The organism is Leptospira mtsangambouensis, from assembly GCF_004770475.1.
In the GTDB taxonomy this organism is placed as follows: domain Bacteria; phylum Spirochaetota; class Leptospiria; order Leptospirales; family Leptospiraceae; genus Leptospira_A; species Leptospira_A mtsangambouensis.
Genome location: NZ_RQHK01000002.1, coordinates 1 through 57671, shown reverse-complemented (window position 1 = coordinate 57671; position 57671 = coordinate 1). Strand labels below are relative to the sequence as shown.

Genomic DNA, 57671 nt, shown 5'->3' with positions numbered 1-57671 from the left:
CACCAGGCCTTGGTGGAAACACAGTTACAAAAGCTCGCATATTTTCTTGAGCGATTTCTACGTTGCAACTGGAATCGTTTCCGGCCTTTGGTTTTTGATTGGAGATAAGAGCAGGTTCCCCTTTTTTTTCTTTCAGGATTTTATTGATCAATGTTTGGTCAACACCGGCAATTCCACGAAAGGAAAGTCTTTTGGAAACATCTGCTATTGTCATTTCCAGCCCTTCCCCAGTAGGAGGATAAACCGTTAAAAATACGCCAGTTCTATATATTTTTACTGTGACTCGACCATCTTTATTTTTAGGGGTCACAAGTTCTTTTAAGTCTTTGGATACTAATTTCCCACTACCACCCGTTAGATGTTCATCAAGTAGACTTAATTCATCTAATAATAAATCATCAGGAATGATGGAGGCTCGGATATGATATGGTTCAGAAAAGAAAAGGGATTTTTTTCCTCTTTTTAAAACTGTATAATCAATTTCGTGAACCTTACGACCCAAGTGCTGCGATGCAATTGCTAGACACTCTTCGATGGTATCAGCAATGACTTCTACTTGTTCTTTTTCCTTACGGTCGAACTCTTTCAGTTCCTCTGTAAGAAATTCAGAGAGAGACATATCTGTTTACCTTTTCTGGATCGCGGATTTTACTTTGGAGAGTTTGCTACGAAGCCTTGCGACTGCTTTTGTATGAAGTTGGGAAATTCTTGATTCCGTAACTTCTAAAACCTCACCGATTTCTTTGAGAGTGAGGTCTTCATAATAATAGAGTACAATGACTTTCTTTTCTTTTTCCGGAAGTGATTGAATGGCTTCTACAATTACGTTTTTGATTTCTTCTTTTTCGATGATATTGTCCGGGTTCATATTCATCGGAGACTCGAGAGTTTCCATAAAGGAAACTTCATCGTTCTCATCACCGAGAAACCAAATATCATTGAGAGATACAAGAGAGGTTCCAGAAAGTTTTGCTAGGAGAGAATTGTATTCTTCCATGGAGACGCCGAGTTCTTTTGCGATCTCTTCATCATCCACTTTTTTGCCTTCCTTGTTTTCAAGCATGGCAATGATGTTTTCTAGTTGTTTTGCTTTTTGACGAATGGAACGAGGGATCCAATCCACACTTCGGAGTTCGTCAAAGATGGACCCACGGATACGGGTCATCGCATAAGTTTTGAATTTAATTTCTCTGGAAGGGTCAAATTTTTCAATGGCATCTAACAGACCAAAGACGCCATAACTGACGAGGTCTTCAAACTCAACATTTTGAGGCATACCAATGGCAATTCGCCCTGCCACGTGTTTGACGAGAGGTGAATATTTTTCAACAAGGTAACTTCGGATCTCCGCATCCTTAGTGACACGGTATTTTTTCCAAAGATCTGTCTCATCAAACTGATTGTATTTGTCTAGCAATCTTGACATAGGGAACCGAAGTACGGAATCTCTTTACTTTATAGAAAAAATCGTAAAGAAGAGGAAATTACAAGAGGATTTTTTCTTATGTCCTCTAAAAACAGTAATTTTTCAACCCTCTTGGGTATCATCCTTCGCCATCATGGTGCGAATGGCCTCCGCCATGAGTTTTGGCTCGTTTTTGATCGCAATTTTGTCCACGATGATGTGATCTCCGAATTTTCCAGACTTGGCCATTGCAAGTTTTGCATCCATAGCCGCATCCCCAACCTGTTGGACTCCAAAGTCATCTGAGCCCATCGATTCAGAACGAGAAGATTCGATCCCACCATGCTCGTGGTCTAGGTCATCTGAGTGGCTTTCCCCACCAAATCCTCCTATGGAGAAGGCAGAAAGGAACTCTAAAAATTCAGGGACTTTCTTTTGTAAGATGCTGAAAACTCCAAATCCCAAACCACCAAAGGCAAACGTGGAGATAAGAGAGACAAAGAAGATATAACCGAGACGATTCCCGACAAGAAACCCACAAACAGAACTGATGATGGCTCCGAGAATCGCAAATCCCAGTACAAATCCGATGAGCACTTAGTTGTCTTCCTCCATCTTCTCATCCATTTCCTTTTCTTTGAAATCAACAAAGCTAAAGAATTTTTTGAAGAACCCTGTGAGTCCTTCTTCATCGGAAAACCCACCTTCGGTTTGTAAGAGGGTGTGAGTGACTCGTGTCAGACAAGCTGCTGCTTTAGAGCGAGGAGCTCCGATAATGAATGGTTTTTGTTCCCGGATCGATTTTTCTACTTCTTCATCTTGGAAGATAAATCCCAAGTTTTCCACTTGCACTTCTAAAAATTGACCAGAGATATCAATGACACGGTCGGCAACTTTTTTCCCTTCTATCGCAGAACGAACCCGGTTGACGATGATTTTTAGATTTTTGTCTTTGGATTGGGAAACAATGGATTTGATCAGGCCATAAGAATCGGTAATGGAAGTTGGCTCTGGGGTTGTGACCACAACCACTTCGTCTGCCGGCATCACAAGCCCAATCACATTGGCAGAAATTCCAGCACCAGTGTCAATGATCATGACATCGTAACGATCGAGCTCTGCAAATCCTTTGATTAAATTGTTTCTTTGTGTTTCGTTGAGATTGGCAAGTTGAGAATACCCAGAGGCACCAGCAATGATGTCTACCCCTTCTGGAGTGGAGATGACAATGTCTTTTAAAGACTTATGGCCTTTCACCACATGGTATAAATTGTATTTAGGAATGATGCCAAGTAGGACGTTTACGTTCGCAAGACCCAAGTCACCATCAAAAATTAAAACTTTGAGTCCTGTCTTTGCGATTGAGATGGCGAGGTTAACAGAGACAGTGCTCTTTCCCACACCACCTTTTCCAGATGCCACCGCAATGATTTTGGTTTTTTTCACTGTGTCCTGGGGTTGAACAAGTTTTAATCCAGCACCAGATTCAGTGAGCTTTCTAAGATTTGCAGCTTGGTCCATCGTTACCCCTAGGTCTTAAGGATAACGAAGCTGGTTACACGGTCTTTTCGAAGACCTCCCCCGCTATCCCTTTCAATTTTTCCGGAAAAATCACACATTCGGCAAGAAGTTTTTTCGAGGCATTTAGGATATCAAAAGGAACATCCTGGCCCACACTTAAAAATGCGAATTCCCTGTGAATAGTATCGGCCAATTCCACTACAGAACCTAAAAATTCTGCTTCATCCAGCTTAGTTAATAAAATTCTTTTATACCCGACCGATTCGTAGGCATTCGCTACTGCAAGCGCATTGTCTTTTGAGACAGTAGAGGAAAGCACTAAGACTGTTTCGATATAATCCTTTTCCCCAAAAACTTGGTAGAATTCCTGAAGTTTTTCTAGGTTTTCAGACTTCCTGTGGGAATAACCAGCTGTGTCGACAAGGATCAGTTCCGATCCATCGCGGACAATGGTCTCCTTCCATTTACGTAAATCTTTGGCTGCATAAAACGGAAGTCCCATTGCATCTGCATAAAACTTAAGTTGGTCGATGGCAGCAATCCGATAGTTGTCAGTCGTATACAGGGAAACTTTTTTACCCATGTGCAAACTGTACTTTGCTGCCAGTTTTGCAATGGATGTTGTTTTCCCTGATCCAGTCGGTCCTACAAAAAATATCACCTTTCGTTTCCCACGAGGGGTCCCACTAAACAAATCAGAGTCGATTTGGATTCTTTCCTCTAGATAGGTCACAGCCTTTTCAGTCACGTTCGCATAACGAGTGAGATCCACAGCAGATAACCTACGTTCTAAAGCTACCGCCATTTCATCTAAAAAATTGGAAGACATCCCTTCATTTAACAGACGATCAATGAGTCTTTGGATATGAGGGTGTCTTTCCGGTGGTCTTGGTTTCGATGGGGTCGCCACCTCAAGTATAGAATCTTTTGCTTCCGAAATGGATAAACCAACTGGTCTTTCTTCTTCCGCTTCAATTTCGTAAACAGGAGGATTTTGTCTACGACGGCGCTCAGAAAAAGGACGGACGGCATCGATATTTTTTTTGCGAAGATGGAGATTCCCAGCAGAAGATTGGTTCGATCCAATTCCAACAAGACTTGATTCAGGAAGGGATTCTGTTTTCTGCTTTTGTTTGATCAGTTCTTTGAGATCCTTTAACTTACGTTCAATTCTCTCTTTGGAATTTTGTTTTTCGGGAACACCTACATCAATTTCGTACATCCGTTGGGCCATAAGCCCTGTACCAAAAAGCCCACCTTCTGTGATCACCCTTTGGTCATAGAGATGTGCCTCTGGACCGTATTTCATTTTCATCTGCATGATGCAGTCTTGTAAGTCTTTGCCTCGGATTTTTACAAAATCCATAGAATATCCCCCGAACCTGGGAAAAATATGAAGAGTACCCTCCTTTTGAAAAGCCTTTTTTATGAGACATAATAAATTCAGCGAACCCAGGTTTGGGTATGGTGACCGCAGCGAATGGAACTTTGAAGCCGGGAACTTGTTTTCGGTGCGAAGGATGGATGAGGTTTGAAAATAGTAGGAAAAAGTTGGAAAGGGTAAGTGAGTTTCGAAAGAAAGGGAGGGAAAAGGGAAAGTAACTTTCTTTGGAGAGTGGGTTTCAAAGGAAAATGGTTTTAAAGGGGGGCGGGTTTTCCTGGTGCATAAGTTTGAATTTTCTTTTGGAGGAAAGCAACGAAGGGAAGTCGATTCCCTATTGGCTTTTTAGTGAGGCACTTTCTTTTGAAACTGAGTTTCGAAAGGAGTCGGATTTCCTTTGTCAGTGAATTTCCAAAGAAACCGACTGCAAAAAGTAAGTGAGTTACCTTTTACAGGAATGGTAAAAAAAGATTCAGTTTCCAATGCAACCGGGACCGAGGAAGATGGGATAGACCCCTGATGGAACCAGTCAATCCCAGAAATAATCTAAAAAACACCATCGAGTTCAAAGATGGAGTCCCCGTATCCTTGTTATTTGATGATGTATATTTTTCCAAAGACGGTGGCTTTGAAGAATCTAATTATGTATTCCTCGAAGGGAACAGAGTCACCGAGAAACTAGAAAAAACGGAAAAATCCAAATTTCGAATTGGAGAATTAGGATTTGGTTCAGGGCTCAATTTGTTCGTAACTTTAGAAATATGGAAGTCGTTAGATCACCCTAGACCGACTGAGTTCATAAGTTTAGAAGGTTACCCTTTACCAAAAGAAATTCTCCTATCGTTAAACAATAGTTATCCGGAAAAGGAATTTTGGTTTGATGAATTAATCCTATCCTATGAAAAAGCTTTGGAAATTTGGCAAATCGATAACTCTCGAAATCTCTGGACTTATACATGGGAACATTCCAATCTTCGAAGCCATTTTGATTTAAAAGTATTTTTTGGTGATATAAAATATTGCCTTCCGCAATTCCCAGAAATTGATGTTTGGTATTTGGATGGATTTTCACCAGGGAAAAATCCAGATATGTGGTCCCAAGAATCCTTAAGATTGTTAAAAACAAAGTCTATTCCAGGAACTAGTTTTGCAACATTCTCCTCGGCTGGATTTCTGAGAAGAGGTCTCGCCGAACTTGGATTTGTTGTAGAAAAGAAAAAAGGATTTGGACGCAAACGAGAAATGATTTCAGGGTATTTGGAATCAACTAAATGAACGCAAACGTGAAAAAAGCCGTAGTAGTCGGAGCTGGAATTTCAGGGGCAAGTATTTGTTTTGCATTAAAAAAAAGAAATATCCAAACCATTCTCCTCGATGCTGAATCGGGGCCGGCTCAACATGCAAGTGGAAATCCAATTGGTGTCGTATACCCCTTCCTCACAAAACACAAACTAGCCGAATCAGAATTCTCGCTTTCAGCCTTTCAATATTTTCTTTCGATTTGGGAAGATTTCCATTTAAAATCACTTGTCCCACATGTTGATGGCATTTACTTTCTAATGGACACGGATGCGGCATACGATCGTTATTCGAACGCAATTAAATCGCATCAAATTCCAGACAATGTCGCAATCGAAAAAATTGAACCATTCTCTGGTTTGCCCGCAATATTTTTCCCTAACGGAAAATCTGTTTCTCCTGTGGACCTAACAAAACAAATACTAACCATTTCCAATCCAGAAACAAAGTATTCTTGTAAATTACATAGTTGGGAAGAATCAGGAAACGAAGAGAAAGTCATTTGTCAAACTTCAGATGGAGAAATCCATTGCGACTACTTATTCCTGAGCCAAGGATACCAATTTGCAAACGATCCACATTCAAACTGGTTACCATTACAAAAGGTGAGAGGACAAATTCTAAAGTTCCCTGAAAAAAAACCAACAAATATTCATGGAATTCTCTATGGCGATTATATTACTTCAGCAATTGACGGTTATCAAGTATTAGGTGCAACATTCGACGAATACAAACTAGAGGAAAACCCAAGACCCGAAGAATCAATTTTACTTTGGCAAAAACTTATAAAAATGCTACCAAAGCTTTCTGAACCTTGGGGACCACAAAACCCTAGTTTGTTTCCAACAAGAGTTAGTTACCGTACCCAGTCACAAGATAGGCACCCAGTTGTAGGGAAATTGCCAAATATGTCAAAACTGGATCTATCAGTGAAATACCAAAACGTTTTGAGAAATGGAAAAAAACAAATGGATATCCCTTATTACAAATCTGTAGGGATTCTAAATGGCCTTGGGTCAAGAGGGCTCACTCATGCATTATTTGCTGCGGAAATTTTGGTTTCTGAAATGATTGAAGGTCAGAAAATAACGACAGAATCTATTTCTAAATCTTTGAAACCTGATCGATTTTTGCTTCGTATGTGGAAACGAGAGCAGCTAACATAGATTTCAATTCTTGATCTTCATCCACAGCTACTTGAATCAAAATTAACAACAATCGAATCTTCTTTTTTTCCAATGTTTGAACAAATTGAAGATTCGATCGCATCTTAACCCAGTCTTTTTCAGTTGTTACCAAGATTTCACATTCTTTAATTTCATCGATTAAGGATTCTAAAGAATCTGAGTGGAACTCAAAGTGATCAGGGAAAAACTTTTTTCGAATAGAATCGGATTTCAAAGATAACTTAGCTGTTTCGTAAACATGGTTTGGATTTCCAACACCAGTAACTAAAAAATATTTTTCATCTTGATTGGGCTCGTAGGATTTCAGCAAAAAACTTTGACCAAAGATCACTTCTTTTATAGAAGCTGTAAAATTAGAATGAAAAATGGGAGCTTCGATTCCAACGAGATTTAGTAGATTCTTATATTCTTCTAACTTCTCTCGATTGTTAGAAGTTAATTTTGTAAAAAGAATCGCATCTGCTCTTTTGAGATGATGAACCGGTTCTCTTAAAAAACCAATTGGGATTGTAAAACCATTTCCAAAAGGAGAATTTGCATCCAATAAAACAAAATCAAAATCACGGTGCACTGCTTTATGTTGGAAACCGTCATCCAGAATCACAATATGTTTTGGGGATTGGAATTTGTTGTAATTTAAAAATGCTTTTTTTCGATCTCGACCAATAATTACCTGCACGTCCGGAAATGTTTCTTTATGTTGGCTTGGTTCATCACCATAAAGATTTGGATTTGACTCAATGGGAAGAATGGCTCCTTCCCTACTTTTTTCCGCTTTATACCCGCGAGATAAAATTGTAATCGCATAACTCGGGTATGTTTCTTTAAAAAAATGAACCAAATATTGAACGAATGGAGTTTTGCCTGTCCCCCCGACAGTGATGTTTCCAACACTGATAACAAATGCATTAGGCAAATGAAAGGATGTAATTCCCTTTTGTTGTCTCCAAAACAAAAATCGGTAAAGCAAACTAAAGGGATAGAGTAGATACAGGAATATTTTCATTGTGTTCCCAACAGGAAACAATCGTTAGCTGTGTCGTTTTTCCAATTCTTTCGCAATGGTAGACAGGCTAATTCCTTTTTCTACCATAAGCACTTCTAAATGAAAAATCAAATCTGCAATTTCATGAATCAGTTCTTTTTCATTAGGATTCTTTGCGGCGATGATCACCTCACCTGCCTCTTCCCCAATTTTTTTAAGGATTCGGTCAACTCCATCACGGAAAAGTTCTGCCGTATAAGACTTTTCAGGCAATTCTTCCTTACGTTTACGGAGTAGTTCTTCCAATTTCAGTAAAAAATCCATATTTCGACCTTCTAGCGACCATAGAAACTGCCCATTCCATTTCGAAAAAGCGAAAATTGACTGTTCAAACAAATGGGAAAACAATAGAATTCAGTTGATGGTTCGTAAGATTCTGCCAATTTTTTTCTTTCTCATCTCAAGTTCCTTGTTTGCTGATTCCAATTGGGGAAGTTCAATCCAAAAGGGATTCGAAATAGCAAAACATGACAAAAAGTTCATTATTGTTGATGTATTTGCAGATTGGTGTACATACTGTTTGGTTTTAGAAAAGGAAATTTTCCCTGATCCAGAAGTAAGCAAAGTATTGGATCAATTCGTTAGGGTTCGGTTAGATGGAGAAGAGTTTCCAAACCTTCGAAAAAAATACAATATAGAAGGTTATCCCACGATCCTATTCATTGACGGAGATGGGAACTACGTCACAAAGATTTCTGGACTTGCTACGAAAGAAGATATACTGGTCGTTTCCAAAAGGATCCTCCAAGAACCGAGTTTGGAATCCTATCTCAAAACAGAACTTAGAAAAAATCAGAACAGCCCGGATATTCATTTTAGGTTGGGTCTACTGTATTTCCAAAACAAAGAATTCGAAAAAGCGGAATTACAATTTACTGAATCCATTCAAAAATCAAAATCTTTACCAGTTCTCAAAGAAAATGCACATTTTAACCTTAACCTGGTAAAATCCATCCATGGACCTAAAGACTCAGCCGTTAAATCATGGAAAGAATATTTAGAATTGTATCCAACCTCTACTCGCAAAACGACCGCTAAACTTTACTATGGTCTTACGTTAAAGGATGCTGGTGAATCTAAACTAGCAAAGTCAATTCTTACAGAGATAAAACCACAATTGGTATCAGAAACGGATAAAACTATGTGTAACGAGGCTTTGTCGGAAATAGAAAGAGGATTTTAGTCCAACCAAAACTAAACTTGGTTGGACTAAAAGTTTATCGGTTACCGATCGAATAATAAGTAAAACCCAACTCATTCATAAGAGTTGGTTTGTATTGGTTTCTTCCATCAAATACAAGAGGAGCTTTTAAAAGCGATTTTATTTTATTAAAATCAGGTTCTCTAAATTCTCTCCATTCTGTTAATAAAAGCATCGCATCAGCACCTTGGAGTGCAGAATATGCGTCTTTTTTATATTCTACTTTTCCATCAAAATAGTACTTTGATGTTTCGGCAGCAGCTGGATCGAATACTTGGATTTTTGCTCCATTTTTATGTAATTCATAAATGAGAGGAATGGAAGGTGCTTCTCGCATATCATCGGTGCCTGGCTTAAAAGCCAATCCCCAAATACCAAACGTTTTTCCTTTCATATCTGTTGATTTAAAGTGTTCAAAAATTTTATCGGTCAAACGAGTTTTTTGTTTTTCGTTTACATCTTCCACTGACTGAATGATATGCATAGGTGCATTTACTTCTTCTGCGGTTCGAAGTAAGGCTCTCACATCTTTAGGAAAACAAGATCCACCATAACCAATCCCTGCGTATAAAAACTGACGTCCAATTCTTGAGTCAGTTCCCATTCCCTTTCTTACATCATCATAGTTTGCACCTAACGCATCACATAAATTTGCAATCTCATTTACGAATGAAATCTTTGTGGCGAGGAAGGCGTTACATGCATATTTTGTAAGTTCTGCGGAACGAATACTCATTGTAATGATTGGATTGCCGTTAAGAACAAATGGAGAATACAATTCGCTCATTTTTTTCGCTGCTTTTTCTGATTCAGCACCGATCACAACTCTTTCCGGTCGCATAAAGTCATCAATCGCAGCACCTTCTTTTAAGAATTCTGGATTAGACACAACATCAAACGGGTGTTTTGTGTTTTTTGCAACAATTGCTTTTACTTGGTCTGCAGTTCCAACAGGAACCGTTGATTTATCTACAATGATTTTATATCCGTTCATTGTTTTACCGACTTCTTCTGCGACAGCAAAAACAAATCGCAAATCAGCAGAACCGTTATCAGAGGTTGGTGTTCCAACAGCGATGAATACAAATTCCGAAGACTCAACTCCATCCTTCAAGGAAGTGGAAAAATGTAACCTTCCTTCCTTGTGGTTTCGTTCCACAAGTTCGGAGAGACCAGGTTCGTAAATGGGAATGATCCCTTGTTTTAGGTCATTGATTTTCTTTTCATCTTTATCAATACAAATGACGTCATTGCCATACTCGGCAAAACAGGTACCTGCTACGAGGCCCACATATCCGGTTCCGACCACACAAACTTTCATAGGATTTCCAGAATTTAGGTTTTTCCTTTGAGGGAAACCGTTTTTCTATTCCGATTTGGAAACGGTTTGGATTTGGAATTCCGTCGGTAAATGGCAAAGGCCTACGAATTTTTCGATTTTTCCTCGTTCTACCTCAAAGTCCAAAATGGATTCAGCCCAAAAATAGCTACCTTCCATATGGGTCTCTCCTTTATGGATGGAAACTCCCAAACTGTATTTTCCATCACTGAATTGGATGGGGAATTGGAATTCGACAACAGTAGATTCCAACTCTTGGATCTTCAAATTTCGTTTGCCCAAGTGGTATGAATTGGTTCCAAAGATACGGATCCCCTTTTCACTATCGATATGGAATCCAATGGTAGCATCGCTTATCGTTTTTGTTGTTTGGAATTCTATTCGTAGAGTGGCTGTGGCTCCCAGGAAGTGGTGGCTTGTGTCCAAGCCCTTATCATTTCGGAGAGAAACCAAAATATTTTGGATCGATTCCGAATTTGGAATAGAGGAAGGTTCTGTTTTTTTGGCCAAGACATGCATATATTCTTCGATGGCAAGTCTTGGACTTCCATCAAACAACAAACTGCCATGGTCTAGAAGGATTGCTCTTGTACAAAAATATGAGATGAGTCCAAGATCATGGCTCACAACCAAAATACAAGACCCAAGATTAGAAAACTCTTTGATTCGTTTCAAACATTTTTGTTGGAAACTTGCATCACCAACGGCTAAGGCTTCGTCCACAATTAAGATGTCCGGGCGTTTTGCAGTTGCGAGACTAAAACCAAGACGCATCGCCATACCGGAACTATAATTCTTTAAAGGTGAATTTCGAAACTCTTTCAACTCAGCAAATTCAAAAATAGAATCGATTAGTTCTTTGATCTCAGATGGTTTATATCCCCAAACAAGGCCGTTGTAGAATACATTTTCTTCACCAGAAAGTTCTGGATTGAATCCAACACTGAGTTCGAGGAGGGCACGAACCGAACCATTCACAATCAGATTTCCCTTATCCTTACTGATAACACCCGTAATCAATTTTAAGAGTGTTGATTTGCCTGCTCCATTTTTTCCAATGATTCCTAAGATTTCGCCAGGACCAACACGAAGGTTTAACGACCGTATGGCGGTAAAATTTAGATCTATGCCGAAGTATCCAAAACTGATTCCTGCTAAAAGTCGTTTCCAAGGTCTTGAAAATCCATGATAGTCCTTAGTAAGATTTTCTAAAACAACAGAAGGCATAATCAAAGATGGTCCAAAATGACCGACTGAAATTTACGTTTCGCAAGTAAATAAACGAGAAGGAAAAAGAAGAGAAAAGGTAAAATTTGAATCCAATCAAATTGTGGAGTGTAACCTGGAATGACAGAAGTGCGAAAGATATCCAAAGGAATCGTAAAGGGATTAAAACGATTCCATTCTTTTAAATACCCAGTAGGATAATATAAAACAGGGATTCCCCAGAATATCAACTGACTCACCAAACGGATAAGAGGTGATATATCTTTTAACAAAATATTTAACCTTGAAAGATAATGGAGAAGTAACATCAAATACAACCCAGCAAAAACAAGAATGGTATATCCAAAAAAAATTCCAGACAGGTTTAATTTACCAGAATAAGCCAGATATAAAAATACAGGAATGGAAGTGACTAAACTATGGATGAGAAACTGAACATAAGGAATCCATAAAAACAAATCGATTCCAAGACTGGAACGTTTGAGTAAACTTCTGTTATCAGTGAGAATCCCTGTACCACGAACCAAAAGTTCTTGGATGGGGATCCAATAGAGGAGTCCTGTTAAAAGATAAGCAGTGAAATCTTCTTGTGTAGAGGGAGTTTTTAAGTTGAGCACCAAAAAAACCAGTGCGTACAAACTAATGAGTACTAGGTTCTGCAAAAACATCCAGGAGATTCCTAAAAAGGATCCTGCATACTGCAGTGCGTAGTCTCGTCGAACGAGAGCCCAAAGTATGGAAACTTTCTCCATACTTTGATTGTCGGCTATAGGCCCCCAGTTCTAGAACGGGAAGCCTGTTTTTGGTCCTACATCCTTTTCAGGTTCTTTTGGCCAAGAGTGGAGAGAGATGGGGATACCCATTCTCCATTTTGAACCACTTCCCCTTGGAAAGCTTCCAGTAAATACTCTTCAAAGGTCTTCCCAGTTTGGTTCTGGGAAAATCCCTTTTTCGGGCCCTGGCCTGCGAGGCCTTGGTCCTTGTGGCGGTTGTAAGCGGGTTGTTGGATGGATCGAACGATCATAGGTTTTTCCTCCCCGTCATCATGTTAGACGACATAAAACTAAAAAATAATACCAATAATATACTAAACGCTTGTTTACACTACTTAACATTTGGAAAGTTAAGTCAATATTTTTTTCACGTCTTTATCGGTTTCTATATATAAATTTAGCATTCCCCTGGGACAAAACCCGCCCTCGCTTGATTTTTTTTCACTGGGAGGTTAAGAATATGTCCCTTTTTAGAAAAAAGCAATCGGACTTCGGGCAAAAAATCGAAAATTCAGACCCCAATCCTGGTGGATTGGCAGAAAATTGGGGTAATTTTGTGGATTTCTTTCGTACAGTCTTTGTCTGGCGTAGAAAAAAAGCCAGACCAAGTCACCATCCCGCAACTTTTAAAAGCAGGGTTCCCACCCCATTTGGCCGCTGCTTGGAAAGAAAAGTCCAAACAAGCCCCAGAAAAATTTTTAGAATGGAAAAAATCGCTCAAAGGAAAGGAGGCTGCCCTTGTTTCCAAGGTTTGGAAAGAACAAGAAATTACACTCTATGACAACAAACAAAAGTTTGCTGGAAACAAAACACTCCCAAAGAACAAAAGTTCCCTCTCGAAAGAAGACAATACAAAAACCAAAGAAGGGTTCGATTCTCCTTCTGAAATTTTTTTTGGAATGAGTTACCAAAATTTAGATGTAAGGTATCTACCAAGAAAAGAAAAAAATCATTCCTCCGTTTTTCTCGGCGGACGAGGGAAAGGACAAATTTGGATTTTGGAAAAACGAGATGAAGAATTTTCTTATGGAGTCAACCTTACATACCAAACATTTCGATTCACATCGGGGAATCGTTATAAACCAATTCCCCATTTTTACTTTGCCAAAGATCCAAACTTTTATTCCCAATTAGAACGAACTGGTTCTCCTCTCCCCCAACCCATTACACTTTCTAATTTCTTCGGGTATCGGTTATTAGTTGATACAAAAGAATATGAACTTGGGATTTATCATGCAAATGCATTTTCATCTTATCCTGGACTTTATTTTGTATCACCAAACAAATCCTATTCGGGTGTTTGGTCAGGTGGAGATAACAAATCCAGTCTGTACATCAATGATGCTTGGAATTCCAAAGACTGGGGTACTCATCGAATCCAATCCGAATCCATATACAACAAACAAGAATCCGTTGGATTTGTTTATTTAAAATCAGAATCACTTGAGTCCAAATTCATCCTCGATGCTACCGTGTATAGGGACTCACCCCTTCTTTATGGAATGGTATCACCCGATGAAGTGAGGCCACAAATCCCACAAAACCTAGGTTATACAAGAATGAGTTTCAAACATTTAGTTGGATCAGAGTTTTTAAGTTCCATTGAAGGACATCGGTATGAAAATGGAAGGTCAGGATTCTTCCCATTTTTCTTAAGCGAATGGGGAAACCTAATTTATAGGTATCGGGAATACAATGAGACAGGGAACTACCATTGGAATGAAATCGGGAGAGCTGCATTTTATGAATGGAGAAAGGAAAAAGCGGTGGTCTCTTTTGGATTTGAATCGAGAGAGAATGGAGGCCAGTGGGAAGGAAAACTTGCGATTCCTTTTGGAACTAGTAACTTACTTGAGTTCAGTGGAATATTCAGAGAAGGTCAGCCAAAAACTAGGGCATGGTTTGAAAACTGGACTTATGCTACTGATTTTAATATCAACTTAAACGATAGAGCAGAAATCATCAAACTCAAATGGGTAAGTCCCTTTATTTCACTAAACGTCAGTTATTCGGAAAAAGAAAATGATCCCAATCCCATTTTATTTATCAATTTTCAGTTATTACAAAAAATTGATCTTTAATAAAGAAGGTCATCTGTTCTAACTTCTATATATTCAATAAGCTTAAAGATAGGAACCGATTGTCTGTCGGTAAATTCTTTTGGTTCTGCTGGGAGTTTTTTAGGTGTGGGCAGAGAAGAACGTCTCCCTCTTTCATCCACTGAATAAAAATAATATCCGATCCATTCTCCTTTTACTCGGTAAGGATTTCCTGGAAACAAATCCTTCACAAAAAATTCAGCATCCAAATCGAATTTATTCCGTCTGTATCGGTAATGAATTTCATCCCCGTTTAAGTCATAAAAAACAACAAAATCCCCTTGTTTACCCTTGAAAAACAATTTCCACTCTAAGGGAAAAGTTCCCGATTTTTGGAACTCTGATTTTCCATCCAAAATTCTTTTTTCGGAACGGGAGATTGGTCCCGTATAACGCCCGTCATCTTCTGCATCAATAGAAATTCCCGAAAATGATAAAAGAAAAATCAGTAAAGAAGTGAACACTCTCCAATTCATTTGGGTTCTTCTTCCGATTTTTCTTCCGGTGGTTTTTCTTCATCGGGAACGGTTTCTTTCCCGTTGATTTGATCGATGGCTTTTTTGGCAGCCTTCTGCACTTTCGGGCTTGGGTCCCGGTCCCTTTTGTATTCCAATAACTCTAAAGCTTTGGGATCTTTCAGATTTCCCATAAACTCGATGGCCCGCAGTCTCACCATACTATCATCATCACGAGCAAATTCATTTAGTTCCTGAAATACTTCTTTGTCACCCATCGTCACAAGAGCGCCAATCGCATAAATTTTTAAGGATTGGGCCTTTTTGGCATCCAACTTACCTGCTGTTTTTTTAAGAGAGTCAAGTAGTTCGTATAACTTTGGTTTTGCTGTCTCTGATTTTAATTTCCCCAATGTATTCATCGAATAACATCGCAAAGTGGTAGGTTGGATTTCATCAAATGCAACTTCCATTAGAGCAGATTCTGCATCAGAATAAAGTACGGATCCAAAATACAAAGCAATCTGACCACGCATATCGGCGTTATTAAATTTTTCACGAAACTTGGTTTCCAAAAAAGGAGCAGCGGTTTTTCCCTCTGGCAATTCACCAAGTGCACTGATGTATAGGCTCAGTGAATTGGAATTTTTTGTAAAATCTTCCTTTTTTACTTTTTCGAGTAAGGGACTTGTTGCTTCTGCTAATTTCATTTTTTTGGCAGAAGTAACAGCTTGTTTGGCAACATCTTCATTGGAATCTTCAAACAAACCAATGATGGTGTCTTTGTTTTCTTTTAAATCCAAGTCACCAATGGTTTTTAAGAGAACAATTTTCATCCCCATATCTTTTTCTGTTTTTAATTGTTCACCAACTAAGGTATAAAGTTCACCTGCATTTTCTTTGGGAAAACGAGTCAGTTCACCTAATGCTTGTTTTCTTTCCTGGCTGGTTCCATAACGAACCATTTTGGAAAGAACTTCTTTTTTTTTGGCGATTTGTTCTGGACTGAGATCTTTCTCTTTCCCCCAAACCGAAGGAAGAGAAAGAAAGATCAATAGAAGAAGGAGATTTTTTTTACTGCTGAGATTCCAATTCGATGATGCGACGGTTGAGGGCTTGGATGAGATGTTGGTTTTCCAAGTTTTGTCTGAACTTATCGAGTAGGTCTTTGATGTCTTTGGAGAGTTCTTCAATGTTCCAAGGTTTTTCGACATACCGACTAAGTCCCCCGTTATTAATGGCATAGATGGCCGAATCAAGTCCCGCCTGACCTGTCAGTAGGATTTTGATCGCATCTGGAAGGCGGTGGTGCACCTGTTCCAAAAATCGATCTCCTTTCATTCCAGGCATCACTTGGTCAGAAACAATCAACTCCACGATGTCGTTGCTACTGATGATTTCGTCGATGAGGGAAAGTGCTTCTTCCGCACTACTGGCAGTCTCGATGATATGGGATTCGCCAAATCGAGCCAGAAGTTGTTCTGCAAGCGTTTCCAATACCGATACTTCATCATCGACACATATAATATAACCTTTACTCATTTGGGACCCTTTCCTTGGAACAATACAACCTTGGTTCTTTTATGTCGATTCAGTTTTGTGGCAATTTGTAGATAGTTTTTGGTGGAACTGTGTCAAGGAGAGGGACCTTCCAGATCTCCTTAGCATACTCCCGAATGGTCCTGTCAGAAGAAAATTTCCCTGACCTAGCCACATTCAAAATGGATTTTTTAGTCCAAGTGGTTTCGTCCAAATAATCTCTCGCCACCAGGTTTTGGGTCATATCATAAGCATCAAAATCAGCCATGAGTAAATAATTGTCAGTATAATACAAACTATCATAAATGGGTCCAAAAATTCCTGGTTCACCCATTGAGAAAAAATTCTCCCGGATCATAAGAAGCACACGGTGCAGTTCATCGTTTTTGCGTATGTAATCAGCTGGTTGGTATCCGGCTTCTTTCAAACGAAACACCTCTTCTGTATGAAGTCCGAAGATATAAATATTTTCAGGCCCCACTTCCTCAAGAATTTCTACGTTGGCCCCATCTAAAGTTCCAATGGTCAATGCACCGTTTAACATAAATTTCATGTTACTAGTGCCAGAGGCTTCGGTTCCTGCTGTTGAAATTTGTTCTGAAAGATTGCTACCAGGAATGATTTTTTCTGCTAAACTCACACGGTAGTTGGGTAAAAAAACCACTTTTAACCTTTCCGCCACATCGGGATCACGATTGATGACCCAGGCTACATTATTGATGAGTTTGATGATGAGTTTGGCCATATAATAACCAGGGGCAGCCTTCCCACCAAAAATCACCGTTCGTGGTGTCATTTCACGAGATGGATTTTCTTTGATCCGTCTATACAATGCAATCACTCGCAAAATATTGAGTAGTTGGCGTTTGTATTCATGAAACCGTTTGATTTGTACATCAATGAGTGATTTTGGATCGATGGTGATTCCTGTTTCACTTTTGATGAGTTTGGATAATTCATCTTTTGCAGTTTGTTTTACCATTCGCCAATCATTTTGGAAATCGGCTTCATCTACAAAGGATTCTAATTCTCTTAATTTCGAAAGATCAGTGGTAAATCCGTTTCCAATTCGTTTGGAGATCAGGTTCGCCAAACTTGGGTTTGATTGGAGTAACCAACGACGTGGGGTGATCCCATTGGTTTTGTTATTAAATTTTTCAGGGAATACATTTGTAAAGGCCTGGAAAATGGTTTTTTTGATGAGTTCCGAATGAAGTTCGGCAACCCCATTGACCCGATAAGATCCAATGACAGCCAAGTTTGCCATACGAATCCTTTTTTCATTTCCTTCTTCAATGATGCTGACTCTTTGGATTTCCTCATCGGACAAAATCCCTTTGTTTCGAACTTCCGATAAAAACCGGTGGTTGATTTCATAAATGATTTCTAAATGCCTCGGCAAAAGTTTTTCAAAAAGTTCAACTCTCCATGTTTCCAAAGCCTCTGGCAAAACTGTATGGTTGGTATAAGAAAAAACTTTGGTGACGATCTCCCAAGCTGGCTCCCAATCCATCTCTTCATTATCGAGAAAAATTCGCATCAGCTCTGCAATCCCAATACTTGGATGGGTATCATTCAATTGGATGGCAATATAATTTGGAAGTTCTTTCAGATTTTGGTTCGATTCACGAAACTGAGTTAAGATGTCTTGGAGAGAAGCACAAACCATAAAGTATTGTTGTTTGAGCCTTAGCACCTTTCCTTGTTCGGTGGTGTCATTGGGGTATAATACTTTAGAAATATTTTCGGAAATGGATTTATCTTGTACGGCTTTCATATAATCACCGTGGTTAAAATAATCCAAATTAAATTCTTCAGAAGATTTGGCGGCCCAAAGCCTTAAATAGTTCACCGTACTTGTGTTAAATCCAGGGATGGGATAATCATGTGCGGAAGCAAGAACCGTTTCATCTGGAACCCAATCATGTTGGATTTTTCCTTTCCCCGAAACCCTTGTCTCTGTATGACCAAAAAAACCAACAGAAAAGGAAATATCTGACCTTACCACTTCATAAGGAACTCCGTCTGCATCCCAGTGGTCGGGCATTTCCAATTGGCTTCCATTGGCAATGATTTGGTTAAAAATTCCATAATCATATCGAATTCCATACCCAAACCCTGGGACATTCAGAGTGGCCATCGAATCTAAAAAACAAGCGGCAAGCCGACCAAGTCCACCGTTACCAAGTCCTGCATCGGTTTCAAATTCTAAAACATCCGTTAGTTCAAAACCAATCCCTCGAAGCATCACTTGGATTGTTTCGTATAACCCAAGATTGATGAGAGCATTCATGAGAGTGCGGCCCATTAAAAATTCTAATGAAAAATAAAACACTCGTTTGGGATTTTCATTACGATAACGTTCGTGAGTGACATTCAAACGATCGATTAAAAAGTCTCTGATGGTATGTCCGAGTGCTTTGTATATATCTTCGTTTTTAAGATTAAATCTGTTTTTACCAATGGTATATTCCAAATGGTGGGCAAATTGTTTTTCCATCGAAGCCAAGTCGGCTTTTTGTTCTTCTGATAAAAGGGTAATTAAACGAGGATTGTTGACAACCATGCTAAAGGATGGTAAAGAACTGCAGAAAGAGATTCAAGTAAAAAGAGAAAATTTAATCGCGAGCAGAGACCTTTCGTTCCAAAGTGAGGACAGCATCTTTTCCGATTTTATGTTTGGCGAACCAACCTTGATTGACTTCCAAAGCATACATTGCCGGTTTTCTTGCATTATAAACTTCTTCTGTTTGGTTGGGTTTCATATCGAATGATTCTAAAAGTCGCATATCTTCTGAAAAATAACCAATCGACAAAGGGATAAGGGTGTTCTTCATCCAAAAACTTAAAAAATCGGGACGAGGAAAAACAAAAAGCATTCCTTCATCCTCTCCGAGTTTCGTACGATACATAAGCCCTGTGGCTCTCGTAGAAGGAGTGTTGGCAATTTCTAATTTCAAAACACGGTCAGCCACACTCCCGAAAAGAACCTCGGGAGTATTGGTTTGTGACGGAAAAGATTCTGCCTGTTTACAAACAGAAAGACTAAGTAAAACAAATAGAATTCCAATCCGTGTTTTCATACATTAACCTTTGAAGTTTGGTTTTCTTTTTTCGAGGAAAGCGGAAAGACCTTCTTTCGTTTCTTCGTCGGCAAACCTTCCACCAAAAAGTTGTTTTTCCCAATCCAATCCGCGATCCATATTGGTTTCTAAACCTTGGCGAATGGCAGTTTTTGCCGCCTTGATCGCGTTAGGTCCACGCGAAAGAATAGTAGAAAGAGTTTTTTCAGATTCGTTTAATAACTCGGAAGGTTCGACAACCTTATTGATCAGGCCGAGTCTAAATCCTTCATCTGCAGAAATCATATCCCCAGATAAAATCAGTTCGGTGGCTCTTCCCACTCCAATGAGTCTAGGTAGTCTTTGGGACCCACCAAATCCTGGAAGTAAACCAAGTGTCACTTCGGGTAAACCTAATTTGGCCGAGGCTACCGCATAACGGATATCACATGCCATAGCCAATTCCATTCCTCCGCCCAAACAAAATCCATTGATAGCAGCAATAGAGATGAGGTTTGATAACTCCATTTTTCTAAAAACAGTTTGTCCAAGTTCTGAAAAAGCCTGTCCTTCCCGAACGTTGAACTCTTTCATTTTAGCAATGTCTGCCCCAGCAACAAAAGCTTTTCCTTCCCCAGTCAAAATGAAACCTCTAACGGCTGGATTGGATTCCAATTCTTCCACCATCTCACCGATCTGAGTGATCACTACGTCGTTCAGTGCATTTAAGGCCTCAGGCCTTTTGATGGTGACAAGAGCAAAATTGGATTTAATTTGGATATCTAAAAAAGACAAATGATTTCTCCTTATTCTTCTACTTCCAATATGAGAAACATGGTGTCATCAGAAAAACTATCGAGTCCGTAGTTGGTTTTTAATTCGGTGAGTAAACTTAGTTCCAGTTCTTTGATATTTGAACTTTGACTGTGTCGATTGAGAAGTGCCAGTAGGCCTTCAGTTCCCAAAGAATTTCCTTCTGGATCTGTCGATTCAATGAGCCCATCCGTATAAATAAAAAAACGATCACCTGGAGAAATGGGCATTGTTTTTTCGGAAATCGGTGGAATTTTAATATTGAACCCAAGAATCGCACCCTGGGTTTCCAATTCCTGAAAGTCTTCCCCTTTGTGTGCCAAAATCAAATAGGGATGCCCTGCATTTCCCAGAGTTAATTTTTTTTCGATAAAATCGAAAAATAAATAAATGGCAGAGGCATGGTATTTGTTTAAGTCATGAGCCAAACGATCATCTAAATAATCCATGAGTTTGGCTGGTGCTGTTTTAAAACGATAAGGAATGGTGGATACAAGGACCTTCATGATGGATGCAACCATCGCAGAAGAAATTCCATGACCTGCCACATCGGTTAAAAAAACTCCAACGTTTCCTTCCCGGAGTTGTACAAAATCAAAGAAGTCACCACCGATGACATTGGGACTTTTTCGATAATAAGTAAAAGCAAGACTAGGAATTTTTATATTCCCAGGAAAAAGTGCATCTTGTACTTTTTTTGCAAGTTCTAACTCGTGTAACATAAACCTTCTTTCTTCCGAAAGATTGTACATGTCTGTTGTGTCCTTTCTTTTGTTTAAAACAAAAACAGTTCCGAGAGTCGCACTCCCCCAATACACTAAAATCAAAAAGTATTTACTAAAAAAAGAAAACTGATCAGAAACAGCTGAAGGTAAATTAAATATATAAACAATATGTAATATAGAAAAATAAAAAGCACTCAGGATACATCCCTTGGGATCGAGCCTTGTGCTATACAAAAGAATGGGAAAGATAAAAGACATGAGATAGGAGTTTAATAAATAAAAACTTCCAAGGGATGGGAAGGAATGTATTCCCAAGATAAAAACAACATATACAAGACCATCTCCTACAAACCCACTGATGTAAATGACTCTTTGGATCGGAATATTCTTTGTATAAAACTGCAATAGTAGAATCAGCCGGGCAATCGATACACCAAGAAGATACGGCAAAATTCGCATTTGGATTTCGGAAAACGGAGGTGCAATTAATAAGGAATAAACAATGATATGAGTGATAAAGATATAAAAGGTATATTCTTTATCATAGCGGGCTTCTACTAACTTTAAAATCTCCCATTCTGATTTAGTAGGTTTACGAAAGATTTCTTTAAAGTATAAATAAAACGAACGTGTCAATCAGGGTTCTCCCCATACCAAAGTTTGGATCTCTGATCCATTCAAGGTGATGGTGAAAGGTTTTCCGGAATCCAAATACTTGTCCATTTGATTCGCAAGTTCGAACGCTTTTTTCTCATCTTCCATTCGGAAGAAAAAAGGATGAGACAGGGCCTTATAATTGTAGGGAAATCGTTCGGAAACAATGAGTGTCACCCGGTAATGGTCGGGCCTCCTTTCCATCACAATATGAGAGACTTCTTTTCTAGTTAAAATACGAACATCAGGTCGTAAATTCCACGGATTGATTTCAGCGAAAAGGATTCCAGGTAAAAAAAAGCATAGACCAACAAATCCTTTCATATAGAAATACAATCGGCAAATGCGAACGAATCCTTACATCATATCCTTAGTTCCTTTTCTTTTTTGGGTTTGCACTCCCAATTCGTTTTCCCTTCCCGAAAACCCGTATGCCAATTGGGCAAAAAATAATATTGGATTACAATCAAAGAGTCTTCCGCAGTTCCAAGGCAGTTGGAATACAAGAGTTTATCCTTTGGATTCCAAACGGTTGGACACTCTCACAAACATCAATGCCATCGATGAAATTGCAGACATTCCCAAACCCACCAAGGATTTATCTCCCTGGAAAAAAGAACTGGGCCAAATGAATCAGTCCATGCCAAAAGAACTCAGAAGACTTTTGGATTCTTATGTTTACGGAATATTTTTTGTAACAGACTTAGGTTCCACAGGGCTCACAGGGATCGTCAGAGATGAACAGGGAAAACCCATCGGTGGGATCTTGTTTTTAGATTCGGGTCTCCTCATCCAAGGTTGTAATGACTGGGCAACAAAAAAAGAATCCACTGCCTTTTTACCTTCTATGGAACATTCCATCCAAGTCCACTTAGATGAATCTAATTCCAAAGAAATTGCACTTCGATTTATCATCTTACATGAGTTAGGTCATATTTTATCCATCGTTAATAAACAAATACCTGATTTTTCAGAAGCACAAAGAGATTTTAGAAAATTTCCCCTCTTCGATGGAATTTGGTGGTCGGAAACTTATTCTCCCTACGAAGCTACTTTTTTTCCCGAAAGAAACAAAATCAAATTTTACCAAAGTTCTCCAACTCTTTCCTTATTTCCGGAAGGAAAACTAATTTATAAAAAACTAACCAATACTGGATTTGTCTCCTTATATGCAGCAACAAATGCAGATGATACCTACGCAGAAGCATTTGCGCAATATGTACATGTGTTTTTATACAACAAAGAATATAAGGTCATCCTAACTTCCAATGGAATTTCGGAAACAATCCTCCTCGATCCGATTCGAAAAGAAGGAGGCAGAAGATTTCGTGAAACATTCCAAAACATTTTCGCAAATCAAAGTCCTTAGTTTTTTATTTCTGATTCTTATCATATCGTCCCCTACTTGGTCGGAAACAAAACTCGATGAAACGAAACCTCTCCTCATTGAAACGAATACAGAAATTGTATCAGACTTTCTTTGGAGAGGGAATTCCTTCGCAGGGGAAGCAGAAAACCGAAGGAATGGTGCCACCTACCAAAGTTTTACTTATGCCCCAGCTCTCCAACCTAGTATCAATGTTTGGTCACCGGAAAAAAAATTCCAATGGTCCCTTTTTGGAAATTTCCAACTAACAAATAGAGACGATAGAGATTCGGATAGGCGTATATTCCAATCAAAACCTGGTGGTGTTGGGCCTTCGTATTTGGGAGAAGAGGCAAAATTTTATGATCCGTACGGCCAGGACCCTTGTGTTCGTTCGATCCAAGAAAGAATCTCAAACGGCGGAGAAGGAAACGATCCCTGTTTGGGATACAGTCCGAATGGTGGTTATGGTCCGAAAAAAGAACCAAATGGTAACAAAAGATCCGATGGAATGTTTTTTTCCATGAGTTATCATTTTGATCCCAGTCGTTATGGAGATTTTGTAGTTGGGATTTGGTTTTACAATACCTTCCAAAAAACACCCAATTCAATTCTTGCTCCAAACACTCAGAAACAAAATCCATATGTTTCAGGAGGACCATCTAACATACAAAATGCGAATAATCCTGACGCCATCACAAGACTTGTTTGGCACGAATACTTTGTACAATGGAAACTTCCCTTTCTAAAAATAGTGAAACCTACCGTTTCCTACTACACACAGTATTCTACTGAGAATGGTGGACTTATGTCCGGAAAAAATTATCTTTCCTTGAGTGCTTCCTATACATTTCGAGAGGAAGAATTTTTTAGGATTATGCCTCATTTCAATTTAGGTTATGCCATGAGTAATAATGCAGTTGATAATCGCAATGGAATCCAAGACATCACTACATCCACTTCCTTTTTCTTTGGTGATTTCTTTATCAAACTGGCACATATCTTTCGTCCGGACCTTTACCTTTGGGATACAAATAATTATTATGGATATGCGGGAGGTGATCCAAACAAAGCACATTGGAACCGAAGTTCGGAAGATGGAAAGGTAACCAATCCTTCTCGGATTTATGGTGCGGACAATACCTCAATTCTTAACTCAATCGAACAAATCAATACCGGAAATTCCCTTTTGGATGCATATGCAAAAACTTGGCTCAGAGAATCATATACCTTACAAAAAATCCCATCTCATTTATTCTATGTTAGCTTAGGATATTCAAAAACATTTTAGTTCCGCTTTGTCCGTTTTGTTTTTTATAATTTAATATTAGGAAAGGCTTGACTAACCCAATTCATGAATTAGAATTCCGTCCACCTCTAGGGAAAAACTATGAAATGGATTCACGATCTTAAAATTCGAGTCAAATTACTTTTGGCTTTTATGGTAACCATTCTATTGATGATTGTTGTCGCAGGAGCTAGTTTCTATTCGGCACGTCAAATTTTAGCATCACTTCATACTGTGTTTGAAGATCGAGTGGTGCCCATTAGCCAAATCAAAGAAGTTTCCGATGCCTATTTGATTGGAATAGTAGATTCTGCCAATAAGGTCCGAGCCAAAAAAATTACAGTGGAAGAAGCACTGGAATCGATCAGAGAATCAGAAACCAAAGCTGATGCAGTTTGGAAAATCTATCTCGGAACCTATCTTGTTCCCGAAGAAAAAGCGATCATCGATCAGATGGAAAAAGAATTTCCCCCACTCAAAGCCGGGGTCAAACAACTTCGTATCCTCCTAGAAACAAGAAACGAAGTCGAACTTGAAAAATTTGTCACTGTGGATATGTATCCTATCTTTGAACCACTCACGCACCACCTAGATGATTTGATTCGTGTTCAATTGAAAGTGGCCAAAGAAGAATATCATAAATCAGAAGCACAATTCAAAAGTTCTCTCGCCATTGTCACTGCAGTTGTGGCCATTGCTTTCGTTTTGGTATTTGTCATTGCGATCTTTTTCTCCGATTCCATTGCCGCTCCTATGAAAAAAATTGTAGAAGTTGCACAAACTGTATCCATCGGGGATCTGGATGTTGATTTAGAAACAAAACATAAAACTCATGCCAATGCAAAACACTTAGAAGGAAACGAAATCCAACAACTTTCACAAGCCTTTATGGAACTTGTTTCTTTTATCAAAGAACGAGCCGAACACTTAGAACGGATTGCTAATTCTGATCTCAGTGCAGATGTCACACTCAAATCAGAACGCGACCAATTGGGTTTAAGTTTACGTCGTATGCTAATCAACCTATCCGATGTAGTGGAAAAACTATATTTTTCTTCACAAGAAGTAGATTTGGGAGCACAACAATTAGCGGATGCCAGCACTTCTCTTTCAGAAGCAGCCAGTGAACAAGCAAGTGCGGTAGAAGAGATTTCAGCAACCCTCACGGAAATCAGTAACAGTTTCCTTGCAAATGCAGAAAATGCAGAAAGGATGACGGAATTTTCAGAATCAACCGCAAAACAAGCATTAGAAGGAAATTCAAAAATGAAAGATCTCGTCTCTGCAATGGGAGAGATTAGTAATTCCTTTGATCAAATTTCAAAAATCAATAAAGTCATCAATGATATTGCATTTCAAACCAATATCTTAGCACTCAATGCTGCAGTAGAAGCAGCAAGAGCAGGACAACATGGAAAAGGATTTGCTGTCGTCGCAGAAGAAGTTCGAAATCTTGCTCAAAAAAGTGCAAATGCAGCTGACGAAACTACCCTACTCATTGAGTCTTCGATGAAAAAAGTCAAACTTGGAAATGATGCTACTGAAAAAACCGCCGAAGTTCTTGGCCAAATTTCTGATAGTGCTGAAAATGTAAGTAATCTCACAAAAGATTTAGCATTATCCATTCATGAACAAAAATCTGCCGTTTTACAAATTACCCAAGGAATTGACCAAGTAACAACCGTTACTTCAACTACTGCCGCTTCTGCAGAAGAAGTGGCCGCCTCAAGTGAAACTCTAAAAAGGCAAGTTGAAATTATGCGGTCTGTGATCATGAGTTTCAAATTGAAAGATGATGGGGGAAAATCAACAGCCCTCACTCGGGTTGAAAGACCAAGAATCGTATTGTAGGCCAGTGATGAGTCAGCAATTAAAATCATGGGACATGAGCTCAGACGAAGATACCATGAAAGATTTGTATCTTTGTTTTAGTTTGGAAAATAGGGATTATGCTTTTGAAGTTCGACACCTAACAGAGATTTTGGCTCTTCCTGCCATCACTACAATCCCTGGAACGGCTCCTTTTCTAAAAGGTGTAATCAATATACGGGGAAAAATCATACCAGTGATGGATGTTCGAATGCGGTTTGATATGCCATTTAAACCCTATCATGAAAGAACTTGTGTGCTTCTTGTAGAGTTGGATGGTTTGCCCCTTGGTTTGATCGTTGATACTGTAAACGATGTTTTGCGGATTCCTTCAGAAAATATTGATTTAGCTCCAAAAATTGGTGAATCCAAATCCTCTCGTTTCATTTATGCAACAGGAAGAGTGGGAGACTCGGTAAAAATTCTTATCAATCTACAAAGATTACTAACGGAAGAAGAAACTGTTTTGATTAAGGACATTCCGGGAAATTAATCCATGGAAAGAGACGATGTATTAGAATATCTGCTAGAAGCACGGGAAACACTTGAAAACATCGAGAAGGATCTACTCCAATTCGAAAAATCAACGTTAGATGGTAGTCTAGTAGAAAGAGATCTACTTGATACATTATTTCGACATTTCCATACCATCAAAGGAAGTTCTGGTTTTTTTGGATTATCTGCTATCGTAAAAATGGCACATGCTGCCGAAAACCTCCTCGATTATTTGCGTAACAATCCAGAAGCACAAGATGAAGATACTTTGGAACTACTCATCACTGCCCTTGACCACTTAAATGAACTAGTGGAACACGAAGAATCATTTCCTTCCGGTGGTGATTTTTTTAAAGAGGAACAAACACAATTCTTAAAAAAACTAAACGAAAAAAATGATTTAATCCGACTGAAACAAATTCAAACAATGGAATTCGCAGAATCCAAACAAGAAGAGCCTGAGTTTGGATTGTTTTCAGAAACAAAGTTGAGCGAAAATTCAAACGAAGAATTTGGATTGTTCTTAGAAAGCCCGAAACCAAATCCAAAAGAAGAATTTGGTCTATTTACAAATGACTCTAAACAAACACCGACGGAAGAGTTTGGACTGTTTGCAAAAAAAGAAGAAACACTAGGGAAAGAATCTCTTCAAAAAACAGAAGAGATTTTAAAAACGGAAAAAAAATCTATAATCAAAAAAGACATTCGAATTGATACTGATAAATTGGATTCTCTTCTCGACATTGTTGGAGAAATTGTCATCACCGAACCGATGGTAACGGATCATCCCGATATCACAAAACTCAAACTTGAAAACTTTCAAAAAACAGCCTTACAGTTAAAAAAATTAATTAGAAACCTCCAGGAAATCACTCTTAGTTTGCGGATGGTTCCGATTGCCGGAATTTTTACTCGAATGGAACGTCTTGTGAGAGATACCGCAAAAAAAACAGGCAAACAAGTGTTACTGAGTATCTCCGGAGAAGATACTGAAATAGACAAATCTATCATAGAAGAAATGTATGACCCTTTAGTTCATATCATTCGAAATGCCATTGATCACGGATTAGAAACACCACAAGAAAGAAAAGAAGCTGGCAAACAACCGCAAGGAACTATCCAACTAACAGCAAACCAATCAGGGAAAGAAGTTTGGATCGAAGTCCGCGATGATGGAAAAGGTCTCAGTCGAGAAAAAATATTAAACAAAGCCGTATCACTTGGCCTCATCCACCAATCGGAAACTGAAAACTTGGAAGACAAAGATGTTTGGGAATTTTTATTTCATCCTGGATTTTCTACTGCAAACAAAGTGACAGATTTATCAGGTAGAGGTGTTGGTCTAGATGTGGTTAGGAAAAATGTAACCACATTAAAAGGATTTGTTGATGTATTTTCGAATTATGGATACGGGACAACATTTCTCATCCGAGTTCCTTTGACTCTTGCCATTATCGAAGGACTTGTGGTTCGCAAATCGGATACTTATTTTATTTTGCCTTCCATTGATGTAAAGGAATCCATGTATCTTTCCAATGAACCAATCAACGAATTATATAAAAACAACCATAGTATACAATATAGAACCAACCAAATTTCCATTGTCGATATAAACTTATTATTTGGAAAAGATTCCGAATTAAACGACCAAAGATCCCTGAAAGAAAAATACTTAATCGTTACAGAATCACACGAAAAACAAATGGGAATTGTTTTTGATGAGATTCTAGGAAACCAGTCGATTGTGATCAAACCCATATCACCAATATTTAAAAACATCAATGGTCTTGCCGGCTGCACCATACTCGGAAACGGACATGCAGGTTTAATCCTCGATGTAAGAAAACTAATTAGTAATCATCTATCGTCGGTGACTATATGAAAAAACATACAGTCATTATTGTGGATGATCAAAAATCTGTACGCAGTATGATCAAACGTTGGATTGAATCTGATCCAAACTGGGAAGTTATAGGAGAGGCAGCAAACCCCTTTGAAGCAAGGGATCTCATCGTAGAAAAACAACCAGAGGTTATGACCTTAGATGTTCATATGCCGGGAATGGATGGAATTGTTTTTCTAAAAAAACTTCTCCCACAATATCCAATGCCAGTCATTATGTTTAGTTCCTCCACCACAGAAGGGGCTAGTACTACTTTGGAAGCGCTGGAAGCAGGAGCCTTTGATTATGTTACCAAACCCATTGGCACTCCTGAAAGTTTAGCCGAAACCAAAGAAGATTTACTCTCAAAATTAAACGAAAGCCTAAATTACAACATAACGAGAGTTAATTTTAACCATCAATCAGAACTGCCTAAAACAAAAAAAGACCACCAAAAAACCACCTTCAAAAGAAAATTTATCTTCATTGGATCTTCCACAGGAGGAACAACTGCATTACGAAATTTATTAAACGACGTTGATGAAACATTTCCACCTATCCTGATTGCACAACATATGCCCGAAAACTTTACTTCATTGTTTGCACAACGACTCAATTCTGATTTAAAGGTGCAGGTGAAAGAAGCAAAAGACAAAGAAGTTTTACAAACTGGCCATGTATACATTGCACCAGGGAATTATCATCTTGGGATCCAAAAGATTGGCCCAGATTATTATACAAAAATATTCCAAACAGATAAAAAGAATGGGCATAGGCCTTCTGTGGATGTATTATTCGAATCTGCAAACGAATTAGGCATCGCAGAGAATAGTATAGGCATTATACTCACCGGAATGGGCAGCGATGGAGCCTCAGGTCTATTGGCATTAAAAAACCAAGGTTGCCTTACCATTGGACAAAACAAAGAAACCTGCGTAGTTTACGGAATGCCAAAAGTTGCCTACGAATTAGGAGCCGTCACATACCAAGTTCCCTTAAATACAATAGTAGAAAAAATTAAGGAAATTGCTTCATTATGATTCCGCATAGTTTGTTATTTGAAAGCGAAAACACAAAACAAGTCACAGAATTATTAAAAGAAATCAATTATACCTTTGAAAGAGTCAATCAATTTGAAGAAATTGCAAAAACTTTAGAAGATGGAAAATTTCACTTTCTCATATTTCACGTTGCTGACATTACAAACGAAGAAGATCAAAAGAAACTTACAGAGCTCACCAAACTTTTTCCACAAACACTGATTCTTATCATCACTGACAAAACCAAATGGGATATCACAGCTTCCCTTTTAAAACAACATATGGTTTATGATTTTATCCAAACACCAATAGAGACAAACCATTTTCAATTCACCTTAGACAGATCTCTCCAATACCTTTTAACAAAACTAAAGTCCCAATTCATCAATGAAGCAGAGAACCATCTCTACAAACGTATGGTTGAAATTTTTGATTGGAAAAAATCCCTTTCTCACAAAGAAAACGAAAACATTGCCTCGGATATCATTCACCAAATGAATATCAACCTATTCCAAGGAAGTGGGATTGGAACCTTAATGAGTGTTGTCAGCATTCTAATTTCAAAAGGAAAATTGGATGATGAAGGGAAAAATTATTCCATACCCAAAGCCATTATGGATTTATTATCCGAAAACTATGAAGCTGCTAAAAGTATGTTTGATAGTATGTCCATTTCACAATCGGTCATCGACGACGAAACCATTATTGAAAACAAAGAATCTCCACAAAAACTTCTATCTATTATCAACAAAGAAATGGAAATTTTAAACGAAGCTCTTGTTATCAAATCACAAAAAATTAATTTAAGCCAAATCCCAACTTCTGTTGCAGACAAAAAAATTCGTTTTGATGAAACAAAACTTTCCTATGTGATTAGAGAAATTCTTCTAAATGCTATCAAATATTCGAAAGAGAAAGATATAATTTATCTAATCTTTTTTCATAAAGAAAATTTTTTAGAATTAAAAGTAATTAATCCTTCCTATCAAAACAACGATGGTACAAACGGGATCCCAGAAAAATTTGAATCCTTCGTTTTTGAACCTTTTTTCAGAATTTCATCTGTAGTTGATGATAGTTATGCGAAATTCGAACAATTTAGATTTGGGCTAGGACTGCCATTGGTAAAAAAAATTTTAGACCAACATCAATCCAACGTACAAATTTATAATATAGAAAATAACTTTAGAAATGAAAATACAAAAGATATATGTTTAACGATTCGATTTCCATTATTTGAAGAGGAGAAATAAAATGGCAAAAATTCTAACAGTCGACGATGCACCAGCGGTTTTAAAAATACTAAACCTGGTATTAACAACAGAAGGACACGAAGTTACGTCAGCTACAAACGGAACTGATGCACTCCAAAAAATTGAATCATCTAGTTTTGACATAGGTATTTTTGATGTGAATATGCCAGGAATGACTGGGATTGAGTTAACGGAAAAAGCTCTCAAAACAAACAATGGTAAATCCATGAAAATCGTAATGCTCACAACTGAATCCAGTGATGAAATGAAAAATAAAGGAAAGGCTGCAGGTGCCGTAGGTTGGCTTGTCAAACCTTTTGCAAACGAATCTTTGGTGAAACTCATTTCTCAGCTAACATAATCAAACGATGGCATCTATTCTTGTAGTCGATGACTCTTCTGCCGTTTTAAAGATTCTACGATTGGCCCTGAGTAGCCAGGGCCATACAGTCATTACCTGCGATTCAGGAGAAAAGGCATTAGAAATTTTGAAGGCTGACCCATCCATTAGTCTTGGGATCTTCGACTTTAATATGCCGGGACTTAGTGGGGTAGATTTAATTCGTGAAACCAAAAATAAAGTAAGTAACAGTAATTTTAAATTACTTGTTTTATCTGTTGAAAACAAACCAGAGATTATTTCCAACGCCTTGTTCCAAGGCGCAGATGCCTGGATGTTAAAACCATTCAACAACGAACAGCTTATCAAACAAGTAACGGAGCTTCTATAATAATGGTGTCTTTTGAAGTAAACGTAATCTTTGCAGTTACCATTATTTCTGTAATATTTAACACTTCATTAGCATTTATAATTTACTTTTTATCAAAACACTCCAAATCTGAAGTAAAACTAGTCTATACAGCGCTTTTTTTAGCTGTTCTCGTATTTAGAAACTTTGCACTTTACCTCTTTGGAGAAGAAAACCAAAGAATCTTTTTTTTCTTTTCAGAAAGTTGTTCAATTTTTGGTTCTTATCTTCTTATCGCTGCTGTTGCTCCCATTGCCACTAAAAAAATCAAACAAACCTATCTATATTCAATTTCCATTTTCATTTATGTATTCTTTGTAACACTTCTTTTAACGGAGATTAGTTTCTTCTGGATTGCACTCCCTTCTTCTTTTTTTAACGCGGGAGCACTTGTTTTATTTGGAATCATTGTTTACAAACTAAATACCTATCCACAGGCATTTCGAATTTTCTTTTTGACCATTTGTCTAACCATTGCCTTCCAAAGACTTTCCTTTCCTTACCTTTTCACCTTAGAATGGTATAGACCCATTGGTTATATCATCAATACCTTGTTTATGTTTTTATTTGGAGTTGGCTGTATTCTTTTTAATTTTAACATTCAAACTAAAAAACTAAACTTATCGCTAGAAGAATTAGAACATTTGCAAAAAACTATCAAAGATGTAAATGTACGCCTTCTCATAATGTATAATCAACTTCCTGCCATCATATATAATATTGAATTTTTACCAGAACCGAAAACCTCATATATTAGCCCGAAAATGGAAGAAATCACGGGATATGGTCTGAATTTCTTTTACGAAAATCCAGATTTTTTTAAGGAGATTGTCATCCCTGAAGACCAACACAAAATCGCTGAATTGTTTGCTGGCCATTCACCTGTGATCCTTCGGATGATTCACGCCAATGGTTCACTCATTTGGACAGAACATTATGTGAATGTTTCCTTTGATATACTCGGAATTGAAAAACGTATTGATGTAGTTGCACTTGATATTACAAAATCAAAAAAAACAGAAATCTCTTTATTACAGGAGAAAAACTTAAACAACACTGTATTCGATAATGCTGCAAATCTAATTTTGTTAACAGATGCGAAGGGATTGATTGAAAGTATCAATTCTGCGTCTGAAACCATTTTAGGAATACAAAAAAAAGATGTTTTAGGAAAATACATCCAAGACGTAATTTTATTACCAGAAGACAGAGAATATCTCAAGGATGTGTTAGATGACGTCAACGAAATTCAAAACATTGCTGAGAGTTTAATTTTACGTTGTGTGACCACAACAAACCAAATTCTTTTTTTAGAATGGAGACTCGGGATCATTCGTGATAACCGTAGTGAACCTTCGAAGATCATTTGGATTGGAATTGATCAAACATCCAAACGTGCTGCAGAAATTGAACTCAAAGAATTAAATAAATCTCTCGAAGAAAAAGTAAAAGCAAGAACCAAAGAGTTACAATCCAGTAATTTTGAATTAAACTCTGCCCTTTTTGCTCTGAGAGAGGCTCAACAAAAATTAATCCAGAGTGAGAAGTTAGTTTCTCTTGGACAGTTAGTTTCTGGGCTCGCGCATGAAATTAACAATCCGATTGGAATGATCAAATCATCAGTAGAGACTTTAATTTCCGAATGGGAAGAAGAAAGGATCCAAGAAAAAACATTACGCATTAGTGAATTGATTCAGTTGATTCTTGAGACTGACACCAGTGGACTTCGTATCATCACAGGATTATCAAATAGGCAAGCCCGTATGTCATTGACTGAAAGTTTCAGACAACATGAGCTTCCTTTTGATGAAGAACTTGCCGAACTTTTTGTTGATTCGGGGATACGCAATTTATCTCACTCAATTATCTCTAAAATCAAAACAATCATTCGAAACAAAGAAGACTTCCAAATTTTAAGAAGGATTTTACTAGTAAAACAATCTTCTGAACATATTTTATATTCAATAAAACGACTTTCAAAAATCACTTACACACTGAAAAACTTTGCAGGATTACAATCCAACTTAGAACTTTCCGACTATTCTTTGACCGACACAATTCATTCAGCAGTTTCTCTTTATAAAGAACATTTTTTACGAGATATCAATCTTTTATTGAATTTAGAATACAGTGGGAACGTTCGTTGCATCCAAGGAGATTTAGTTCAGCTTTGGAGCCAAATCATTTGGAACTCGATCCAAGCGGTTGCCTCCAAAGGCACAATCCAGATTAGAAGTTTTAAAAAATCAGAAAGAGTTATTGTAGAAATTGAAGATTCAGGAGTTGGAATTTCACCTGAAAACCAAACAAAAGTGTTTATGCCTTTTTTCTCAACGAAGACAACCGGAGATGGTCTCGGTCTTGGGTTGTATTTAGTAAAAGAGATCGCAAATCGACACAATGCAAATGTAGAATTTGAATCTGTCACAGGAAGAACTGTTTTTAAAGTGAGTTTTCCCTTAACTATTTAATTGTAATTTTTTCTGTAGAATCAGTTTTACCAATCAAATAAACATCTTCACCAAGAGTTTTTAGTTCAGACATGACATCTTCAGTATGAGATGGATCAACTACGAGAATGTATCCAATTCCCATATTAAAGGTTCCATACATGTCATGACGATCCAAGGCATAGTCTTTTTCCAATTTAGAAAAAACATAACTTTCAGGTAGATGATTGATTTCTGCCCCAATCCCTTTAGGTAATACTCGTGGAATATTTTCATAAAAACCACCACCAGTAATGTGTACCATTCCTTTAATGGAAAACTTTTCGATTAAACTCATAATAGTTTTTACATAAATTTTGGTTGGTTGGAAAATATGATTTTTTAAAAAATCCAATTCTGCAGCAGATGAAGGTAATTTCCCATCTTTTAATAACAACTTTCTAATTAGCGAAAAACCATTGCTATGTGGTCCAGAGGAGCCAAGTCCAATGATAGAATCTCCAGCTTTGATCGTACGACCATCAATCATCTTTTGTTTTTCAACAACACCGACCACAAAACCCGCTAAATCATATTCATCATCAGGCATTACTCCTGGATGTTCGGCAGTTTCCCCGCCCACAAGAGCACAATCTGCCAACTGACAACCTTTAACGATACCGGATACAATGGCCTCCATTCTTGGTAAAAATAGTTTACCACAGGCAATATAATCTTGGAAAAACAATGGTTTTCCACCATTCACAAGAATGTCGTTCACACACATTGCAACCAAATCGATACCCACTGTGTCATGAATATCAAGTAACCTTGCAATCTGTAATTTGGTTCCAACACCATCTGTTCCAGAAAGTAAAATTGGTTCTTGGTAAGATTTTAAAAAACTAACATCATAACAGGCAGCAAACCCACCTAACCCACCTAAAACGTTTTTGTTATGCGTAGAAGCGACGTTGGCTTTGATTCTTTTAACAAACTCCTGCCCTTTTTCGGTATCAACGCCAGCTTCTTTATACGTAACTTTGTTTGAATTAGACATGGAGTTTTCCTGTAGTTGTATTAATGAGGGATAGAGTGTGGTTAGGAGTAATCGTTTTTGCAATCCTTCCTGCTAAATGAACATAGTCCGAATCAGAAGTATTCAAAAGAATATCCAACTGGTTTTTATTTTCATGGAAGTCTGGAAGATTCAAAACTCGTTTCATATGTAGCGTAGTGCCTAAATTGCCATCATAAACTTTTACTTTGGGATAATTATAAAGAATTCGTTCTTTTAGAAAAACATAGTGAGTGCAACCCAAAACAAAAACATCACAGTCCTTCACTACGGTTTTTATTTTTGAATCAAAAAAATCCCATGCATCTTCCCAACGGTCTTTGTCGATTAGTTTGGCAAGTCCTTCACAAGGGACAGGAAGGATCTCTGTTCCCACAGGGAAACCTGAAACCAAGTTTTTAAACTTTTCTTCCTTTAATGTTAAGTCTGTTGCAAACACAGCAATTTTTACTCCAGGGTTTTCAGCCACTGCTGGTTTCAAAGCAGGTTCCATTCCAAAAATAGGGACCGAATGTTTTGTCCGTAAAAAATCTGCAGCTGCCGAGGTTGCCGTATTACAAGCAAACAGAACAGCTTCACAATCTTTCTCTAACAAATATTCAAATGCATTTTTCGAAAGTTCCAATACTTCCGATTTGGATTTTTGACCATAGGGAGAATTGATTAAGTCACCAAAGTAAATATAATCAATGTTTGACGTTTCTTTCCAAAGTGTCCTTAGGACAGAAAGGCCACCAAGACCTGAATCAAAAATTCCAATTTTATAACGGCCCCGAGAATTCATTTAAGATGCTAAATATTTCCTGATATTCTCAGCGAGAGTTTCATAAATCCACTCGAACTTAGTTTCATCTTCTTCTAAAAGTGTGACTCTAAATCCATTTCGATTACAACAAAAAGAACTAAGAGGAACAACGCAAATCCCAGCAGAAGCTAACAAATGCAATACGAATCTTCGATCCAAGGCAGCTTTATCCATTAAAGGGGCCACAAAATCACGAACTTTTGTATTTGATATTGGAAGGGTCATGTGAGGTTTTAATGCCCCGTCTTCAAAGAGAACAGTTAAATAAAAAGCACCTTTGGGTTGAATCACTTTAACACCAGGGATTCCGGTTAGGATCTTTGTTGCCTTCTCTGCTTTCTTTTTAAACTTCTGGTTTCTAAATTTTAGATGATTTAAAAATTCTGGATGGGAATAAACAAGTGGAATGGAAAGTTGAGGAAGAGTTGTCGAACAAACTTCCAACATCTTTGCATCTAACAATGACTTAATGTATCTCTCAAAAGTTGGGTCATTTTTACGATTAAAAACTTCTAACCAACCACAACGTGCACCTGGCCAAGGAAATTCTTTGGAAATGGATCTGAGTGCAAACCCACAAACTTTATCGCCAATCACTTCAGATAAATGGATACTTCCCCATTCTGAATAATTGACATGTGCATAAGTTTCATCGCAAATTAAAATGATATCATACTTTTCGCAGATTTTAACAATCTCCCGCATCACTTCTTTGGGGTAAACTGCGCCTGTAGGATTATCTGGATTGATGAGTAAAATCCCAGCTATCGAATCATTGTATTTTACTTTGTTTTCAATGTCTTCTAAATCAGGCATCCAATCATTATCTGGATTTAATTCATAAGTAAGATGTTCATATCCAGAATGTGCAGCTTCTGCGGAAGATAACGTAGAATAGGCGGGAGAAGGACCAAGAATCCTTGCTTCTCGTCTCATAAATCCAAAAATTTTTGCGACTGCATCTCCAAGACCATTAAAGAAAAGAATGTCATCGGAAGTGATTTGTGCTCCACCACGTTCGTTGACTTTGGATGCTAAAAACTTCCGAGTGGTTTCGTCCCCTTGTGTTGCCGTGTAGGCCCAAGATTTATTTTGTGCCACCAGTCCACTGACAATATCCTTCATCCAAGTTGGAACAGATTCTCCCTTTTGGATGGGATCACCAATATTTTCCCAGGTGATGCTAACACCCATTGCCTCAATTTGTTTGGCAAGGGCAACAATCTGGCGGATTTCATAAATGAGTGCATCAGCACCCGAGTGGACTATATTTCTTCTCATAAAATTTACTGGCCCTTTTTATAGGCGGCCTCGACCAAAGGGATCGATAATTCCATCTCTTGGGTATCCCGTAATATCTTCAACCGTAAGACGCCTCCGAGACCAACAAGTCCGACTTGTTCTCGTAAATCGTTGATATGACGGATTTGGAGGCCATTGGCTCCTTCAATAAAGTCATACCGCCGAAGCCCTCCCTTTTCTGCAGAAGAATTCGGTTCGATATCATAGACCAAAACACCCACGGTTTCTCCCGGAATTCCCAAAGAACGTCTGTGGTCAGGAAGTGGGGCTGTGGCCATCACACCCAGAGTGGCCGGCCGAATGTTTTGCCCTACATTTTGTTCGATTTGGCGAAGAACTCGTTTGGCATAACTAATGGGAATTGCAAATCCAATACCTGCACTCGCTCCAGAGGAAGAACGAATCATACGATTGATCCCGACCACTTCTCCATATATGTTCAAAAGTGGGCCACCACTGGAACCTGGATTGATGGCTGTGTCCGTTTGGATATGGGTTTGTCCTGTTTCGTCCAAATCTTCTCGCGATTTGGCAGATACCACACCCACAGTAAATGTTTTTTCGAGTCCGTAAGGTGAGCCAACCGCTATAGCCCAATCCCCTACTTCAATTTCATCCGAATTTCCTAAAAAAGCGGGAGTAAAACGGTCGTTACTTGGGATTTTCAACAAAGCAATGTCCGCCCTTTCATGGCTTCCCACATAACGTGCCGGAAAAATGCGACCATCCGACATGATGATTTCGATGATCTCTGCATTTTTGATGACATGGTAGTTTGTGACAACAAACCCTCTTTCATCGATGATAAATCCACTGCCAATGGAAGAAATTCGATCTTCTCTACTTTCGCCAAAAGCATAAGGATGGAAAATCATCTCTGTTTTTTTTGTCCGAATCGAAACCACAAATTGTTGGGCTTCGCGGTACACATTGCGAAAACTAGTTTGTATCTGAATGGCCTGGCTTTGTTTGCTAGAAGAAATTGGTTTTGGAGATGCAAATAGTTTTGTGACAGCCGATCGAATCTCAGGAAAGAAGATGGCGAACAAAAGTACAAAAACTAAGGCAAAGTTAATGTAGACGACTGGCGGAATCGAAGTTTTTCTTTCCATAGAATGCCAAAACCCCTTCCACTTTTGCTGATTCCCCTTCCTTGTCGAATCAAAAAGATTCCTAGAATTTTCTCGTTTTTACTGATTCCTCTTTTTCTTTCCGGGTGTTTGCCATATTTATTTCATCTGGGCAAGGAACAATCTTCGATCATCCTGGGTCGTGAAAAAATAGAAGAAATTCTCAAACACCAAGGTTTGGATTCTCAAACAAAACAAAAATTAAACTTAATCCGAGAAGCAAGAATTTTTGCCATCGGGGAACTCGCGCTAAACGAAAAAGGTGGATTTGAATATTATACAAAATTAGAGAGAGAAGAAATTGGTTGGAATGTGAGTGCTTCAGAAGCTTTAGAATTAAAGTCCTATACGTGGTGGTTTCCCATTGCAGGAACAGTTCCCTACAAAGGTTTCTTTGAAAAAGAAATGGCTGTTTCACTCGAAAAGGAATTAAAAGCAGAGGGTTTCGACACACGCATCCGACCCATCGGAGGATACTCGACACTTGGTTGGTTTTCGGATCCTGTTTTGTCTCCCCAACTCAAATGGCCAGATTATCGATTAGTGGGACTTGTCTTTCATGAAATGGCACATGCAACTGCCTATCTTCCAGGAGATTCCATACTAAATGAGTCTTACGCAAGTTATGTGGAAGAAAAAGGGATCGAGTTATATTATACAAAGAAAGAAGGAGAAAAAAGTGCCAATCTGGAAAAATTCCGAAAAGATAAAACCAGAAGAGCAGTCACCTTAGATCTTTTAAAAAAATATGCTGAAGAACTAAAAACACTTTATGCTTCTCCAATAGAGACAGAACAAAAAAGAATTCAAAAAAACTTGATTATGGTTCAATTCAAAGAAGAAGTGATTCAAAAAAAATTAGTCCCCGAAGAAAAATCCAAAGAATTTTTGGCTCGGGAATGGAATAACGAAGATTTTTTAGGTGCACTTCGTTACCATTCAGGTGAGGTTAGTTTTGAATCTTTGTTTCAAAAATCTGACAACAACTTCCAACGATTTCATGAAGAAGTAAAAAAACTTTTTGATCTATCAGAAGAAGAACGCAAAAAGTTTTTAAATCAAACTCGTTAATCCTCAATCATGGCAGAAGTATATAACTTATAGCCAATCCAAAAGCGGTCGTCGATTGTAGAGTTCCGAGCCGCTTCCTTTCCTTCTACCAATCGAACATGCAATGGTTTTGGCAAATCACTCACTTGCAAAAATTGTTTTAGAAAAAACAAATTATGAACACCTGATTGAATTCCAGAATGTAATACAAACAACCCAGGATTTTCACGAGCGAGATAGTATGCGACTCCACTAAAATCATTTGTATATTGGGCGGATGTTCCAATTCTTTGGTTTGCATATAGTTTAGTAACACTTCCAGTTCGACCGGAAGTATCAAACAAAGGTATCCCACCAATACATAAATAATTATTCTGACACCAACCGATCTCCGCAAAATCAACGCTAAATGCTGCATTGGAATCTTTTTTTCCATTGGTTTCCCATAACAAAAGATTAGCACTAATTTCGTTCTCTAAAGAAGACTTCCAACCCACAACGGATACATCTGTTTTTTTAGGAGATATAGAAGCAATTTTGATTGTTTGGTTTGTGATAAAATCTGGGATAGAAGCAACAGAATAATATTCCATATCTGGTAATACCATAGGCACCACTGCATGGATACCTGAACTGTAGATATAGTGACGACTTGTTTTATTGAGTCGCAAACTGGTTCTATATTTATCAACCAAAGACTCTCGCAAGATTACTTCCTGGTTTCCTGATTCTGCAGATCGGAAATACCTGACAGACTCTCTATAGATTGATTTGTTATCAGAAAACATCTCTCGCCCTAAAGACTTACCCGATGCGAAGCTCAATAAATACGTTTTTTTGCCATGATCAAAAATTCCGTGGAACTCTTGTTTACCGACCATCTTTTTCTTTAATTTTTCAGAATGTATCTCAAAATTTGGGATGTGTTTTACATACAAACCAACATCAGAAAAACGACTAGAGGTAAATCGGAACATATCGCGAGCAATCGCTAGGTCAAAAAAACTTTCAGAACTATTTTTTTCTAAACTTTGTTGTAAAAGATAATGGAATAAAAACTCATATTCCTCTTTCAATTCAGGGCTTAAAAACTCCCCTCGATTCTTGCGGTTAAAATCATTTAAGATACCAATGTATTCTTCAGGTTTTTGGGTTTTTGCCAACTGGAACAATTTCAAAAAAGGATTCAAATGCTGAATCGCAGAAGGTTGGTTTTTCAGATAATCAAGTTTCCATTTCAAATCATTCCATTTTTCTTGCCAAAACTTGTTTCCTTCGCCTAACTCTTTGTCTATGGATTGAATTTTTGAAACCATAGACGAGGCCATTTCAAAATCCCCACGGAGCAATAAAGCTTTCGCCAACTCTAGGCGAAAAAAAAGTGTCCTGTAACTTCGCCCTTCCCTTGCTTCTTCGGCAAGTAGCAACTCAACCAAGGAATTCACTTCTTGGTTCTTCTGGAATGGAATGGAAGTCAGAAGCAAATGATAAAACAAAGTTCGGTTTAAATGTGAAAGTTTCGTTAACACCGATTCACCATTAGTAAGATACTCTGGAGTTAAGGACATAGGTTCAAAATATCCCGTCTGGAGTTGTTCTTTCCAAGCGGTATACAATCTCAATCGATATGAATCATAAATGGAATCTGCATATCCAAATTTTGTAAAATCCCGCGAACGAACTTTTTCATCAAAATTTTTCCAGTCCTTTTTAAATCCATAATTATAAGCTGAAGTGGAAGTAAGTGATGTAAGGTAAATATCCTTATCACCTAACAAAAATCCTTTGTGAAAGTATATTTCCAAAATACGATTTTTGGCGACTGTTTTCTCTTTCGGGGTTCTAGCAAGTTTAGTTAGTTTGTTTGTTTCTGATTCTGCCTCGTAAAACATATAGTTTTGGATGTATAAAGTACCCAGACGATAGGCTTGCAAAAAAGGATCCTCTTTTGATTCCACTTTCGATCGAAGTTCATTTTTGACCGAAATCTCTTTTACATTCCCACTTCGGAGTTGAAAATAAAACTCCAAAGCACCCAAATATAAATCCTTTTCTTCACCGATAAAATCAGAGGAATTGTATTTACAATCCTCTTTGTCCTTAGAAGAAAGACAAGAAACCAAATACTCATATCGAATTTGATTTTGAAATGGTGATTTAGAATATTTTATCCAAAGAGGCCTAAAAATTGTTTTTTTGGAAACATTGGGGAAAATTTCCGTTTTTAATTTTGCCAGTTTTAACTCTAAACTTGGCAAAAGCAGATCACTATCATCTAACAATGTAGATGCGGTATAATAATTTTCATAAGCATCTACAAATTCCTTCGATTTCTCTTTTAAAAATCCTTCGTCAATGAGTTGTTTTGCTTTTTTTTCTAAACCATCCTTAGAAATAGAAAACTCTTTCCAATTTCCGAGAAGTAAACGATTCGGATCTTTTGCAAACTCATCTAACCTCATAGAGGAAAAATCTTCGCTGTTTTTCGACGTTATAGAAACTATATTCTGAACTCGTTTTGAACGTAGTACTTCAAAGAGTTTACTGATTAAATTCCAATCTTTCTCTGTGTCAAAACTTGTATCATTCATTCCAATCATGGAAATTTCAGATCCACTTCCTTGGAATATTTCACGTAATGGGAAGACTTGAGATTTTTCATCACCAAACAAACTAGTTTGATTACTAAGAGGACGATTTGTTACCAGATAATCGGTGTCATACAAATAAACACCCAAATTACCAGAAGGGAGGGTTCGTACATTCTGGTTTTGTTTTCTCTTTTCACTTTCACCATAGATAGTCACCCACTTCAGTCGACGTTCAGTTCTTTCAGAAAATAATTCTTGGTGATTCCTATCGAAGTAAATTGCAGGGTATATGTTTGATTTATGGTATTCTTTCAAAACGGATTTCACCAAACCTCCGTTTGCCTTCGTTCCGATGAGCTGGATGGTTGGGTATGTGTTTTGTATTTTGGGAATACAGACACCCAAATCTCCCTGTATATTGCAAATATCTGCTTTTAATTTCCCGTCCTGTAAATAAAGAAAAACATTCGTACCATTCGCAGGATAAAATCCAATCCAACCATTTAAAAACAAATCAGTTGCCGAACGTTTTGGTTCTAAAAAAGGTGCACGTTCCGGTGACACTTGTTTTATCTTATCAAGAATGACATCTAAATTCTGAATTTCCGATGTTTGTTGTTTCAAAGAAGCAACCACAGATTCGCGTTTTAATGCCTTTTCAGAAATTGAATTACTGAGTCTACGATATCCCTTAACCCACTTTACTAAATCTTGGTAATATAAATTCAATTTTGAATCTTCAAATTCAAATTGCGCAGAAATCAAATCTCGAAACAACTCAAGACTTCTAAAGTTTTCCCAGTGATTGACAAATGCTTTTGTTTCATTTGATGCCAGTTGTGTTTCCGAATATGTTTCTAAAAAGTCAACTAATCGATGTTTAGGAGAAAAAAGACGAACATTTAAGTTGGATTGGTACGTTTGGAAAGCATCCTTTCCATAAACCAAATGATTAGTTTTTTTATCCGATCCTGAATTAAACTTTTCCCACTTAAATCGCAGCGCATTCGCCCAGAACATCTCTTCATCTAATCTAAATTCGTAAGCTAGTTCAGAGGTTTCTTTCCATTTTTTCTCTGCTAAAAAAATATCACCTAACTTCATATAAATGGAATAAAGATTCAATTGCGCACGAACTCTCGTTCGTCTAGAAATCGGATCGTTTGACAAACCGATGATCCGAGGGTCGACTAAACCGGGGTTTTCCATAACCTCAACGGCTTTTCCTAAAATTTGATTAAAATCTTTTCCTTCTTTCTCTAAATGCAGAGAAAGATAATACAAACTGGTTCCGTATACAATGTCAAACTTGGGATTGTTTGATCTAAATTGATTTTCGCAAAACTCAATCGAATCTGTACAATTAGAAACTTCTCTTTGTTTCCAAAGTTCCAATTGTTTCAGAAACTGATCTAACAAGTTACGTTTGGTCTCTATCGAGAAGTTTGATGATTCTTGAAGGGAAAAAACTGAGTGTCCATAATTTTGGAATAAATTTTCGATTCCCTTGTTTGATTGGTTTTCAAAAAGAATGTCAGTTAGTTCTTTATAATGTTCAACTGCTTCCACTTGTAACTGACTTCTTTGGTAAATTTGTGCTTCTACTTGTCTTGATTTTGCGAGAATATTTTTACCAATGATTGTCTCATCTAAATCCTTAGAGGTGATTAATTCGTTTCTTGTTTGGATCTCCGAAAGGGCCGCAGTGTATTCTTCTTGTTCGATATGGTTTTCAATTCGAATTCCCAGTGTTAATAGGTATTTAAAATCATTCGGGAACTCACCTGGAAATCGACCATCACCTTTCACCCGGAAACTGTCTCCAAAAAACACATTTAGGAAACTCCATTTTCGAAACCGTGTAATGATCGATTCTTGATTTTTTTTATATTCAGCTTCTGCTAAATTTAACATTTGATAGGAATCACGAAAACGACCAATCTTCTGAAATGCGATCGCCAAATAATTTGCCAAGTTCACTGGACTAATAAACTTCACATCTTTGTTGTAGGCAATGGCAGTTTGAAAGGAAGCGATGGCTTCTTCATAATTTCCAAATTCTAACTCAGATAGACCTTTTAATGAAAATAAGAGAGCTAACTTTGATCGAATTTCATTTAATTTGCCTAAAGAAAAAGAATTCGGATCGGAAGCATATGTGTTTACCGACTGGTAGTATTCATTTTTAAAATAAATATCTATTGATTTAGAAAATTGTTCGGAAGCTTTTTTATACTGTCCTTGATAAATTAAAGATTTTCCATAATTGAATCGATAGATTGCTTCTTGTTTATATCCTTCAAATTGATTTTTAACAGATAAATAAACAGACACATCTTCTACTTTACTATAACTTTCATTTGCTTTTGGGAAATTACTCAAAAGGAAATAATTGTTTCCTAGGTTTAAATTAAGATCGGAAAGAACCTTACGGTCCCCATATTCATCTCCCAAAAAAACTAAAATTTGATTATAAAGTTCAATATTTGCTTCTAAATTTTTATCTGGAAAATACTTTTTATAAAGAGTTTCATAAACATCAGAATCAACTTCACCAGAATTTGGATTCTCTTGCATTTTAATCAAATCTACATACTGATACAACCAACCGAGTAGTTGATAAGCATCATAGTGCGTAGGGTCTGCATAAATGATCCAACGAAGTTCTAATTCTGCTCTTTTGAAGTTTTCTAAGATTTCTGTTTTACGAGCATCGGTCATTGTGCCCGTAGAATAATAATAAGACTCAAAAGTTACATATTTGTTAATCAGATAATACGAATATCCATAGAGAGTAGCAAGATCCAAATATGGTCTGGCCCGAGGCACAGCTTGTTTGTAGTATAATTCAGTCCAACTAAGAGCCTTTTCAGAGAGGACTTCTATTTTTTCAAAATCCTTTACATCAACGACACCGCGAAGCAATTCATTATCAGTAAGTAAAGATGTAATTCCAGAAATATTACCGACCACATTGAGTTTATCTTTACTCAAAATATTAAGTTGGTTTAATAATGCGCGCTCTTCTTCTTCACGTATTTTTTTCCCATACAAGAAGATAGTATCCACCATCTTTCGTTGATAATAAATAGCATACTCTTTGTATAAAGAGTCCAAATACAAATTTCTTGTTTTTACAAGAAACATATTTTGATTATTAAAGAAGTAATGAAAAGAAGATTGAAGTAAGTCACCAATTCTCTCAAACTCAACAGCCTTGTTTTCAAAATAAAAGAAGGCACTTTGAATATCTTCCTCTCCTAAATCAACACCAAGGATCGGATCGTAAAACTCTAAGTATATTTTTAAGTTTCGTAATGCATCTGATGTATTTCCGGCTGATTTTTGGTTATAGTATTTTAATAAGTTGGCTCGCAACAAAACAGGACTTTTGTATTCGGCAATAAATGAAGGAGTTTCAAAAATAGAAGGTTTTCCTGGAGGCTCCAAATCCACCTGAATGGGAATGGGAATAATAGAATCCAAAACCGCATTTGACTCGTTAAACTTTCGAATGTCCGACAATGCTTTGGCTTTGAGATATTTTAATGCCATTGAATATTGTTGAATTTGATTGGTATCTGGATCGACAAGCAATGTATCAACGTAGGAAAGAATTGATTCGCTGTTTCTGTTTTCTGATATTTTTTGTATCACGTCTTCCAAAAGAAAGCGTAGATCTCTTTTATGGTTGTTTGAGAAAGGAAGAGTCGGATTCAATAAATAACGGGCCCTCTCCTGTTCCCATCCCTGAATCATATCCTTATATAGTTGTGACAACTTTAATGAATTAGGCTGGAATTCATATCCACCTAACCTTCGCTTAATTTCATCTATTTGATGGTAATCAGGAAATCGTTCGTAAATAAATCTTAAATTTTCAAAAGCGAGGATGTTTTTTTTATCTTTTTCTAATTCATCCACATATAGATGATATAACATTGCCAAAGAATCTTTTGTCCATTTAGATGTAGGAACCGATTGTATTTCGTAAAGAAAGTCGAACTTTCTATTATTTTGTTTGGATTCTTCCCAATGTAACAAAAAAAGAGCAAATTGATTTTGACTGAGTGCTGATTTTTGACGATAGGCTTCAAAGAAGATTCGAGCTTCTTCTTTTTTCCCAACTCGTACCAAAGAAATATATTTTAAGACTGCTACTCTTGCAGAATAAACCGAAAACAAAGGATCATCTGAGTAAAACAACTCAACCGAATCTAAAGCTAAAAAATATGAATCTAAACTTTGTCCCGCAGAAAAGGTTTTTGCATATTGATACTGCTCGCGGATGTTCGGTTGTTTGGGAATGGCACCATTTTCTGGAATAAAATAAATATTGATCGCATTGAAATAAGATGCAGAAAAAAGAATAGAACCTCCATTAAAATTAGAGTAACGAACATCAAAGTTAGATGTTTCACCAGAAGAAAGAACCCGTTCCTCTCCCGTTTCCAAATTTTTCATAACAAGAATGCTATTATCGCGTTCATCCAATTTCCCATTTTGATTCGTATCCTTTCGGATGGAGGCATAGTATAAATTTTTGGATTTAGGATCTACTGTAGGAGAAAAATCTAAAAACGAGTTATTTGTGATTCTCTGAATTTCAGAATTTTGCAAACCGATACGGTAAACCTCGCCTTTGGGTTCTTCAAAATATGATATATAATAAATATAATTTCCATCTGCAGAAACATAAGGAGAAGTAGCTCCCTTAGTTGTAACCTGTGTGATTTGGTTTTGATTCTCTAACTTGATCGCACAAATATTTGGTAAACCAGGAGTAAAACGATCTGAAATAAAATAGATAGTTTTTCCATCAGGGGACCAAACTGGATCCGTATCAACGACTCCTTTGGTGTATTCGCCTTTTTTGTTTGGTTTATTAGTAAGTTGAATAAATTCATCGCTAATGAAACGATTACCTTTTAATAATTCATGGGTCCATTCTTCAATGTCCATTGGCAATAAAATTAAGTCACCTTCGGAGTCAAATTCCTCGGACACGAACACAAGATACTTTCCGTTAGGTGATATAGAAGGTTTCGATTCAGAAAAAGGGTGATTTGTCACCGGCACAACAACCGAACTTTTTAAATCACGAAACCAAATATCAAAATTTCCTTTTTGATCCGTTGCATAAAATAAGTATCTTCCATCATATGTTGTGGAACTATAAAGATTGTTTCCTCTTTGAACGGTAAGAGGGAAAGGTTTTGATTGAGTTGGTGAAAAATAGTTTTTCGAAATGGCAGAATAGTCGAAATCGACATTCGTCATTTTAACATTTTTCTGAAACAAGATACAATTTGAAAAATAAAAGAAAAAAAGGAAAATGGGGAAAAAAGGAAACCTTGGAAATGGTTTCATTGGAATTTCTCCCATCTACCATTTGTTGTTTCATAGTATTCCCCTGCCGAAACAGATTTATAATATTCATCAAACAATGTTTGTTTGAATTGAACCAACTCCTCTTCTTTTTTTCCTTTTTTCTTTTGTGTAAGGATTTCTTTTTCCCAAATGATTTTTCTTGATTCATTTAAGAATAAAACCACGTCTTCTACTCGTTTTTTTTTGGCTGGAATCTCATACTGAGCATAACTCGGTAACCCGCTCGCCAAAGGATTTAGTTTAACCAGACCAGCCGGAGTTTCTCCAACCATACCGTGCATTTTGTACTTTTTTAACTCTGGCATTAAATAATTTAAACGAATGCGATGAGCTTTGATATCAGGATCAGAATCTTCGGTAGCCAGTTTTTCACGATTTGATCTACCGTTTGAGGAAGATTGGATGGAGGCGATCATCCAACCTTCTTTTTCTAATTCTCGATCTTCCCCCACCATTTGTTTTTCTGCTGCAGTTTGTGCATTGGTGATGGTGATTGGTGGAACCTTTAGATTTAAAAAGGATTTACATCCCAACAAAAGGGATAAAATAATAAGACGTTTCATAAATACCTCACTCTTGGTATGTTTGGATTTCGCTTTGTGCTCGTTTCAAAAAATTTGCCAGAGGCATCCTCTGTTGAGAAATTTTGCCATCTTCTAAGTTCACCAATAAAGATAACAAAGATCGATTGAAATATACATCCGCATAGACCAACCCTTTTGACAAAGATACATCTATTTTATTGATCGTATAGCTATCCGTTATACGATCAATAATGAAATTTTGCGGAGAAATAACATTTAAAGCACTTTTACCGAAATCACGGCCGATTTGAAAAATGGAAAAAAACAAATCCAGATTGGCGACAGGTTCACTTAAATCTCTTACAGATATGTTAAGGTCTGCTTTTAATTTCCCATCATCAATTTTATCTCGTACTTTGGGAGCCATCAATTGTTTTAAGTCAATGTCTCTAATTAGAAAATTCCCACGAAATTCCATTGATTTAGGATCCAGATTTCCTAAGTTAAAAATCATATTTTTTCCAAGAACCAATCCATCCAAAGAATAGGATCGTAAGGATTCAATATTCGCATAATTTTCTTTATACTCAATGGAAGCAGTAAGACCTGGACCTTCTTTTTGGCGCTTCACATATTCAAATGGTAAATTTGGTATACTTGGATGAGTTCCGAGAACATGACCTATTGTTAGGTTGGCAGGTTGGCTTCTTCCATAGTTTTTTATGAATATAGACTTATCACCAACGATCAAACTATCTTCAACATTACGTGCTAGGTTATGTTGGATTGGAATTTTTGCGATTACTTCTTCCAAAAGGTATGCTTGGCATTGTTCCCCAGGGCATTTTTGATTATTGTAAGCAATCACAGGGACTTTAGAAAAAAATTCACCAGTGATATCATAATCACGAATTTTTAAGTTTAATCCCAAATCTCCTTGGAAACTAATTCCTTTTGCTAAATATTCTTTGGTAGCAGACAGAAGACCGAAGGATAAATCTAAGTTTCCAAAATAAGGACCTAACGGCGGTTTTGGTTTCCCCGTTTTTTTCAAATTACCACTTAGACCAAAATTAAAAATACCACCAAAGGCATTTATTTTTAAAGTTTTGATTAGAATTTCGTTGATATCGTTTCCAGACAGAGAAAGATCAGTTACCAATTTCAAATCTTTCAATTCCAATCCTGGTAACTCCGCACCTAAGTCTGCTTTAATTTGTTTCGAGTTTCCTGATCCCGAATAACGGGCATTCAGTTTTAATTTTGGATGATTTCCTAGTAGGTTTTGGAGCGGAGAAACTTTTTCTTTTAATACCAAAGGAAGAACAAGCAAAAGATTAGATGTATACACATTCAAACCTAACGGCGTCAAGGTTGCCGAGAGTTGGGAACCCAGTTGAACATTTCCTCTTAAGTCCAATTCTAAAGCTTTGTTTCCTGTAATGGTTTTTTGATCGAGTTTTAAGTCAGAAATTTTGATTTCAGATAAACCAAAGGGTCGATCAAATAGTAAAGCTGTATTTAGACTAAGGCCCAATAAAGAGGAAGGAGAACGTGAACGATCCAACTGGTAACGAAAACCATCAATTTTTGCATTTGTCTGAATGGAAAGTGAAACAAACGATTCTGCTAGAATCGCAGCATCCATTTTTAATTTTCCACCTAAATTAGAAACATAATCACCTAACTGAAGCTTATCTACACTTAAATGAAAATTTAAACCTTTTGGTTCGGAATAATCGCCAAAGAAAGATAATGAGGCACCGTTATAATTGATATGAGAAGGTGCCATAACGATTGCGTTTATATAAGGGAAAGGTTTTTCAGCAGTTTGAGGTTTGGTATCGGCGAAGTTCAACTGGGAAACAATGTCGATTAATGCAGAAGGAATAGAATGAGCTTTTGATTTTCCTATTTTTAAGAATAACTGATTTGCTTTTAGTTTTAAATTTGCTTCCGCATTTTGCCAATCTCCGCGAATGCCTGTACCTTCAAGGGAAAGATCCCCTGACAATTTCATTTCAGGGATGATCCCAGATAATTGGTCCAGTGATCTTTGCAAAACGGTGAGTTGCATTTTGGATTTTTCAACTGTGATGTTTACTTTCGGTTTTTCCTTTGATACGTCCAAAATGGAACCAGAAAAACTAAGCCAAGATTGACCAAGGACTCTTAGGTCCAACTGATTCAATTTAACTTGATCCAATTGATTATCATAGTGGATATCAGATAACAGACGTAAGCCTAACTGAACTGGTTTTTTCCGTACTTCCAGTAAGATATCATCTTTACCAATGTCTGTGGTGAACAAAAACATTTCAGGAGAAACAGTCCTATCCCATTCAAATCGTAAAGAAAGAGGAATGGTTTGTTTCCAGCGTAATTCTGTTGAATCCAAATCTAAGGGAATTGGTTTGGAAGCATTCAAAGAGAGGAGAATATGATCAATTTGATTGAGGACGGAAAGATCTAATGGAATGGATGTGAATCGATTGGTTTCCAATTCCGTTTGTAAAGAAAGATCTCGGACAGAAAAAAAATGGAGAGAACCTGTATCTCTTTTTAGTTGGAATTCGACTGCATCTAAATTAATGTAAACACTAGCCTGTAACGGAAGATAGGTTTTGATTTCTGTGAGTGGCGGTTTTGGTTCCGGAACTGGTTCTTTCGTTTCTGCTTTGTTTTGTTTTAGGAAAGAAAGAAAATTCCATCGTCCCGAACTTTCTTCTATTTGGATTTTTCCATCCGTGAGTCCAATTTCTGTGATCCTCAGTTTTCCAAAGACCAAAAGTGGAAGGTTGTAACGAAGGCTAAGTCGTTTGGCCTCCACCATGGGAAGGTTTTCAAAGGGTGCTCCTGGATAGAGCCGCAAGTCTTCGATCTCAATTCCAAAAAACAGGGAAAAACTGCGAAAGTTCCCCTCCATCCTTCCCAATGTAAAACGAGAGATAAGTTCGGGAACTATTAGGTCCGCAGTGAAGGAATTGAATACAGACTTATAAAGTAGAAAAAGGACAAAAAGTCCGCGAAAGGTTTTGGTTTTGGCGATTCCTAAACTTACCTTCAGGATTGGATTCATTAGTAGAATCGCCTCGCGCGATTAATATTCGAAGGAGTCTTCAGCCTCTTCCAGAGTTTTATAAATCTCGAAAACACTAGAAAGTTTTGTAATTTCCATTAGGTTCTCGATATCGGAATTTAAGTTCGCAAATACAAGTCTACCATTCAGGCCGTCGATATGTTTATAAATATTTAGAAATGTTCCTAAACCAGCTGAGTTGATGAAAGGAACCTTTTTCAAATCTATAATAAACTTAGGGACTTGGCCTTTTTTGATGTACTGTTCAATCTTTTCAGATAGCTCGAACTCATTTCCGGCTTTGATGGCACCTTCAATTTTAATGATGTGCACGTCGTTTTTACTAGTAACTTTGATTTTCATAACCCTTCGGAAGGTGGTGTTGCCATTAAGATCCTTTGATTTTGCTGAATGTAAAGCAAATTTTTATGCATAGTACAATAAATCTTTGCCAGCCCTTCGGAGTTGATGTTTTCCCTGTGACAAATGGTTGCGAACTGCCTTCCTGGAAATTCCTAAGAGCTTCGCAATCTCTCTTTCCGAATGAAAACTACGATCGATGGTTTTTGTTCTTCGTAAAATCCAGAGTTTCTTTTGTTTCAGATACCATTTTCGTCGGTTCTGATCCGTTGCTTCATAGAGTTTGCGAGTGTACCTCGTAATCATCCCAGAAAGTCGGGATAAAATTTGGCGTTGTCGAAACCGTTTCTCATCTAGATTCCGATAAAAAGTATCAATGTCATGATTCGTTTCACGTAACTTCCAAAGCAGGAGTTGTTTTAGATTCTGTTTCATTGGCAAATCAAACTGTAAGGACAAAACAAGAGCCGTTATTGCCGGCAACTTTTCCAATTCCGCTTTTAAAGGGTTTTCAATGTCCAAAAAGTCGATGGGATTCTCCTCATTTGCCGGGAGATCATAGTTCCATAATTGTAAATACAATTCCCCTGACTCAGAAATTTCGGTCCTGCGGAATCTGTTCCGATACTGATTGAAGGCATAAGTAACAAAAAAGCCAAGAACATTCGTTATATGGTAGTTTAGACTTAAAGTCCACATTTTGGAAAATACTTCCAAAATCGTCACAACCATCTCACAACTTTCGTCTTCCGTAATTTTCCTTTTTTTGGCAAGTCGGTCTACCATCCAGATAGGCAATTGTTCTTTTACAATATTGAGATCATGTTTGGCTCTTGCTTCTTCGATCAAAGGTAAAATCTTTTCATCTAGTATTCTTGGTAACATGGATGGAATTTATAAATCACCCATAGAAGAAAGAAAGATTATTATATTATATAAACCGAGTATCTCTTCCGTTTTATGAACTTGATTTGTTCAACTACGAACTTTTAAATTTATTTTTTGCGATTAACAGAAGTGAGACTGAAAAGATCACATGGAATAAATTAAAAAAAGCAAAAGGGAAAAACGACATCACAGAAACACCAAGAGAAGTAGACATAAAGGCACCGCAACTGTTCCAAGGAATGAGTGGCGATGTGATGGTTCCAGAATCTTCTAATGAACGTGAGATGTCTTTTTCTGGAATGGAATTTTCTTCAGCTAAACTTCGAAAGGCACGAGCAGGGATGACAAGAGATAAGTATTGATCTGCTGTTACCAAATTCAAAAGGAACGATGTTCCCATAGTCGAAAGAAGTATGTCCCATTTGTCTTTGGCCCAAATTTTGATTTGGATTAATATTTCATTTAAATAACCATATCCTTCCACAACAGCACCAAACCAAACAGCAGAAAGAATCAATATTTCTGTAGGAAGAATCGCGACCACTCCCCCTCCACTTAAAAAACGATCCAAAACTTCGTTTCCAGTATGTGATTCAAATCCAAACACCAATGTTTTCCAAGTCTGCCATTCGAAACCCAGTTCATTGATACTAAATCCAAGTGCCGATACAATTCCGAGTATTAATGATATTCGAATATGCAATTTAAAAAATGAAGATCCAAAAACAAGAACCACAGGGATTAACCTGCTCCATGAAATACTGGAGGAAGGAAGGGAAAAAATAATACCAGGTCTTAAAGATAAGTCCGTATTCTGATGAGAGTTCAAAACATAAAGGTTTAAAATATAAAAACCTAAAATTGCAACCCCAAAACTGATACATGTTGTCTTTAGCATATGTTGGATATGTTTCCAGATAGGAACATGAGTCAAACTAGATGCTAAATTGGTTGTATCGGAAAGGGGGGACAATTTATCTCCGAAATAACAACCAGAAACAATAGCACCAGCGGCCATTGTTTCTGGAAAGGAAATGACTTCTGCAACTCCCATAAGCGCAACACCTAACGTACCAGCGGTGGTCCAAGAAGAGCCAGAAACCATCGCGGCAATGGCGGAAACAACTGCCAAAGATGGTAAAAAATAATCAGGCTGCAAAAACAAAATCCCTGCCTGAATCATTGTTAAAAGTACTCCCGAATATGCCCAAGAAGCAATGAGCATCCCAACAAAAAAAAGAATCTCCATGGCAGGTAGTACAGAGAAAAAGTTTTTACGAAATGATGATTTTAAAAATACGGACTTCCGATACCTTCGTTGCAAAAAAGCAATAAAACCAGAAACCAATAGAGCTAAAGGATGAGGGTATGGAACAATCCATATAAATCGAAAAAAAAGAATCGAAAGAATTAAATAAAGAAGTGGAGAGAGCGAAAAAAACATAGAGTGTGTTTTTTCGCTCTTCATACTTTAAAGAAAAGTAATATTGATATAATAGATGGAGAATCCAAATAAAAACAAAATACCAAACCAAGAAAGTAAATTCATCCAAGGTTTAGGTCTTTGGTCTTTAGGAATCTCTTTTCCAAATAATATCAAGTGATGAATGAGGGCAAGTACTGGGGCATTCAAAAAAGAAACCGTAGTCGCAAAATCCACCAAACTCTTCATATTGGTTCTAAAAAAAAGTAAAATCAAAATGGAACCCACACCCACAAGTAGGATCCAATACCAATATAATTTTTCTGTGGGAATTTTTTCCAATGATTTGAACAATCTGCGACTTGCGTTTGAAACCACTCTGGGGTAAGCATCAAAACAAGTCAGAGTTGTAGAGAACATTGTAAAAAATGCAGCAATTAAGATAATGGGATAAGACCAAGAGCCAATGGCGGTCGTATACAATTTAACAAGTTCAGAAGCAAAACTGACTGCCTGAGAAGAAAATTCTGCTCCTGTATTATACATCATGTTTGCACCCAGTGCCAAAAAACAAACGGCAAGCAAGGTAGTCCCAATATAACCGATGTTAAAGTCGATCATCGCATATTTCATTGGAGGAAGTTTACCATCTGGCGTTTTTTTGGCTAGGGTCCAATCTGACTGCCAAACCGCTGCCTCAATGGGAATCGGCATCCAACCCATAAGGGCAATTAGGAAGGCAACATCTCCAAGCTCCGAAATTGAAAAAGTTTTTCCTGCTGTTTCTAATTTGGGTATAGCTGCGTAAAATGAAAGGATCATGGCAACAATAGTTGAAATAGTTAACAAAACCACTATCCATTTCATTAGGCCGTCGAGAGCTGCAAATTTACCAATTGCAAGCAAAAGAAAACAGAATATTAGAATTATAGAACAAAGCAACCAAGGTTCCATAGAAATTCCAAGAAGATTTGAAAATAGTCCTGATGTGACAAGTGTTACTGTAGCGACAATGATACACATTGTTCCGACTGAAATTAGAAAAAAGATCCATACAGGAAGTCTGCCCAGTGATTCGTATCCATCTAACAATGATTTACCGGTGATAATTGTATATCTGGTTCCGACGACAAAAAATGGATATTTGATCAAATTAGCAAAAAGAACAACGAAAAGTAATCCGTATCCATATACGGCACCAGCCCGAGTCGATTGCACAAGATGGGAAACACCAACGGCGGCTCCGGCATAAAGAAGGCCAGGACCAAGATAAGCTAAAAAAGGAAATCGTCTCATTTTGGACAAATTGGCCGGTTGGATCAGTTTTTGCTACTCTAATCGAAGGTCTATCGATTCAAATAACGAAATAGAATTTGATTGAGGGCTAAAATATCGATCGGTTTGGTCAGAAATTGGTCCATTCCCACATCAAAACATTTTTTGCGTTCTTCATACAAGGCACCTGCGGTGAGGGCAATGATGGGTACGGAAAAACCAGATGGTTGTTTGCGAATTTCTGTGACTGCTTCTAATCCATCCATATTTGGCATTTGGACATCCATAAATACCAAATCAGGAATTATTTCGCGAAAGAAACGAACTCCCTCGAGTCCGTCTACGGCTTCGAGAATTTGTGCCTTGGGAATGTATTTCTGAATCATCCGTTTGAGAAGGTCACGATTCATTTCATTGTCTTCCACCACCAAAATTTTTGGTGAAATTTCATTCAGTACGGGGTGATGGATATTCGCAAATAATTCATTTTGTAGTTCATTTTCTGATGAGACTATTTGGTTTGAAGCCTGGCCCCCTGCACTACATTCGATTACAAATCGAAATTCCGTTCCAATTCCCAACTTGGATTGGACTTCAATTTCTCCTCCCATCAAATCTAACAAAGATTTTGTGATTCTTAACCCAAGCCCAGTCCCACCATACCTTCTTGTTGAATTGGATTCTCCTTGCCAAAAGGATTGAAATAGATGAGTTTTTTGTTCTTCAGAAATTCCTATACCTGTATCGGTAATGCTAAATTTCAATTTTGTTTTTTGTAGCGATGCCTGGGCCGCACTTACTTTTAATACCACCTCACCGAATTCTGTGAATTTCACAGCATTCCCTAACAAATTAATGAGTATCTGGCGTAGTCTAGTGGCATCCACCAAAATAATTTTTGGTAATTCGAGTCCAACTTCGAGTTTGAGATCAATCCCCTTTTCATTAGCTTTCCATTTGAGAACACCTAACGAATCGTTGATGATTTGTTCCAAATTGGATGTAACTTCATTCAGAACCAATTTTCCAGCTTCAATCTTTGAAAAGTCTAAAACATCATTGATGATACCCAAAAGCCCGTGTGCACTGCTGATTGCATTTTGTACATACTCTCTTTGGTCCGAATTTAAATTAGTAGTTAATAATAATTCATTAAATCCAATCACTCCGTTTAAGGGAGTCCGAATTTCGTGGCTCATGTTGGCAACAAATTCTGATTTTGCTTGGTTTGCCCTTTCTGCTTCTTTTTTGGCATTGAGAAGATGTAACTCAGCATTTTTTCTATCTGTAATATCGTTTAAGTGAACCACAAAATAGGAAGGTATTCCGTTCCTATCCTTCACTAATGTATTTGAAATCTCTACCCAAAGTATATTTTGATCTTTCGAAAAAAAACGTTTTTCGTAAATCATATTCTCTTTCGAACCACTAAGGGCCAATTCTCGAAATGTATCAAAAACCTGTTTGTCTTCTTCATAAGCAAACTCATTAGACCTTCGTCCGATGAGTTCGTCAGATTCATAACCTAACATCGATTCTAGTTTTTTATTCACTCTGATAAAACGACCGTCTAGGTCCAAAAGACAAACTCCAACTCCGGCATTATCAAAACTCATGCGGAATCGTTCTTCGCGATCTGCAAGTTCTTCTTGGAACTTACTTTCTTCCGTAATGTCGCGGTTGATCGCAATGAGCCCAATTGTATGTCCTGATTTATCTTTTAAAAAACTAGCAGCAGATCGAATTTTTAGTTTTTGTGAATTTTTATTGTATTGGTATACCTCTCCCTGCCAAATTCCATTGGTTTGTAGTTCCGATATCCGACTTTCTCTTGTCGTTTCATTCTGTTCTGTTTTTAAAATAGAACCTGTGTATTGCCCGATCACTTCTTTTGCAGTGAATCCGTAAATACGTTCAGCGGCTAAATTCCAATTGATGATTCGGAATTCCATATCCGTAACAATCACCGCATCATAAAGATATTGTAAGATTAGCGAAGAATACACCTCGCTCGGAATTAAATTTTCCATTACTCCAATCACAAAAACCGCCTGCGAAAAAAGTGCAAGCGATAACCGACAATTCGTAGACATGAGTATATCTACCTATTTTTAAAAAGAGATCTCATCCCTTCCTTAAGACCCGAAGTTGATTGGTTTTTTAGAAAATTAAGTTATTTGAATGAGCTCAATAGGAAACTTTCAATTCGCTCCTCTATCTAGATGGATTTTATTCCCTATAAAAAAAACCAACCTGCCAGTCGACATTTTGGAACGGTAGAATCCACCCGGCAATCATCCGGACCACACAGTGCACCCACAAATAAAAAAGGCGCTCAACTAATGGAACGCCTTCAATAAACGATAATGACAAACTAAAGCGATGTCCTACTTCCCGCCCCCACTCGCTGTTCCGCTCCGCGGGCGAGTGTCCGAGTCTTGCTCCCTATGGGTCGCAAGCCTGTCATTTCGCGAACAATTGGTGACTAGCGGTACTATTGGATTCGTTCAATGGGAGAGTAGGACATTGCCGGGTTAGCACTCATAACTCAATAAAAAAAGGCCAACCGGAAGGTTGGCTTTTTTTATGTACAAAATAAAATCCATTGAACGAATCCAATAGTACCGCTAGTCACCAATTGTTCGCGAAATGACAGGCTTGCGACCCATAGGGAGCAAG

General features: G+C 37.5%; 46 protein-coding genes (1 of these 46 running past the window's edge). 15 read left to right on the top strand and 31 right to left on the bottom strand.

Annotated features, from left to right (window positions below; all coding sequences use genetic code 11):
* The 5 genes from EHR01_RS00230 to flhF all read right to left on the bottom strand — a co-directional run.
* On the bottom strand, window positions 1-619 hold the beginning of the coding sequence (locus EHR01_RS00230) for a FapA family protein (RefSeq protein WP_135692475.1). 1373 nt of this gene lie to the left of the window's left edge; the window shows 619 of its 1992 coding nt (coding positions 1-619); its start codon is at window positions 617-619; its stop codon lies off the left edge, out of view.
* 6 nt (window positions 620-625) lie between these two features.
* Window positions 626-1426 carry an RNA polymerase sigma factor WhiG gene (whiG, locus tag EHR01_RS00225; RefSeq protein WP_004785020.1) on the bottom strand — a complete coding sequence of 267 codons (801 nt, stop codon included), beginning with the start codon at window positions 1424-1426 and terminating at the stop codon, window positions 626-628.
* Window positions 1427-1528: 102 nt separating this feature from the next.
* A complete protein-coding gene (locus EHR01_RS00220) occupies window positions 1529-2002 on the bottom strand; it encodes a hypothetical protein (protein ID WP_135692474.1) in 474 nt (157 codons plus the stop codon).
* Window positions 2003-2926 (bottom strand): MinD/ParA family protein, encoded by a 924-nt coding sequence (locus tag EHR01_RS00215; RefSeq protein ID WP_135692473.1) that lies wholly within the window; start codon window positions 2924-2926, stop codon window positions 2003-2005.
* Window positions 2927-2960: 34 nt separating this feature from the next.
* A complete protein-coding gene (gene flhF, locus EHR01_RS00210; RefSeq protein ID WP_135692472.1) occupies window positions 2961-4292 on the bottom strand; it encodes a flagellar biosynthesis GTPase FlhF in 1332 nt (443 codons plus the stop codon).
* Window positions 4293-4826: 534 nt separating this feature from the next.
* Between flhF and mnmC2 the strand changes: the two genes are divergently transcribed.
* Together mnmC2 and mnmC1 are read left to right on the top strand one after the other, a co-directional pair.
* A complete protein-coding gene (gene mnmC2 / locus EHR01_RS00205; protein WP_135692471.1) occupies window positions 4827-5582 on the top strand; it encodes a tRNA (5-methylaminomethyl-2-thiouridine)(34)-methyltransferase MnmC2 in 756 nt (251 codons plus the stop codon).
* Window positions 5579-6772: an FAD-dependent 5-carboxymethylaminomethyl-2-thiouridine(34) oxidoreductase MnmC1 gene (mnmC1, locus tag EHR01_RS00200; RefSeq protein WP_135692470.1), complete on the top strand. Its 1194-nt coding sequence runs from the start codon at window positions 5579-5581 to the stop codon at window positions 6770-6772. Before mnmC2 ends, mnmC1 begins: the two co-directional genes overlap by 4 nt.
* On the opposite strand, the gene lpxK is transcribed toward mnmC1, so the two are convergent.
* Entirely contained in the window at window positions 6711-7799 is a 1089-nt protein-coding gene (gene lpxK, locus EHR01_RS00195; protein WP_135692469.1) for a tetraacyldisaccharide 4'-kinase, read from the bottom strand. The two genes, mnmC1 and lpxK, sit on opposite strands and share 62 nt — an antisense overlap.
* Window positions 7800-7823: 24 nt before the next feature.
* On the bottom strand, window positions 7824-8102 hold the full coding sequence (hisE, locus tag EHR01_RS00190) for a phosphoribosyl-ATP diphosphatase (protein ID WP_004786038.1): 279 nt from the start codon (window positions 8100-8102) through the stop codon (window positions 7824-7826).
* A gap of 97 nt (window positions 8103-8199) precedes the next feature.
* Between hisE and EHR01_RS00185 the strand changes: the two genes are divergently transcribed.
* The gene (locus EHR01_RS00185; RefSeq protein ID WP_135692468.1) at window positions 8200-9021 is read left to right on the top strand and encodes a tetratricopeptide repeat protein; all 822 of its coding nucleotides are present in this window, start codon (window positions 8200-8202) and stop codon (window positions 9019-9021) included.
* Window positions 9022-9055: 34 nt separating this feature from the next.
* Here EHR01_RS00185 and EHR01_RS00180 read toward each other — a convergent pair whose 3' ends face one another.
* Genes EHR01_RS00180 through EHR01_RS00165 form a run of 4 tightly spaced genes read right to left on the bottom strand, consistent with a single transcriptional unit; the run spans window position 9056 to window position 12629 of the window.
* Window positions 9056-10360 (bottom strand): UDP-glucose dehydrogenase family protein, encoded by a 1305-nt coding sequence (locus EHR01_RS00180; RefSeq protein ID WP_135692467.1) that lies wholly within the window; start codon window positions 10358-10360, stop codon window positions 9056-9058.
* Window positions 10361-10405: 45 nt separating this feature from the next.
* Window positions 10406-11605 (bottom strand): ABC transporter ATP-binding protein, encoded by a 1200-nt coding sequence (locus EHR01_RS00175; protein ID WP_135692466.1) that lies wholly within the window; start codon window positions 11603-11605, stop codon window positions 10406-10408.
* Window positions 11606-11607: 2 nt separating this feature from the next.
* Window positions 11608-12357, bottom strand: a complete 750-nt coding sequence (locus EHR01_RS00170) for an ABC transporter permease (RefSeq protein ID WP_135692465.1) — start codon at window positions 12355-12357, stop codon at window positions 11608-11610.
* Between the two features lie 56 nt (window positions 12358-12413).
* Window positions 12414-12629 carry an LIC12298 family protein gene (locus EHR01_RS00165; protein WP_135692464.1) on the bottom strand — a complete coding sequence of 72 codons (216 nt, stop codon included), beginning with the start codon at window positions 12627-12629 and terminating at the stop codon, window positions 12414-12416.
* 303 nt (window positions 12630-12932) lie between these two features.
* Here EHR01_RS00165 and EHR01_RS00160 point away from each other — a divergent pair, with 303 nt between their 5' ends.
* Window positions 12933-14459, top strand: coding sequence for a hypothetical protein (locus tag EHR01_RS00160; RefSeq protein WP_135692463.1), 1527 nt, complete (start codon window positions 12933-12935; stop codon window positions 14457-14459).
* Here EHR01_RS00160 and EHR01_RS00155 read toward each other — a convergent pair.
* Genes EHR01_RS00155 through EHR01_RS00120 form a run of 8 tightly spaced genes read right to left on the bottom strand, consistent with a single transcriptional unit; the run spans window position 14456 to window position 22049 of the window.
* Window positions 14456-14953, bottom strand: coding sequence for an LIC_11959 family protein (locus tag EHR01_RS00155; RefSeq protein ID WP_135692462.1), 498 nt, complete (start codon window positions 14951-14953; stop codon window positions 14456-14458). The genes EHR01_RS00160 and EHR01_RS00155 overlap by 4 nt on opposite strands.
* Window positions 14950-15987, bottom strand: coding sequence for a HEAT repeat domain-containing protein (locus tag EHR01_RS00150; RefSeq protein WP_135692461.1), 1038 nt, complete (start codon window positions 15985-15987; stop codon window positions 14950-14952). Before EHR01_RS00150 ends, EHR01_RS00155 begins: the two co-directional genes overlap by 4 nt.
* A 19-nt stretch (window positions 15988-16006) precedes the next feature.
* Window positions 16007-16474 (bottom strand): response regulator, encoded by a 468-nt coding sequence (locus EHR01_RS00145; RefSeq protein WP_135655172.1) that lies wholly within the window; start codon window positions 16472-16474, stop codon window positions 16007-16009.
* 49 nt (window positions 16475-16523) lie between these two features.
* A complete protein-coding gene (locus EHR01_RS00140; protein WP_135692460.1) occupies window positions 16524-19037 on the bottom strand; it encodes a glycogen/starch/alpha-glucan phosphorylase in 2514 nt (837 codons plus the stop codon).
* 52 nt (window positions 19038-19089) lie between these two features.
* Window positions 19090-19554, bottom strand: a complete 465-nt coding sequence (locus EHR01_RS00135) for a DUF192 domain-containing protein (protein WP_135692459.1) — start codon at window positions 19552-19554, stop codon at window positions 19090-19092.
* Between the two features lie 3 nt (window positions 19555-19557).
* The gene (locus tag EHR01_RS00130; protein ID WP_135692458.1) at window positions 19558-20328 is read right to left on the bottom strand and encodes an enoyl-CoA hydratase-related protein; all 771 of its coding nucleotides are present in this window, start codon (window positions 20326-20328) and stop codon (window positions 19558-19560) included.
* Window positions 20329-20339: 11 nt separating this feature from the next.
* Window positions 20340-21707 (bottom strand): PP2C family protein-serine/threonine phosphatase, encoded by a 1368-nt coding sequence (locus EHR01_RS00125; protein WP_135692457.1) that lies wholly within the window; start codon window positions 21705-21707, stop codon window positions 20340-20342.
* Window positions 21708-22049 carry a hypothetical protein gene (locus EHR01_RS00120; RefSeq protein ID WP_100742227.1) on the bottom strand — a complete coding sequence of 114 codons (342 nt, stop codon included), beginning with the start codon at window positions 22047-22049 and terminating at the stop codon, window positions 21708-21710.
* Window positions 22050-22068: 19 nt separating this feature from the next.
* Between EHR01_RS00120 and EHR01_RS00115 the strand changes: the two genes are divergently transcribed.
* The 10 genes from EHR01_RS00115 to EHR01_RS00070 all read left to right on the top strand — a co-directional run bounded on the left by EHR01_RS00115 (window position 22069) and on the right by EHR01_RS00070 (window position 34138).
* Entirely contained in the window at window positions 22069-23094 is a 1026-nt protein-coding gene (locus tag EHR01_RS00115) for a hypothetical protein (protein WP_135692456.1), read from the top strand.
* Complete coding sequence (locus tag EHR01_RS00110; protein WP_135692455.1) at window positions 23054-24382, top strand: hypothetical protein; 1329 nt, start codon at window positions 23054-23056, stop codon at window positions 24380-24382. The genes EHR01_RS00115 and EHR01_RS00110 overlap by 41 nt, the downstream gene beginning before the upstream one ends.
* 99 nt (window positions 24383-24481) lie before the next feature.
* Window positions 24482-26230 carry a methyl-accepting chemotaxis protein gene (locus tag EHR01_RS00105; protein ID WP_135692454.1) on the top strand — a complete coding sequence of 583 codons (1749 nt, stop codon included), beginning with the start codon at window positions 24482-24484 and terminating at the stop codon, window positions 26228-26230.
* Window positions 26231-26237: 7 nt separating this feature from the next.
* Window positions 26238-26741, top strand: a complete 504-nt coding sequence (locus EHR01_RS00100; RefSeq protein ID WP_135692453.1) for a chemotaxis protein CheW — start codon at window positions 26238-26240, stop codon at window positions 26739-26741.
* A 3-nt stretch (window positions 26742-26744) separates the two neighbouring features.
* Complete coding sequence (locus EHR01_RS00095) at window positions 26745-28625, top strand: chemotaxis protein CheA (RefSeq protein ID WP_135692452.1); 1881 nt, start codon at window positions 26745-26747, stop codon at window positions 28623-28625.
* Complete coding sequence (locus EHR01_RS00090; protein ID WP_135692451.1) at window positions 28622-29665, top strand: protein-glutamate methylesterase/protein-glutamine glutaminase; 1044 nt, start codon at window positions 28622-28624, stop codon at window positions 29663-29665. The genes EHR01_RS00095 and EHR01_RS00090 overlap by 4 nt, the downstream gene beginning before the upstream one ends.
* Window positions 29662-30918, top strand: a complete 1257-nt coding sequence (locus EHR01_RS00085) for an ATP-binding protein (protein WP_135692450.1) — start codon at window positions 29662-29664, stop codon at window positions 30916-30918. Before EHR01_RS00090 ends, EHR01_RS00085 begins: the two co-directional genes overlap by 4 nt.
* Before the next feature lies 1 nt (window position 30919).
* Window positions 30920-31279, top strand: coding sequence for a response regulator (locus EHR01_RS00080; protein WP_135692449.1), 360 nt, complete (start codon window positions 30920-30922; stop codon window positions 31277-31279).
* Window positions 31280-31286: 7 nt separating this feature from the next.
* Entirely contained in the window at window positions 31287-31649 is a 363-nt protein-coding gene (locus tag EHR01_RS00075; RefSeq protein WP_135692448.1) for a response regulator, read from the top strand.
* A 2-nt stretch (window positions 31650-31651) separates the two neighbouring features.
* A complete protein-coding gene (locus tag EHR01_RS00070) occupies window positions 31652-34138 on the top strand; it encodes a PAS domain-containing sensor histidine kinase (RefSeq protein WP_167482913.1) in 2487 nt (828 codons plus the stop codon).
* Here EHR01_RS00070 and purM read toward each other — a convergent pair.
* From purM to EHR01_RS00050, 4 genes are read right to left on the bottom strand one after another with little or no spacing between them, the layout of a single operon-like run.
* Complete coding sequence (gene purM / locus EHR01_RS00065; protein ID WP_135692447.1) at window positions 34131-35156, bottom strand: phosphoribosylformylglycinamidine cyclo-ligase; 1026 nt, start codon at window positions 35154-35156, stop codon at window positions 34131-34133. The genes EHR01_RS00070 and purM overlap by 8 nt on opposite strands.
* Window positions 35149-35958, bottom strand: a complete 810-nt coding sequence (gene murI, locus EHR01_RS00060; RefSeq protein ID WP_135692446.1) for a glutamate racemase — start codon at window positions 35956-35958, stop codon at window positions 35149-35151. Before murI ends, purM begins: the two co-directional genes overlap by 8 nt.
* On the bottom strand, window positions 35959-37260 hold the full coding sequence (locus tag EHR01_RS00055) for a pyridoxal phosphate-dependent aminotransferase (RefSeq protein WP_135692445.1): 1302 nt from the start codon (window positions 37258-37260) through the stop codon (window positions 35959-35961).
* A 5-nt stretch (window positions 37261-37265) separates the two neighbouring features.
* Entirely contained in the window at window positions 37266-38393 is a 1128-nt protein-coding gene (locus EHR01_RS00050) for a S1C family serine protease (RefSeq protein ID WP_004784920.1), read from the bottom strand.
* 3 nt (window positions 38394-38396) lie between these two features.
* Between EHR01_RS00050 and EHR01_RS00045 the strand changes: the two genes are divergently transcribed.
* Window positions 38397-39482 (top strand): aminopeptidase, encoded by a 1086-nt coding sequence (locus EHR01_RS00045; protein WP_135692444.1) that lies wholly within the window; start codon window positions 38397-38399, stop codon window positions 39480-39482.
* Here the strand turns inward: EHR01_RS00045 and EHR01_RS00040 are convergent.
* The 8 genes from EHR01_RS00040 to EHR01_RS00005 all read right to left on the bottom strand — a co-directional run bounded on the left by EHR01_RS00040 (window position 39479) and on the right by EHR01_RS00005 (window position 57022).
* On the bottom strand, window positions 39479-47332 hold the full coding sequence (locus EHR01_RS00040) for a PD40 domain-containing protein (protein ID WP_135692443.1): 7854 nt from the start codon (window positions 47330-47332) through the stop codon (window positions 39479-39481). The genes EHR01_RS00045 and EHR01_RS00040 overlap by 4 nt on opposite strands.
* An 86-nt stretch (window positions 47333-47418) precedes the next feature.
* Window positions 47419-48006: a DUF1318 domain-containing protein gene (locus tag EHR01_RS00035; protein ID WP_135692442.1), complete on the bottom strand. Its 588-nt coding sequence runs from the start codon at window positions 48004-48006 to the stop codon at window positions 47419-47421.
* A 7-nt stretch (window positions 48007-48013) separates the two neighbouring features.
* The gene (locus tag EHR01_RS00030) at window positions 48014-51046 is read right to left on the bottom strand and encodes an LIC_11026 family protein (RefSeq protein ID WP_135692441.1); all 3033 of its coding nucleotides are present in this window, start codon (window positions 51044-51046) and stop codon (window positions 48014-48016) included.
* 21 nt (window positions 51047-51067) lie between these two features.
* Window positions 51068-51409, bottom strand: coding sequence for an STAS domain-containing protein (locus tag EHR01_RS00025; RefSeq protein WP_002989181.1), 342 nt, complete (start codon window positions 51407-51409; stop codon window positions 51068-51070).
* Window positions 51410-51472: 63 nt separating this feature from the next.
* Window positions 51473-52291, bottom strand: coding sequence for an RNA polymerase subunit sigma-70 (locus EHR01_RS00020; protein ID WP_135692440.1), 819 nt, complete (start codon window positions 52289-52291; stop codon window positions 51473-51475).
* 94 nt (window positions 52292-52385) lie between these two features.
* Complete coding sequence (locus EHR01_RS00015) at window positions 52386-53738, bottom strand: Na+/H+ antiporter NhaC family protein (protein ID WP_135692439.1); 1353 nt, start codon at window positions 53736-53738, stop codon at window positions 52386-52388.
* 27 nt (window positions 53739-53765) lie between these two features.
* Window positions 53766-55013, bottom strand: coding sequence for an Nramp family divalent metal transporter (locus EHR01_RS00010; RefSeq protein ID WP_135692438.1), 1248 nt, complete (start codon window positions 55011-55013; stop codon window positions 53766-53768).
* Window positions 55014-55063: 50 nt separating this feature from the next.
* The gene (locus tag EHR01_RS00005) at window positions 55064-57022 is read right to left on the bottom strand and encodes a PAS domain-containing hybrid sensor histidine kinase/response regulator (protein ID WP_135693851.1); all 1959 of its coding nucleotides are present in this window, start codon (window positions 57020-57022) and stop codon (window positions 55064-55066) included.
* Between the last annotated feature and the right edge of the window lie 649 nt (window positions 57023-57671).

What these genes read in the sequence shown, in the direction of transcription:
- whiG (WP_004785020.1), bottom strand. Translation starts at nt 1,426, where the DNA reads ATGTCAAGATTGCTAGACAAATACAATCAGTTTGATGAGACAGATCTT.
- EHR01_RS00215 (WP_135692473.1), bottom strand. Translation starts at nt 2,926, where the DNA reads ATGGACCAAGCTGCAAATCTTAGAAAGCTCACTGAATCTGGTGCTGGA.
- flhF (WP_135692472.1), bottom strand. Translation starts at nt 4,292, where the DNA reads ATGGATTTTGTAAAAATCCGAGGCAAAGACTTACAAGACTGCATCATG.
- mnmC2 (WP_135692471.1), top strand. Translation starts at nt 4,827, where the DNA reads ATGGAACCAGTCAATCCCAGAAATAATCTAAAAAACACCATCGAGTTC.
- mnmC1 (WP_135692470.1), top strand. Translation starts at nt 5,579, where the DNA reads ATGAACGCAAACGTGAAAAAAGCCGTAGTAGTCGGAGCTGGAATTTCA.
- lpxK (WP_135692469.1), bottom strand. Translation starts at nt 7,799, where the DNA reads ATGAAAATATTCCTGTATCTACTCTATCCCTTTAGTTTGCTTTACCGA.
- hisE (WP_004786038.1), bottom strand. Translation starts at nt 8,102, where the DNA reads ATGGATTTTTTACTGAAATTGGAAGAACTACTCCGTAAACGTAAGGAA.
- EHR01_RS00185 (WP_135692468.1), top strand. Translation starts at nt 8,200, where the DNA reads ATGGTTCGTAAGATTCTGCCAATTTTTTTCTTTCTCATCTCAAGTTCC.
- EHR01_RS00180 (WP_135692467.1), bottom strand. Translation starts at nt 10,360, where the DNA reads ATGAAAGTTTGTGTGGTCGGAACCGGATATGTGGGCCTCGTAGCAGGT.
- EHR01_RS00175 (WP_135692466.1), bottom strand. Translation starts at nt 11,605, where the DNA reads ATGCCTTCTGTTGTTTTAGAAAATCTTACTAAGGACTATCATGGATTT.
- EHR01_RS00170 (WP_135692465.1), bottom strand. Translation starts at nt 12,357, where the DNA reads ATGGAGAAAGTTTCCATACTTTGGGCTCTCGTTCGACGAGACTACGCA.
- EHR01_RS00165 (WP_135692464.1), bottom strand. Translation starts at nt 12,629, where the DNA reads ATGATCGTTCGATCCATCCAACAACCCGCTTACAACCGCCACAAGGAC.
- EHR01_RS00155 (WP_135692462.1), bottom strand. Translation starts at nt 14,953, where the DNA reads ATGAATTGGAGAGTGTTCACTTCTTTACTGATTTTTCTTTTATCATTT.
- EHR01_RS00145 (WP_135655172.1), bottom strand. Translation starts at nt 16,474, where the DNA reads ATGAGTAAAGGTTATATTATATGTGTCGATGATGAAGTATCGGTATTG.
- EHR01_RS00140 (WP_135692460.1), bottom strand. Translation starts at nt 19,037, where the DNA reads ATGGTTGTCAACAATCCTCGTTTAATTACCCTTTTATCAGAAGAACAA.
- EHR01_RS00135 (WP_135692459.1), bottom strand. Translation starts at nt 19,554, where the DNA reads ATGAAAACACGGATTGGAATTCTATTTGTTTTACTTAGTCTTTCTGTT.
- EHR01_RS00120 (WP_100742227.1), bottom strand. Translation starts at nt 22,049, where the DNA reads ATGAAAGGATTTGTTGGTCTATGCTTTTTTTTACCTGGAATCCTTTTC.
- EHR01_RS00115 (WP_135692456.1), top strand. Translation starts at nt 22,069, where the DNA reads ATGCGAACGAATCCTTACATCATATCCTTAGTTCCTTTTCTTTTTTGG.
- EHR01_RS00105 (WP_135692454.1), top strand. Translation starts at nt 24,482, where the DNA reads ATGAAATGGATTCACGATCTTAAAATTCGAGTCAAATTACTTTTGGCT.
- EHR01_RS00100 (WP_135692453.1), top strand. Translation starts at nt 26,238, where the DNA reads ATGAGTCAGCAATTAAAATCATGGGACATGAGCTCAGACGAAGATACC.
- EHR01_RS00095 (WP_135692452.1), top strand. Translation starts at nt 26,745, where the DNA reads ATGGAAAGAGACGATGTATTAGAATATCTGCTAGAAGCACGGGAAACA.
- EHR01_RS00090 (WP_135692451.1), top strand. Translation starts at nt 28,622, where the DNA reads ATGAAAAAACATACAGTCATTATTGTGGATGATCAAAAATCTGTACGC.
- EHR01_RS00085 (WP_135692450.1), top strand. Translation starts at nt 29,662, where the DNA reads ATGATTCCGCATAGTTTGTTATTTGAAAGCGAAAACACAAAACAAGTC.
- EHR01_RS00080 (WP_135692449.1), top strand. Translation starts at nt 30,920, where the DNA reads ATGGCAAAAATTCTAACAGTCGACGATGCACCAGCGGTTTTAAAAATA.
- EHR01_RS00075 (WP_135692448.1), top strand. Translation starts at nt 31,287, where the DNA reads ATGGCATCTATTCTTGTAGTCGATGACTCTTCTGCCGTTTTAAAGATT.
- EHR01_RS00070 (WP_167482913.1), top strand. Translation starts at nt 31,652, where the DNA reads ATGGTGTCTTTTGAAGTAAACGTAATCTTTGCAGTTACCATTATTTCT.
- purM (WP_135692447.1), bottom strand. Translation starts at nt 35,156, where the DNA reads ATGTCTAATTCAAACAAAGTTACGTATAAAGAAGCTGGCGTTGATACC.
- murI (WP_135692446.1), bottom strand. Translation starts at nt 35,958, where the DNA reads ATGAATTCTCGGGGCCGTTATAAAATTGGAATTTTTGATTCAGGTCTT.
- EHR01_RS00055 (WP_135692445.1), bottom strand. Translation starts at nt 37,260, where the DNA reads ATGAGAAGAAATATAGTCCACTCGGGTGCTGATGCACTCATTTATGAA.
- EHR01_RS00050 (WP_004784920.1), bottom strand. Translation starts at nt 38,393, where the DNA reads ATGGAAAGAAAAACTTCGATTCCGCCAGTCGTCTACATTAACTTTGCC.
- EHR01_RS00045 (WP_135692444.1), top strand. Translation starts at nt 38,397, where the DNA reads ATGCCAAAACCCCTTCCACTTTTGCTGATTCCCCTTCCTTGTCGAATC.
- EHR01_RS00040 (WP_135692443.1), bottom strand. Translation starts at nt 47,332, where the DNA reads ATGACGAATGTCGATTTCGACTATTCTGCCATTTCGAAAAACTATTTT.
- EHR01_RS00035 (WP_135692442.1), bottom strand. Translation starts at nt 48,006, where the DNA reads ATGAAACGTCTTATTATTTTATCCCTTTTGTTGGGATGTAAATCCTTT.
- EHR01_RS00030 (WP_135692441.1), bottom strand. Translation starts at nt 51,046, where the DNA reads ATGAATCCAATCCTGAAGGTAAGTTTAGGAATCGCCAAAACCAAAACC.
- EHR01_RS00025 (WP_002989181.1), bottom strand. Translation starts at nt 51,409, where the DNA reads ATGAAAATCAAAGTTACTAGTAAAAACGACGTGCACATCATTAAAATT.
- EHR01_RS00020 (WP_135692440.1), bottom strand. Translation starts at nt 52,291, where the DNA reads ATGTTACCAAGAATACTAGATGAAAAGATTTTACCTTTGATCGAAGAA.
- EHR01_RS00015 (WP_135692439.1), bottom strand. Translation starts at nt 53,738, where the DNA reads ATGTTTTTTTCGCTCTCTCCACTTCTTTATTTAATTCTTTCGATTCTT.
- EHR01_RS00010 (WP_135692438.1), bottom strand. Translation starts at nt 55,013, where the DNA reads ATGAGACGATTTCCTTTTTTAGCTTATCTTGGTCCTGGCCTTCTTTAT.
- EHR01_RS00005 (WP_135693851.1), bottom strand. Translation starts at nt 57,022, where the DNA reads ATGGAAAATTTAATTCCGAGCGAGGTGTATTCTTCGCTAATCTTACAA.